The organism is Variovorax sp. AB1(2024) (genome assembly GCF_037482385.2).
In the GTDB taxonomy this organism is placed as follows: Bacteria; Pseudomonadota; Gammaproteobacteria; order Burkholderiales; family Burkholderiaceae_C; genus Variovorax.
This window is the reverse complement of record NZ_JBBHKP020000001.1, coordinates 4,279,252-4,335,420: the sequence shown is the minus strand read 5'-3', so window position 1 is coordinate 4,335,420 and position 56,169 is coordinate 4,279,252. Positions and strand designations below refer to the sequence as shown.

49 protein-coding genes and 2 pseudogenes (2 of these 51 cut by a window edge) are annotated in these 56,169 nt (G+C 67.0%); 25 read left to right on the top strand and 26 right to left on the bottom strand.

The window, feature by feature from the left end:
* The 8 genes in view from WIX39_RS20310 to WIX39_RS20275 are tightly spaced (at most 59 nt apart) and all read right to left on the bottom strand, a layout consistent with a single transcriptional unit that may run on beyond the window.
* Nucleotides 1-1,357 carry the 5' portion of an amidohydrolase family protein gene (locus tag WIX39_RS20310; RefSeq protein WP_409195708.1) on the bottom strand. It extends 176 nt beyond the left edge of the window, so 1,357 of the gene's 1,533 nt are visible here — the first part of the coding sequence; it begins with the start codon at nt 1,355-1,357; its stop codon lies beyond the left edge, outside the window.
* An 11-nt stretch (nt 1,358-1,368) separates the two neighbouring features.
* Nucleotides 1,369-2,271: an ABC transporter permease gene (locus tag WIX39_RS20305; RefSeq protein WP_409195707.1), complete on the bottom strand. Its 903-nt coding sequence runs from the start codon at nt 2,269-2,271 to the stop codon at nt 1,369-1,371.
* The gene (locus WIX39_RS20300; RefSeq protein WP_409195706.1) at nt 2,268-3,302 is read right to left on the bottom strand and encodes an ABC transporter permease; all 1,035 of its coding nucleotides are present in this window, start codon (nt 3,300-3,302) and stop codon (nt 2,268-2,270) included. Before WIX39_RS20300 ends, WIX39_RS20305 begins: the two co-directional genes overlap by 4 nt.
* Nucleotides 3,299-4,852, bottom strand: coding sequence for an ABC transporter ATP-binding protein (locus tag WIX39_RS20295; RefSeq protein WP_409195705.1), 1,554 nt, complete (start codon nt 4,850-4,852; stop codon nt 3,299-3,301). Before WIX39_RS20295 ends, WIX39_RS20300 begins: the two co-directional genes overlap by 4 nt.
* A gap of 16 nt (nt 4,853-4,868) precedes the next feature.
* On the bottom strand, nt 4,869-5,921 hold the full coding sequence (locus tag WIX39_RS20290) for a BMP family ABC transporter substrate-binding protein (RefSeq protein ID WP_106934176.1): 1,053 nt from the start codon (nt 5,919-5,921) through the stop codon (nt 4,869-4,871).
* A gap of 59 nt (nt 5,922-5,980) precedes the next feature.
* Nucleotides 5,981-6,301: an NIPSNAP family protein gene (locus tag WIX39_RS20285; RefSeq protein ID WP_081269040.1), complete on the bottom strand. Its 321-nt coding sequence runs from the start codon at nt 6,299-6,301 to the stop codon at nt 5,981-5,983.
* A 38-nt stretch (nt 6,302-6,339) separates the two neighbouring features.
* Nucleotides 6,340-7,965: a GMC family oxidoreductase gene (locus WIX39_RS20280; protein WP_409195704.1), complete on the bottom strand. Its 1,626-nt coding sequence runs from the start codon at nt 7,963-7,965 to the stop codon at nt 6,340-6,342.
* Between the two features lie 8 nt (nt 7,966-7,973).
* The gene (locus WIX39_RS20275) at nt 7,974-8,825 is read right to left on the bottom strand and encodes a hypothetical protein (RefSeq protein WP_199851910.1); all 852 of its coding nucleotides are present in this window, start codon (nt 8,823-8,825) and stop codon (nt 7,974-7,976) included.
* Nucleotides 8,826-8,981: 156 nt separating this feature from the next.
* On the opposite strand from WIX39_RS20275, the gene WIX39_RS20270 reads away from it, so the two are divergent.
* Both WIX39_RS20270 and WIX39_RS20265 read left to right on the top strand, forming a co-directional pair.
* Nucleotides 8,982-9,635: a TetR/AcrR family transcriptional regulator gene (locus WIX39_RS20270; RefSeq protein WP_106934178.1), complete on the top strand. Its 654-nt coding sequence runs from the start codon at nt 8,982-8,984 to the stop codon at nt 9,633-9,635.
* A 170-nt stretch (nt 9,636-9,805) separates the two neighbouring features.
* Entirely contained in the window at nt 9,806-10,186 is a 381-nt protein-coding gene (locus WIX39_RS20265; RefSeq protein WP_081269037.1) for a helicase SNF2, read from the top strand.
* A gap of 104 nt (nt 10,187-10,290) precedes the next feature.
* On the opposite strand, the gene WIX39_RS20260 is transcribed toward WIX39_RS20265, so the two are convergent.
* The 6 genes and pseudogenes from WIX39_RS20260 to dctP all read right to left on the bottom strand — a co-directional run bounded on the left by WIX39_RS20260 (nt 10,291) and on the right by dctP (nt 18,323).
* Nucleotides 10,291-11,952 (bottom strand): GDYXXLXY domain-containing protein, encoded by a 1,662-nt coding sequence (locus tag WIX39_RS20260; RefSeq protein ID WP_409195703.1) that lies wholly within the window; start codon nt 11,950-11,952, stop codon nt 10,291-10,293.
* Complete coding sequence (locus WIX39_RS20255; RefSeq protein WP_409196375.1) at nt 11,949-12,509, bottom strand: hypothetical protein; 561 nt, start codon at nt 12,507-12,509, stop codon at nt 11,949-11,951. The genes WIX39_RS20260 and WIX39_RS20255 overlap by 4 nt, the downstream gene beginning before the upstream one ends.
* A gap of 3 nt (nt 12,510-12,512) precedes the next feature.
* Nucleotides 12,513-12,941 (bottom strand): annotated as a pseudogene (locus WIX39_RS20250) (DUF2157 domain-containing protein); the annotation flags it as partial.
* An 87-nt stretch (nt 12,942-13,028) separates the two neighbouring features.
* The gene (locus tag WIX39_RS20245; protein ID WP_081269034.1) at nt 13,029-13,418 is read right to left on the bottom strand and encodes a DUF427 domain-containing protein; all 390 of its coding nucleotides are present in this window, start codon (nt 13,416-13,418) and stop codon (nt 13,029-13,031) included.
* A 296-nt stretch (nt 13,419-13,714) separates the two neighbouring features.
* Nucleotides 13,715-15,400 (bottom strand): amidohydrolase family protein, encoded by a 1,686-nt coding sequence (locus WIX39_RS20240; protein WP_106934181.1) that lies wholly within the window; start codon nt 15,398-15,400, stop codon nt 13,715-13,717.
* A gap of 25 nt (nt 15,401-15,425) precedes the next feature.
* Nucleotides 15,426-18,323 carry a TRAP transporter substrate-binding protein DctP gene (gene dctP, locus WIX39_RS20235; protein WP_159053598.1) on the bottom strand — a complete coding sequence of 966 codons (2,898 nt, stop codon included), beginning with the start codon at nt 18,321-18,323 and terminating at the stop codon, nt 15,426-15,428.
* A gap of 206 nt (nt 18,324-18,529) precedes the next feature.
* Between dctP and WIX39_RS20230 the strand changes: the two genes are divergently transcribed.
* Both WIX39_RS20230 and WIX39_RS20225 read left to right on the top strand, forming a co-directional pair.
* A complete protein-coding gene (locus WIX39_RS20230; RefSeq protein WP_409195702.1) occupies nt 18,530-19,498 on the top strand; it encodes a Bug family tripartite tricarboxylate transporter substrate binding protein in 969 nt (322 codons plus the stop codon).
* A 43-nt stretch (nt 19,499-19,541) separates the two neighbouring features.
* Entirely contained in the window at nt 19,542-20,264 is a 723-nt protein-coding gene (locus tag WIX39_RS20225) for an FABP family protein (RefSeq protein WP_409195701.1), read from the top strand.
* A 70-nt stretch (nt 20,265-20,334) separates the two neighbouring features.
* Here the strand turns inward: WIX39_RS20225 and WIX39_RS20220 are convergent, their stop codons facing one another.
* Complete coding sequence (locus WIX39_RS20220; RefSeq protein ID WP_081269031.1) at nt 20,335-21,252, bottom strand: LysR family transcriptional regulator; 918 nt, start codon at nt 21,250-21,252, stop codon at nt 20,335-20,337.
* A gap of 102 nt (nt 21,253-21,354) precedes the next feature.
* Here WIX39_RS20220 and WIX39_RS20215 point away from each other — a divergent pair, with 102 nt between their 5' ends.
* The 4 genes from WIX39_RS20215 to WIX39_RS20200 all read left to right on the top strand — a co-directional run bounded on the left by WIX39_RS20215 (nt 21,355) and on the right by WIX39_RS20200 (nt 26,282).
* Nucleotides 21,355-22,749, top strand: a complete 1,395-nt coding sequence (locus tag WIX39_RS20215; protein WP_409195700.1) for an acyclic terpene utilization AtuA family protein — start codon at nt 21,355-21,357, stop codon at nt 22,747-22,749.
* On the top strand, nt 22,746-23,114 hold the full coding sequence (locus WIX39_RS20210; RefSeq protein WP_409195699.1) for an AtuA-related protein: 369 nt from the start codon (nt 22,746-22,748) through the stop codon (nt 23,112-23,114). The genes WIX39_RS20215 and WIX39_RS20210 overlap by 4 nt, the downstream gene beginning before the upstream one ends.
* A 48-nt stretch (nt 23,115-23,162) precedes the next feature.
* The gene (locus WIX39_RS20205; protein WP_409195698.1) at nt 23,163-24,128 is read left to right on the top strand and encodes a Bug family tripartite tricarboxylate transporter substrate binding protein; all 966 of its coding nucleotides are present in this window, start codon (nt 23,163-23,165) and stop codon (nt 24,126-24,128) included.
* A 63-nt stretch (nt 24,129-24,191) separates the two neighbouring features.
* Nucleotides 24,192-26,282 carry an alpha/beta hydrolase domain-containing protein gene (locus WIX39_RS20200; protein ID WP_409195697.1) on the top strand — a complete coding sequence of 697 codons (2,091 nt, stop codon included), beginning with the start codon at nt 24,192-24,194 and terminating at the stop codon, nt 26,280-26,282.
* Here the strand turns inward: WIX39_RS20200 and WIX39_RS20195 are convergent.
* Nucleotides 26,279-27,055 carry an NAD(P)H-dependent oxidoreductase gene (locus tag WIX39_RS20195; RefSeq protein WP_409195696.1) on the bottom strand — a complete coding sequence of 259 codons (777 nt, stop codon included), beginning with the start codon at nt 27,053-27,055 and terminating at the stop codon, nt 26,279-26,281. The two genes, WIX39_RS20200 and WIX39_RS20195, sit on opposite strands and share 4 nt — an antisense overlap.
* 88 nt (nt 27,056-27,143) lie before the next feature.
* Here WIX39_RS20195 and WIX39_RS20190 point away from each other — a divergent pair, with 88 nt between their 5' ends.
* Nucleotides 27,144-28,037 carry a LysR family transcriptional regulator gene (locus tag WIX39_RS20190; protein WP_409195695.1) on the top strand — a complete coding sequence of 298 codons (894 nt, stop codon included), beginning with the start codon at nt 27,144-27,146 and terminating at the stop codon, nt 28,035-28,037.
* Between the two features lie 6 nt (nt 28,038-28,043).
* Here WIX39_RS20190 and WIX39_RS20185 read toward each other — a convergent pair whose 3' ends face one another.
* The 5 genes from WIX39_RS20185 to WIX39_RS20165 all read right to left on the bottom strand — a co-directional run bounded on the left by WIX39_RS20185 (nt 28,044) and on the right by WIX39_RS20165 (nt 33,695).
* A complete protein-coding gene (locus WIX39_RS20185) occupies nt 28,044-30,011 on the bottom strand; it encodes a sensor histidine kinase (protein ID WP_409195694.1) in 1,968 nt (655 codons plus the stop codon).
* Nucleotides 30,012-30,212: 201 nt separating this feature from the next.
* A complete protein-coding gene (locus WIX39_RS20180; protein ID WP_081269023.1) occupies nt 30,213-30,536 on the bottom strand; it encodes a DUF3325 domain-containing protein in 324 nt (107 codons plus the stop codon).
* A complete protein-coding gene (locus WIX39_RS20175; RefSeq protein WP_106934193.1) occupies nt 30,529-32,214 on the bottom strand; it encodes a PepSY-associated TM helix domain-containing protein in 1,686 nt (561 codons plus the stop codon). Before WIX39_RS20175 ends, WIX39_RS20180 begins: the two co-directional genes overlap by 8 nt.
* 34 nt (nt 32,215-32,248) lie before the next feature.
* Entirely contained in the window at nt 32,249-32,545 is a 297-nt protein-coding gene (locus tag WIX39_RS20170; RefSeq protein WP_081269084.1) for an iron uptake protein, read from the bottom strand.
* 112 nt (nt 32,546-32,657) lie between these two features.
* The gene (locus WIX39_RS20165) at nt 32,658-33,695 is read right to left on the bottom strand and encodes an AraC family transcriptional regulator (RefSeq protein ID WP_409195693.1); all 1,038 of its coding nucleotides are present in this window, start codon (nt 33,693-33,695) and stop codon (nt 32,658-32,660) included.
* Nucleotides 33,696-33,879: 184 nt separating this feature from the next.
* Between WIX39_RS20165 and WIX39_RS20160 the strand changes: the two genes are divergently transcribed.
* The 6 genes and pseudogenes from WIX39_RS20160 (at nt 33,880) to WIX39_RS20135 (ending at nt 40,077) form a co-directional block, all read left to right on the top strand.
* Nucleotides 33,880-34,671 carry an SDR family oxidoreductase gene (locus WIX39_RS20160; protein WP_409195692.1) on the top strand — a complete coding sequence of 264 codons (792 nt, stop codon included), beginning with the start codon at nt 33,880-33,882 and terminating at the stop codon, nt 34,669-34,671.
* Between the two features lie 38 nt (nt 34,672-34,709).
* Nucleotides 34,710-35,951 carry a styrene monooxygenase/indole monooxygenase family protein gene (locus tag WIX39_RS20155; RefSeq protein WP_409195691.1) on the top strand — a complete coding sequence of 414 codons (1,242 nt, stop codon included), beginning with the start codon at nt 34,710-34,712 and terminating at the stop codon, nt 35,949-35,951.
* Nucleotides 35,952-35,958: 7 nt separating this feature from the next.
* Nucleotides 35,959-37,194 (top strand): annotated as a pseudogene (locus WIX39_RS20150) (styrene monooxygenase/indole monooxygenase family protein); the annotation flags it as partial.
* Nucleotides 37,168-37,692: a flavin reductase family protein gene (locus tag WIX39_RS20145; RefSeq protein ID WP_234382824.1), complete on the top strand. Its 525-nt coding sequence runs from the start codon at nt 37,168-37,170 to the stop codon at nt 37,690-37,692. The pseudogene WIX39_RS20150 and the gene WIX39_RS20145, both read left to right, overlap by 27 nt.
* 14 nt (nt 37,693-37,706) lie before the next feature.
* Nucleotides 37,707-38,939, top strand: coding sequence for a dienelactone hydrolase family protein (locus tag WIX39_RS20140; RefSeq protein WP_081269017.1), 1,233 nt, complete (start codon nt 37,707-37,709; stop codon nt 38,937-38,939).
* 118 nt (nt 38,940-39,057) lie between these two features.
* On the top strand, nt 39,058-40,077 hold the full coding sequence (locus tag WIX39_RS20135) for an OmpA family protein (protein WP_409195690.1): 1,020 nt from the start codon (nt 39,058-39,060) through the stop codon (nt 40,075-40,077).
* A gap of 8 nt (nt 40,078-40,085) precedes the next feature.
* On the opposite strand, the gene WIX39_RS20130 is transcribed toward WIX39_RS20135, so the two are convergent.
* Nucleotides 40,086-40,580, bottom strand: a complete 495-nt coding sequence (locus WIX39_RS20130; RefSeq protein ID WP_172839876.1) for an Lrp/AsnC family transcriptional regulator — start codon at nt 40,578-40,580, stop codon at nt 40,086-40,088.
* A 65-nt stretch (nt 40,581-40,645) separates the two neighbouring features.
* Here WIX39_RS20130 and ilvB point away from each other — a divergent pair, with 65 nt between their 5' ends.
* Nucleotides 40,646-42,424, top strand: coding sequence for a biosynthetic-type acetolactate synthase large subunit (ilvB, locus tag WIX39_RS20125; RefSeq protein ID WP_409195689.1), 1,779 nt, complete (start codon nt 40,646-40,648; stop codon nt 42,422-42,424).
* On the opposite strand, the gene WIX39_RS20120 is transcribed toward ilvB, so the two are convergent.
* The 3 genes from WIX39_RS20120 to WIX39_RS20110 form a co-directional block, all read right to left on the bottom strand.
* Nucleotides 42,425-42,871, bottom strand: coding sequence for a hypothetical protein (locus WIX39_RS20120; protein ID WP_081269014.1), 447 nt, complete (start codon nt 42,869-42,871; stop codon nt 42,425-42,427).
* 86 nt (nt 42,872-42,957) lie between these two features.
* Entirely contained in the window at nt 42,958-44,700 is a 1,743-nt protein-coding gene (locus WIX39_RS20115; protein WP_409195688.1) for a hypothetical protein, read from the bottom strand.
* A gap of 29 nt (nt 44,701-44,729) precedes the next feature.
* Nucleotides 44,730-45,122, bottom strand: coding sequence for a hypothetical protein (locus tag WIX39_RS20110; RefSeq protein ID WP_409195687.1), 393 nt, complete (start codon nt 45,120-45,122; stop codon nt 44,730-44,732).
* 178 nt (nt 45,123-45,300) lie between these two features.
* Between WIX39_RS20110 and WIX39_RS20105 the strand changes: the two genes are divergently transcribed.
* The 3 genes from WIX39_RS20105 to WIX39_RS20095 all read left to right on the top strand — a co-directional run bounded on the left by WIX39_RS20105 (nt 45,301) and on the right by WIX39_RS20095 (nt 47,795).
* On the top strand, nt 45,301-45,684 hold the full coding sequence (locus WIX39_RS20105; protein WP_081269012.1) for a response regulator: 384 nt from the start codon (nt 45,301-45,303) through the stop codon (nt 45,682-45,684).
* A gap of 160 nt (nt 45,685-45,844) precedes the next feature.
* Nucleotides 45,845-46,846 (top strand): tRNA dihydrouridine(20/20a) synthase DusA, encoded by a 1,002-nt coding sequence (dusA, locus tag WIX39_RS20100; RefSeq protein ID WP_106934201.1) that lies wholly within the window; start codon nt 45,845-45,847, stop codon nt 46,844-46,846.
* Between the two features lie 160 nt (nt 46,847-47,006).
* Nucleotides 47,007-47,795: an IclR family transcriptional regulator gene (locus WIX39_RS20095; RefSeq protein ID WP_409195686.1), complete on the top strand. Its 789-nt coding sequence runs from the start codon at nt 47,007-47,009 to the stop codon at nt 47,793-47,795.
* 30 nt (nt 47,796-47,825) lie between these two features.
* Here WIX39_RS20095 and WIX39_RS20090 read toward each other — a convergent pair whose 3' ends face one another.
* On the bottom strand, nt 47,826-48,467 hold the full coding sequence (locus WIX39_RS20090) for a GntR family transcriptional regulator (protein ID WP_409195685.1): 642 nt from the start codon (nt 48,465-48,467) through the stop codon (nt 47,826-47,828).
* Nucleotides 48,468-48,595: 128 nt separating this feature from the next.
* On the opposite strand from WIX39_RS20090, the gene scpA reads away from it, so the two are divergent.
* The 6 genes in view from scpA to bioB are tightly spaced (at most 37 nt apart) and all read left to right on the top strand, a layout consistent with a single transcriptional unit that may run on beyond the window.
* Nucleotides 48,596-50,758 carry a methylmalonyl-CoA mutase gene (gene scpA, locus WIX39_RS20085; RefSeq protein ID WP_285411025.1) on the top strand — a complete coding sequence of 721 codons (2,163 nt, stop codon included), beginning with the start codon at nt 48,596-48,598 and terminating at the stop codon, nt 50,756-50,758.
* 10 nt (nt 50,759-50,768) lie between these two features.
* Nucleotides 50,769-51,242, top strand: coding sequence for a GNAT family N-acetyltransferase (locus WIX39_RS20080; protein WP_106934204.1), 474 nt, complete (start codon nt 50,769-50,771; stop codon nt 51,240-51,242).
* The gene (meaB, locus tag WIX39_RS20075; RefSeq protein ID WP_409195684.1) at nt 51,236-52,285 is read left to right on the top strand and encodes a methylmalonyl Co-A mutase-associated GTPase MeaB; all 1,050 of its coding nucleotides are present in this window, start codon (nt 51,236-51,238) and stop codon (nt 52,283-52,285) included. Before WIX39_RS20080 ends, meaB begins: the two co-directional genes overlap by 7 nt.
* Before the next feature lie 37 nt (nt 52,286-52,322).
* Nucleotides 52,323-53,867, top strand: coding sequence for an acyl-CoA carboxylase subunit beta (locus tag WIX39_RS20070; protein WP_081269005.1), 1,545 nt, complete (start codon nt 52,323-52,325; stop codon nt 53,865-53,867).
* 20 nt (nt 53,868-53,887) lie between these two features.
* Nucleotides 53,888-55,936 carry an acetyl-CoA carboxylase biotin carboxylase subunit gene (accC, locus tag WIX39_RS20065; protein ID WP_409195683.1) on the top strand — a complete coding sequence of 683 codons (2,049 nt, stop codon included), beginning with the start codon at nt 53,888-53,890 and terminating at the stop codon, nt 55,934-55,936.
* On the top strand, nt 55,936-56,169 hold the start of the coding sequence (gene bioB, locus WIX39_RS20060; RefSeq protein ID WP_106934206.1) for a biotin synthase BioB. It continues 804 nt past the right edge of the window; 234 of the gene's 1,038 nt are visible here — the first part of the coding sequence; its start codon is at nt 55,936-55,938; its stop codon lies off the right edge, out of view. The genes accC and bioB overlap by 1 nt, the downstream gene beginning before the upstream one ends.

The window sequence follows — 56,169 nt, the reverse complement described above, 5'->3', positions numbered from 1 at the left end:
CGTCGACTGTGAGCAGCCGGCCGTCCTGCGAGACGATCCGCCCGGCCACCATCACGAGTTCGACCGAGCTGCCGTTCTCGCAATAGACCAGCTGTTTTGCGATGTCGTTGCGCGGACGGAAATTGTCGTTGTCCAGGTCCAGCATGACGAGGTCCGCGGCCTTGCCGACTTCGAGCGAACCTGTCACTTCGTCGAGCAGCGCGGTGCGCGCGCCGTCGATGGTGGCCATCTTCAGCACCTCGGCGGCGCGCGGCCATTCGGCGGCGTCGGAGCCCGGGCCGTTGTGCATCAGCGCGGCAAAACGCATCAGGTCGAACACGCGCGCGCTGTCGTTCGACGAGAGGCCGTCGGTGCCCAGCCCGATGCGCACGCCCGCATCCATCAGCGTGCGGATGGGCGACAGCCCCGAGCCCAGCTTGAGGTTGCTCAGCGGGTTGTGCACCACGGTGCAGCCGGCCTCGCCCATGCGCGCGATGTCGGCATCGGTGAGCCAGATGGCGTGCGCCAGGGTGGCGTGGCGGTCGAGGATGCCGATGTCGTGCATGTGCGCCAGCAGCGTCTTGCCGTAGAACATCTGGCCTGCCACGGCCTGCACCTTCGTCTCCAGCAGGTGGGTGTGCAGCGGCACGCCGTGCTGCACCGCCAGCGCGTGGCAGGCCTGCAGCATGTCGACGGTGCAGCGCTGCGGCGCCGAGGGCGTGATGGCGAAGCGCAGGCGGCCATCGGCCTGCCCGTGGAACAGCCGGAACGCCTCCTCGCAATACGCCGTGTAGTCGGCGGCCGTGGCCGGTGCGCCGAATTTCAGCTGCGCGCTCAGGTGCTCGGGAAACAGCTCGTGGCCGAAGGGCGTGGAGTCGAGCACCGGCGTGTTGAGCACCGCGCTCGACACATTGACCCGGATGCCCGCGTCCCGGTATGCGCGGAAGACGATGCCGAGCCGGTCGATGCTGTGGGCCATCGGGTCGAAGAAGTCGTCGCACAGGGTGGTCACGCCGCTTTTCAGCGACTGCATGGCGAGCAGCAGCGTGCGCAGGTACAGCAGGCGGTCTCCGATGGGGCTGCCGCTGAGGTACGTGTAGGCGTACAGCAGCCAGGTCTCCAGCGGCATGCCTTCGTAGCGGCCCTTGAAGAAGGTCTCGCTCGAATGCGTGTGTGCGTTGACGAGGCCCGGCATCAGGAGCTTGCCGCGCGCTTCGACGAGTGTGCAGGCCTGCGGCACGGGCAGGTCGGGGCCGATGGCTTCGATCCTGCCGTCCCGCAGCAGCAGGTCGGCATGCACGGGCTGCGTGCCCTGCGGCCCGGCCAGGGTCAGTACCTCGGCGCCGCGGATCAGGGTGAGGGCTGGCGTGGTCGTCATGTGCCGCCTGCTCAGTCGCGCATCTCGGCCGTGCCCCTGATGGAGCCCAGCCCGCCGCGCAGCTTTGTGCTCAGCCACACGCCGAGGATGGTCGCAAGGTAGGGCAGCGACTGCAGCAGGTCGTTGGAAATGGCGCCGCCATACATCAGCTGGGCGCGGATGCCCAGCGCGGAAACCACCGCGAAGAACAGTGCCGCCCCGGTGGCGCCGAGTGCGCTGCCGGCGCCGAAGATCACCGCCGCGAACGCCATGAAGCCTCGGCCCGCCGTCATGTTCTGCGAGAAGATCTGCAGGCTGCCGCCGGCCAGCTCCGCACCGCCGATGGCGCACAGCACGCCGCCGAGCGCAAGCGCCAGCAGGCGCATGCGCCCCGGGTTCACGCCCACGCTGCGCGCCGCGAACGGGTGCTCGCCCGAGGCCGACATCTGCAGGCCCAGCCGGGTGCGTTCCAGCAGCAGCCACACCAGCCACACCGCCACCGGCATGAACAGCACGAACACCGAGAGGCCGCCGAATGCGCCCAGGTCGACGCTGGTCAGGCTGTTGAGCTTGGGAATGCTGAACGGCGCAGTCACCGTGGCTTCGCTGTCGTACAGCGCCTGGATGGCGAGCGAGGTGCCGCCGAGGCCCAGCCCCGTCAGGCCCAGCCCCGCGATGATCGGGTTGGCCTTGAGCCGCTCGACCACCCACCACAGCAGCGCCGACGCCGCCACGCACAGCCCCGCGGCGATCAGCATGGCCTGGGCGAACGAGCCGGTCTGCACGATGCCGACGATGAGCGCGCAGCTGCCGATGATCATCAGGCCCTCCAGGCCGAGGTTCCAGATGCCCGCGCGCTGCGCCAGCACGCCCGCCAGCGTGACATAGACCAGCGGCGTGCCGGAGATCAGGATGGAGACGAGCGTGTCTGTCATGCGGGCTTTCGGGTCAGGAGCTTGTCCAGCCACTTGGCGCGGGACGTGATGAACAGGGCGATCGTGGCGTTGATGACCTCGATGGCCGCCGCGGGCATGCCGGCCATCACTGGCAGGTAGAGCGCGGCCGATGCCAGCGCACCGAAGAAGAGGGCCGACACTGCGGTGCCGACGATGGTGAGCTGCGCCACCAGCGCGATCAGGATGGCCGTGAAGCCGTGCGCGGGCAGGAAGCCGCTGGCCAGCCGCCCGTTGGGGCCCAGCAGCTCGATGCCGCCGGCCAGCCCGGCCAGCGCGCCGCTCACCAGGAAGCTGAAGAGGCCGATGCGCCCGACCCGCGCACCCTGCCACGACACCATGGTCGGGTTGCGCCCCGCGAGGTTGGCGACGATGCCCAGCGCCGTGCGGTTGGCCAGCAGCCACGACAGCGCGAACACCACCAGCGTGAGCACCACGATCAGCGGCGACACGCCCAGCGAATCGGAGATGCGGTAGGCGTCGGCAATGGGCCGGCTCGATGCCTGCTGTCCCGAGCCCGTCGGGTCCTTCAGCGGCCCGGAGGTCACGTACACCAGCAGCAGGCCTGCCAGGAAGTTGCCCATCAGCGTGGTGATGACCTCGTCGGTGCCCGAGCGCAGGCGCAGCAGGCCCGGCCACATGGCCCACAGCGCGCCGCCCAGCATGCCCGCGACCAGGCAGCAGGCGACGACCAGCCAGGCCGGACCGCCCGCGAACCACTCGGCGGTGAGCGCCGCGAAGATGGAGCCGACATAGAACTGCCCCTGGGCGCCGATGTTGAAGAAGCCCGCGCGGAACGCGATGGCCACGCCGGTGGCGGTGATGAACAGCGGCATGGCCCAGCGCAGGCCCTGGTGCAGGGCCCCGTCGCGCAGGAAGGCGCCGTCGAGGATGCCGGTGAACAGCTCGCCCGCGTCGAGCCCGGCGCCCATGAAGGCCAGCGCGCACAGCAGCAGCGCGAAGCAGACGAAGACCACCACCCGCAGCACGGGCAGCATGCGAGAGGCCGTCATGCGTGTGCTCCCACCATCGCCTGGCCGACCTGCCGCAGGTCGTAGGGCGCGCCGTATTCGCCGACCACCTGCCCGCGCAGCATGACCAGCACGCGGTCGCTGATGTCGAAGAGCTCGTCCAGGTCGGACGAGATGAGGATGATGGCCGCGCCCCGGTCGCGCGCCTGCCGCAGCGCCTTCCACACATAGGCCGTGGCGCCGATGTCTAGGCCGCGCGTGGGCTGCGCCGCGATGATGAGCCGGGCGCTGTCGTCCACTTCGCGCGCGAAGATCACCTTCTGCGCATTGCCGCCGGAGAGCGAGCCCGCGGGCTGGCCGCAGTTGGCGTAGCGCACGTCCCATTGCGCGAGCGCCACGTCGCACTCGGCCTGGAGCTTCTTCGGGCGCACGAACGACAGCAGCCCGCCCTGCAGCAGGCGGCCCATGGACCAGTTCTCCCACAGGCTGCTGTTGAGCGACAGGCCCTCGACGTTGCGCTCGAACGGGATGATGCGCAGGCCCGCGGCGCGCCGCGTGGCGAGGTCGCTGTGCGTCATGTCCTTGCCGCCGAACTCGAGCGTGCCGGACGCGGTGCCGGCCAGCGCCGAGATGGCGCGCACCAGCGTGCGCTGGCCGTTGCCTTCGACGCCGGCGATGCCGATGATCTCGCCGGCGCGCACGTCGAGGCTCACCTCGTTCAGCGCCGCGCCCTCGGCGTCGGGCTGGGTAGAGAGCTTGTGCATGCGCAGCACGGTGGGAGCCGTGAGCCCTTCGGCTGCACGCGGCGGTGCCGCGGCTGCCTGCACCGGTGCCTTGGCGTCGCCCATGATCCATTGGCTCAGTTCGGCCGCGCCGATCGATGCGCATGGCACTGGGCCGGTGACATGCTCGCCGCGGCGCAGCACGCTCACGGTGTCGGCAATGGCCATCATCTCGCGGATCTTGTGCAGGATGAGCACGACGGTCACGCCGCGCTTCTTCAGGATGCGGATGCGCTCGAACAGCGTCTCCACGCCCGCCGGTGCGAGCACCGCCGTGGGTTCGTCCAGGATCAGCACGCGCGCGTCGGTGACCAGCGCACGCGCGATCTCGATGCCCTGCTGCGTCTCGATGGGCAGGTTGCGGATCACTTCGCGCGGGCTGACCGAAAGGCCCAGCCCGTCGAGATGCGCCTGCCAGCGCGCTTCCAGCTGGCGCCTGGTGAACAGTCCGCTGTGCCGCGTGGCGCCGAACTCCATCGCCTGCGCAACGGTGAAAGACGCGGGCAGCGCGAAGCTCTGGTGCACCAGTTCCACGCCGGCCGCGCGCGCGGCGTTCACGTGGCCGGTGCGGATCTCGTGCTCGCCGATTTGCACGCGGCCGTGCGTGGGTTTCACCAGGCCGGAGCAGACGCGGGCGAAGGTGGTCTTGCCCGCGCCGTTCTGGCCGACCACCGCATGGATGCGGCCTTCCTCGAAAGCGATGGACACGTCCGACAGCGCCTTCACGGTGTCGTATTGCACGGTGACGCCGTCGAGCACCAGCGCCGGGCGCGCAGGAGAGGCCCCGCTGTTCGAGGAACTGCTGTTCATGCTGCGGTGGCGAGGGTCAGAGGATGGTGTTGAAAGGCACCTTCAGGGCGCCGCTCAGGATGGCCGCCTGCGCGGTGCGGATCTCGGCCATCACCTTTTCGGCCTTGGCCGCCACGGCCTTGTCGCCTTCCTTCTGGAACAGCGGCGACAGCTCCAGGCCCACCACCCCGGTGCCCAGGCCGGTGTTCAGGTGCGCGCCGCCCTTGCCGTTCTTGAGGATCTTGCTGGCCTCGTCGTAGAGCGACTTGCCGAAGTGCAGGCTGACGATGGAAATCAGCGTCTTCGGACCCTGCGGGTATTGCGCCGGGTCGAGGCAGCTCAGCAGGCGGCCGGGCTTGTCGTTGGCGGCGGCGATGATGCCCGCGTCGGTCGCGGCGGCGTCGGTCTGGATGAAGTCGATGCCGCCGTTGAACATCTGCGTGGCGATCTCGCGGCCCTTCACCGGGTCCTGGAACGAGCCGGCGAAGGCCACCGTGACCGCGGCGTCCTTGCGCACAGACAGCACGCCCGCCTTGAAGGCGTTGTAGTCGGCATTCAGCGGCGGGATCGACATGCCGCCGATGAAGCCGATCTTGCCCGTGGTCGACATGCGCCCCGCGAAGATGCCGGCCAGGTAGGTGCCGAGGTAGTAGTCGTAGGAGACGGTGGTCACGTTCGGGATGGCGGGCTTCATCTCGTCGCCGAACAGCTGCAGCCACTGCGTCTTCGGGTACTTGGGCGCGAGCGCCTTGAAGGGCTCGGTCACTTCGTTGAAGGTCGACACGATGATGGCCGCGCCGGCATCGCCCAGCGTGCGGAAGATGGTCTCGTAGGTCGACGGGTCCTTCGCGTAGATGGCGCGCGTCTGCATGCCCGTTTCCTTGCCCAGCAGCTTGAGCCGCGCAATCATCGCGTCGACCGCGCTGGCGTCGCCCGCAGCCTGCGTGTGCACCAGCGCGATCAGCCCGCCCTTGGCATTCGCGATCAGCGGATAGAGGGCGCTGGCCATGGCGACACCGCCAAGGCCGGCCGCGGCTTTCAGTATCTGCCGCCGGGGCGTGGCGGCGCGGGAGGATGCGTTGCTTGTCATGCGGATGTCTCTCGGGTTGAAGAACTGGCGGACGAAATTGCTGCGGGGAAGAAATGCGCTCAGGGCGTCGGCGAACCGGGGGCGGGGTTCATGATCATCACGTCCTGGCTCTGGATGGCGTCGAGCGCCCACACGCTCTTGATGAATGCCTGCCACTCGGGGTCGGCGTACATGGCGGCGCGGCGGGCCTCGCGGTCGGCAAGGCTGTCGTAGGCCCAGATCAGCACCGAGGTGTGCAGCCGGCCGATCTCGGAGATGTACAGGCCCACGAACTTGTTGAGGTGGCGCTTCTGCACCGGCAGGCCCTCGCGTTCGTACTTCTCGCGCCACTGGTCGATGGTGCCGGGGCGGAAGGTGTAGAGGCGGTGTTCGACGATCATTTTTTTGCTGTGCTCCTGCTGGCCTGGGGTTCGTGCTTCTACTGGCCGGCCAGGATGAATTCGGCGCACTTCTCGCCGATCATGATGGCCGGTGCATTGGTGTTGCCGCTGGAGATGACCGGCATGATCGAGGCGTCGGCCACGCGCAGGCCCTCGATGCCGTGCACCTTGAGCCGGTGGTCGACCACGGCCAGTTCATCGTGGCCCATCTTGCAGGTGCCCACGGGGTGGAAAGTGGTCATGGCGGTGGCGCGCAGCCAGGCGACGAGGTCTTCGTCGCTCTGCTTCCCGGGGCCGGGCGCGATCTCCTTGCCGCGGTAGTCGTCGAATGCGGGCTGCTCGATGATGCGGCGCGTGGCGCGGATCGCATCGACCATGGTCTTGCGGTCGAACTCGGTGTCCAGGTAGTTGGGCTCGATCATCGGCGCGTCGGTCGGGCGGCCCGAGCGCAGCCGGATGCGGCCCTTGCTGTTCGGGTTGACCGGTCCCACGCGCAGGGTGAAGCCGTGCTTGGCCTCGACCGTGCTCTTCCTGAACGGGTTGGGGAAGTACAGGTTGGCCGTCTTCTCCAGCGCGGGCATGAAGTGCAGCTGCACGTCGGGGTTGGCGAGCTCGGGCGAGGTCTTGATGAAGGCGCCGGCCTCGTAGGGGAAGGTGGTGGTGATGCCTTCGCCGAACAGCATGCCCTGCACCACGGAGAACGCGATCTTGTCGAAGCGCAGGTCCTTGTAGAGCGTGACGGGCTGCTTGCACTCATAGGACATGACGCAGTCCACATGGTCCTGCAGGTTGCCGCCCACGCCGGGCAGCGGCTTGAGCACCGCAATGCCGTGCTGCTCCAGCTCTTCCTTCGGGCCGATGCCCGACAGCATGAGCAGGTGCGGCGAGCCGACCACGCCGGCGCAAAGAATCACTTCCTTGCGCGCGCGCACGGTGCGCATCTGGCCGTGCAGCTCGTAGGACACGCCCACGGCCCGGGCCCGCTCCACCAGTACCTTGTGCGTGCGCGCGCGGGTCACGACCTTGAGGTTGCTGCGCTTGAGCGCCGGCCGCAGGAAGGCGAAGGAGGTGGACCAGCGCTTGCCGTTCTTGATGGTGAAGTCGTAGCGGCCGAAGCCGAGCTGGCTGGCGCCATTGAAGTCGTCGTTCAGCGGATAGCCGGCCTGCTGGCCCGCAGCGCAGAACACGTCGAGCAATGCGTTCCAGCCGCGCGCGCGGCACACGGTGAGTTCGCCCTTGGCGTTGTGGAACACGCCGTCGCGCTGGATGTGGCCTTCGGAGCGCTTGAAGGCGGGCAGCACGTCCTTGTACGACCAGCCGGGGTTGCCCATGGCAGCCCAGCCGTCGTAGTCCTGCTTGCCGCCGCGCACGTAGATCATGCCATTGATGGTCGACGTGCCGCCCAGCACCTTGCCGCGCGGCCAGTAGATCTTGCGGCCATTGAGGTTGGGTTCGGGCTCGGTGTGGAAGTGCCAGTTGTAGATGCCCGACTGGAACAGCTTGCCCATCAGCATCGGCAGGCGGAACAGCGGGTTGGAGTCCTTGCCGCCGGCCTCCAGCAGCAGCACGCGCGTGGCGGGGCGCGCACTGAGCCGCGCGGCGAGGGCGCAGCCCGCGGAGCCCGCGCCCACGATGATGTAGTCGTAGTCGTTCTTGTCGTTCATTGGGGTGGTCACCAGTGGATGGGGGTGCTGTCCATCTCGGCCAGATGGGTGTTGCAGAGCACGAAGGGGTTGGGCAGGCCGAGCACGGCGTCCGCGTAGGCGGGGTGCTCGCGCAGGATGCAGGCGACATTGCCGTTGCGGCCCTCGCCGATGCCCGCCGCCGCGAAGGCCTCCGCGGCCGAAGCGCCGAAGCCCATGCAGACCAGCGGCTCGCCGCGCTGCAGCAGGTGGGCCAGCACCGCCTGGATGAGCGGCTTCCACAGCACCAGGTGTCCGTGCGACTGATGCGGGTCGATGGCCACCTGGAAGCGGCTGAGCGTGAAGGAGGTGTTGAGCAGCAGCACGCCGTCTTCGATCCAGCGGTCGCTCAGCCAGTCGGGTGTCTCGAATGGCAGCGCGCCCGATTCGATGTCCGCCAGCGTGCGCGGCCAGTTGGCGAAGCTGCCGCCGTAGCCCGCGTCGCCCGTGCGGGCCTCGGCCAGCATCTGCACCCAGGCGCGGATGCTCTTGGTGAACATCTTGTCGAGCTCGCGCCACCGGGCGACGTTGCCGACCTCGAAGGCGCGGCCGGTGGCGATGTCGATCGAGGGGTAAGGGTCTTGCCCCAGCACCAGGCAGCGCACCTTCGAGGGCATCACGCTGTCGAAGGCCTTGAGCATGTGCGCGCCTGCCGGCATGCCGGGCAGGCGGCGGCCCTTGCGCGCCGGAAAGATGGGTTCCCAGGCTTCCAGCTCGAGTCGAGCGTCCACGCCTTCGAAGTCCAGCCGCACGCCGCCGAGCGCGCTGCGCCATTCATCGGGCAGGTCGTCCTGCCAGTCGAGCAGGGTTTCTTGCAAGGCGGTGCGCAGGGCTTGAGGCATGGCTTACATTCAAACTTCAAAAAAGCTGATCAGTTCGTCAGGAAATTCTAAGTAATAAATTGACGATATAGTCAGATTTTTTTGCTGGTGCTTTCCCGGCCGTCGCGCCGGGCCACCTCTAGAATTTGCTCCGGTCAAAAAAAGCGACTCAAAGCCATGCGCGAAACCAAGACAACACGACCTTCGGCACCCGAGACAACCGCGGACAGGGAGATCAGGGCGGCCAACAAGCGCAAGATCCTCAAGGCCGCCAGCGAGGTGTTCGCGGCCAAGGGCTTCGACGGCGCGCGCATCGCGGAGATCGCCACCGTGGCCGAGTTGCCCAAGGCCAACGTCTACTACTACTACCCCACGAAGGAAGAGCTCTACAGCGCCACCTTCGCGCCGCTGCTGGAGGAATGGGACAGCGCGCTGCGCATCCTCAAGGTGGAGACCGAACCCGCCGTGGCGCTGCGTGCGTACGTGGAAGCCAAGCTCCGGATGGGCCGCAAGAATCCGCTGGAGGCGCGACTGTTCGCCAACGAGGTGGTGCGCGGCGGCACCTTCCTGTCGGCCGCCGACAGGGCGCACATCGCGCAGAGCACGGCCGCCAGCATCGAGGTGCTCGAAGCCTGGATGGCTGCCAAGAAGATCCGCAGGATCGACGCGCGCCATTTCCTCTTCATGCTCTGGGCCTCGACCCAGTTCTATGCCGACTACGAGCCCATCGTGAACGCGGTGCTGCAGGTGAAGAAGCTCACGGCGGTGCACTACGAGCAGGCGCTCGAATGCATCGTGAGCACGGTGTTGGCGGGCGTGCTGCTCGACTGAAAGGGCGTTGCGGGAGGGAGGGGCGGGCGCAGCGATTGTTTCCTTCACACGAACACCGCGGTTCTTTTCGATGCGGTTTTTTATCGGTTCGGCGGCGCAAAATTCTTTCCATGGACCAGCCCTTCAGCTGATCCAGGTGAAAAGAAACCAACCGATTGAAGGACCTCCAAATGACCGCCTCGAAACTCCTCTCCGCCGTCTCTCTCGCTCTGCTGGCCGCTGCCGGCGCTGCCCATGCCGAAAGCTATGACGGCGTGCATCAACTGACTTCCGCCGCGAGCCGCGCCGAGGTCGCCAGCCAGGCCGTCGTGGCCGCGCACAGCGCCAACCCCTATGCCGATGGCGCCAACTCGGGCCCGGTGCAACTGACCGCTTCAGCCACCAGCCGCGCAGCCGTTCGCGCCGAAGCCGTGGCCGCCGCGCACAGTGCCAACCCGTATGCCGACGGCGCTTCGTCGGGCGTGGCGCCTGTGCTGGCTAGCGGCGTCGATCGCGCCACCGTGCGTGCCGCTGCCCGCGCTGCTGCTCGCGGCGACACGCTGCCGCTGTAATCGGTCTGCCTTGACTTGCTTCGCCGCTCCGGCGAAGTCAGTCGAATCAAAAAAAAGAAGCCGGCTCCGCACAAGCGGGGCCGGCTTTTCATGGGCCTTGCGCGCTACCGAATCGGCCGCAATTGATCGTCCGCCATGCCCACCAGCAGGGCCGAACCACTGGGCAGGATGCGGAATTCGCCGTAACGCGCACCTTCGAACTTCTGCGCGTCGCCTTCCTTGAAGAACCATGCGTCGGTGACGAAGACCCAGCTCCCGTCCTTGGCACTGAGCGGTACTTCGATGTCGTCGCTCTGCCGCGGCTCCAGGGCCGATGGCAGATGCAGCGTATAGGCCGACGGCAGCGCCGGATCGGGGCGCACCAGCACGGTCGGCCGCCGGCCACCGCGAGGATGGTCGTCCCGGTCCATTCGATCGGGCAATGCGAAGTTCAGCCGCATGTAGTCGCCCTGCATCAGCGAGCGCGGGTCGACAGGCGCCAGTCGAACGAACACGGGGCGGCCGTCGCGAATGATGTTTTCCTTCTCGAAGATGGCGAAGTTCGCCACGGCCAGCGTGGCGACACCTGCCAGCGCGATGCCGGCGAGCCGCCTGTTCTTCCACCAGCTGCCGGCGTTCTGCGCAACGCTCTCGGCGCCGGCCGCATGCGACATGGCGCGCGTTGCCAGCCAGGCCAGTGCGCCCAGCGCGGCACCGATCAGCACGAGCAGCAGCGCCTTGTCCGCCAGCGACCACGCGAGCAGGTAGTAGAAGCTGCCCACGATCCAGAGCGCGGCCGCGCAGCCGAGGGCGGCGAGCCGCCAGCGTTGCGTCACCGCCAATGCCGCGGTGCAAAGGCAGGCCGCCCCGAGGTTGGGCATGAAGGCGCACAAGACCGCCAGCAGCAGTGCCACGCCCAGGCCCGCCAGCGGCATTTGCCGCAGTGCCGGCCAGCGACTGGCCAACAGCGCGGCCGCACCCAGGGCACACAGCACCGACACCATGTTCCGCGTGCTGCCGAGCAGGTCGAAACCGCTGCCGGCCTGGCCCATTTCGCTTCCTGCGCTGCTGCCTGGAACCACACCACCGAGCATGAACGTGGTGCCCGACAGCAGCACCAGCATCAGCAACAGCTGCGCGCACCAGCCTTCGGCCAGGCTCTCCAGCAGGCTGCCGGTGCGGGCGCCGGGCAACCGCGGCAGCAGCCAGAGCACCGCGAGCCATGCGGCCAGGCCGATGTGCGCCTGAAGCCACCAGGTCCAGCGAAAGCGGCCGGACCAGAACAGGTGATCGAAGGCTTCTTCGCCGCTCGACCATCCCATGACGGCGACGGTGAGGAACACGCCCAGCATCATGCCCAGCAGGCTGCGCAGCCAGTGCAGCGGCGCGAGCGATGCCAGCACGACGCTGGCAGCGCACATGCCCAGCGCGGCGACGGAAACCGACAGGTCGCGAAACAGCGCCCATCCCAGGCAGCACAGGCCCAGCATCACGGCCGGCAGGCAGAGCTGTTCGATGAACAGCGCCAGTCCGCCCTGGCGCAGGATGACGACGCTCACGGCCAGCAGGCCGAGTCCCGATACGTACAGTGCCGGTCCTTCGCGCAGCAGCGCATCGCCGAATGCCAGGCCGATCGCGCCCAGCAGCGGCAGCACGGCGAGCCAGGCTCCCAACGAAGTCAGCAGCAGCACCGCCCCGGGGCGGGAATCCTCGCGCGGCCATTGCGCGTCTTGCGGCAGCAGGCCCTGGGCCGCGGCGCGCCGGATGATCTCGGACGGGGCGATCATGCGGTCGCTCCTTGCTGCCGCGATGCCGCCAATACGGTGCTTTGTCTGCGCATCACCACGGCCACGGACACGGCCAGCAATCCAGCGGCCACCAGCCCGATGAGCAGCAACCGGCCCATGGTGTCGATGCCGCCGCCGTCGAACAGGATGCGAGCCAGGCCGGCGACCAGCAGGGTGTCGACGCAGAGCACGGCGGCGCTCAGGCCGACGATGTCGAACCATTGCCGCTGCATCAGCATGCCGCCGGCACCGCACATCAGCGCCAGGCCCAGAAAATAGTGGGGCGAAACCTCGCTGCGCCAGAGAAGGCCTGCAAGCGAGGTCAGCGTCACGTTCACGGCCAGCGCCAGCATCGCCAGCCGTTGCGACCAGTGCGTTTCGCCGACCCAATGCCGTGCCCACGGGCTCAGCACGGTGATGAGCAGCACGCCCATGCCCCAGCCGACCAGGTGGATCGGCAGGTCGCTGTCGTCGAAGCGCCAGCGGTGGCCTGTGTGCGCATAGGTCCAGAGGCCGATCGCGCTGCATGCCACCGTCGCCCAGGGAAACCACAGCACGTCGCTGCGCACCCCAAGGCACAGCGGCAGGCTGAGAACGGCCCACAGCGCGAACAGCTGCCAGGCATCGGCACCGGTCTGGTAGGTCTGGCCGTATTAGGCGAACAGTGCGCCCGTACCCAGCAGGCACAACAGGCCCATCGGTGTGCGAAGCGTCGCGCTGCGCCATGCGGCCAGCGCCGTCAGCAGCACCCAGCCTTGCAGCAATGCGAACTGCCCGGCGCGGCCCAGCGATCCCCAGTTGGCTGCCACCCACATCGCGATGCCGAAGCCGCCGAGTCCCGCGGCGAGCAGCGCGACGACGCGCCAGAAGCGCTGCGGCAGTTGCGTAGGTTGCGCGTCGAGTTCAGCCAGCGCGAACAGCGCGTGCATGCGTGCCGACGGCAGCCGATGGATGCGGGCCAGTTCGTAGAGTGCGAGTCTGATGTTCATGGACGTGGAGGATGGTTGCCGCTGCCATTCTCCACGTGTCGGTTCCGGCGCCCGCGTGCGCCGGAAGAGGGGGCTCGGGTGTCGTCGTCAGGCCACCCGCTCCTCGATGGGGCCGACGCGGTCGGGATAGAAGGCCACGTGGTCCTTGATCTGGGCGACCGGCTCGTAGGGCGACTCGTAGGTCCACACCGCATTCACCGAGCGCTCGCCGCCGGCGGGAATGCTGTAGTAGTTGCACTCGCCCTTGTACGGGCAGTAGGTTGCATGCGAGGTGCGTTCCAGCAAGGACATCTTCACGTCCTTGCGCGGGATGTAGTGCACGGTTCCGAAATGCGCTTCGCGCAGCGTCAGCGCTTCGCGCGTGTCGGCAATGACGCGGCCGTCCACCGACACCACCACGCGAAGCGGATTGCGCGCGATGGTGATCGGGTGATCGGGGCCGGGGGTCTTGATGGTGCGTTCGGGCGTGGCGAACATGAGGGGGCTCCTTCAGTTGGTCGGGTGACGCAAGAATCGGCGGATGCGCATCTTGCCGCGATGTCGGGGCGGTTTGAAGCCCCCCGGAAATCAGCACGTTCGCGAAGTGGTTAAAGGCAGGGATGCCGTTCGGAGGTGCTGTGGAAGCCTTTCGGTTTAGTTTTTTTCGTGCGGGATAAGACGTGTTTCCACGGTGAGCCGAACTCCCCAAAAAACCGCCACACTCATTACAAATGGAAGCACTAGATGGTCGCGAACAAGTACACAAATCTATACCGGTTCAACTGTCGAGGCCTCTATCCAAGCTTTCGCATCCAGTCAGGTTCAGGCACTTTGTTGAGTGCGTAGAAGGTCTCGAGACGGCGCCGATTAGGTTGACCCGCAGCCAGACCCAGATACTGAACTGCATTCTTTCCGAAGAACGCATTTGAAAGGGACGTCTGGCGGGCGGTGATGCTCGGCTGGTCTTTCTCGATGCGCCGCATCACGTCCGTGAAGTCGGACAGATAGCGATCGACATTGCGCTGCGGCAGGATCATGGTCCAGTCCGTGCCATACATGAGGCGTTCGAAAAGTACGTTGTTGTCGGAGGCCGCGTAAAGTGCCTGCAGGGTCTGGGAAATTTTCGTCTGGTTGGTCAGAACGCCTGCGAAGTAGCTGCTGTCGGCGTAGGTGTTTGCACCGGCTGAGCCCGAGGTCGGGCTGATCAGCTTGAGGAACTCGCGAGTTTTCGCGCCCCCATGGTCTTCAAGATCGGTATCGCCAAAATGGCCGAAGCTCACTCTCAAACCCGGAAACGCTTGCAATGCAAGAGACCAGTACTGGCTGCCCGCAAGTGCCTTGAAGTCTTCCCAAGGCCCATTCGAATGATTGGTGTGGGCCATGATCGGGACCTCGTTGGCGAGGCAGTACGCAAAGAGGCTTCTCATCGCTGCATCGAGACGCTTGCCAAAATCAGGGTCCGCCGCGGCAGCCGGAAGACCGGGTTTTCCTTTCCAGACCTTCAGTCCCTTGTTTCCCAAGGGGGCGAAGCCCATCGGCGGATAGAGCTTCACGCCGATGAATCCACGGGTCTCAACGGCCTTCTTTACGAGACGAAGCGAATCTCCCATGCCATCCGAGCCGATGGTCATCGCTTCGCGGAACGGGCAAAAGGACACGAAGCCATGCATGCGTCCGCCGAGCAGGATGGAGATCTCCGCCATCAAGTCGACCTGCTCGGATAGCGAGGTTGGCGTGCTCTTCCCTTTCGCGAGCCACCAGTCGTAGTCAACCATGCTGGACACGACTAAATCGATCTTGCGCGGCGAGTTTTTCGAGTAGGTCGTCAGATAGTCGATTGCGTTCACATGGCGATGATTGAAGTTGTGCAGGATGAATCGCACATAGCCGGAGAGCGTTGGATGACTTCCCATCACGGATGCGCCGGAGTTTCTGCGCTGCTCGTACTCGTCGTACGTTTTGGGCAGGTCGTCGATTACTGCGCCAAGACCGGTCCGACTGCCTTTGGGGCCCAACACCGATGCGCCCGAGGGTGCCTGGTAGAGCACTTCTGCCGCAGTTCGCAGCTGATCGCTTCCTATTGCATAGCCTTCCTGAAAAGAAGGCATCGCCACGGTTCGCGCTTCTACCGGAGAAGCGCAATTCTTGAGAGATGCCGCGTAGCTTGCAATGGCACGCATCTCATCCTTGGCACTCGGTGCGAGATGCCAGCCAAGCGTCTGCAGCACTGAACCCATCGCGTTGACGAGGGGGTAGAGTTCGGAGTCCTTTCCCACGACAGTGCCCGAGAGAAAAGCTCTGATCTGCAGGTCGCTGCCGTTGAAGAAATGCGCATGCGTGTCGATCGTCAGGGGCGCACTCGGGTCGGAAATGCTTGGGTCGGTCGGGCATAAAGGCTCTGTGGCTGCATTAGCCGAAAGCGGTGCAAGCATGGCCGCGAGGCTCGCAATGAAAGTGCGTCGACTGGACTCGGATCGCATGGTGGGTTCTCCTCGTGATGATGGGTCAATGCCTCAGGGTCGCCGCGGGATCGCCGTAGTAGACGTAGAGCAATCCCAGCGGATTTCTCTTTTTCGCGTAGAGCTCGCGGCGGATGGCGGTCAGGGCATCGCTGACAGGTTCGCCTTTTCCAAGCCGTGTGATGAGCTGCATGCCCATTTCGTGACCGAGATGAGTCCACACCGGAACTTCCGTGACCAGCACGCCCTGCGCACCAAGCGCAAACAACGCGTCTTGCAGGCGGACGTGGGGAAGGGGAATCGACGGTCCGGTTTCGCACGCGTTGAGAATGACGAGCGGCGTTCCGGAAAGATAGGGCGCACGTGATTCCAGTTCTTCGGAGCTTTGCGCGTTCAGTAGTCTTTCGAGGCGGTAGCTTGTGACGAGGTCACCGTCATTGAAAGAGAGTTGCGGTTCCTGAGGAGCGGCGGTGCTTGCCGTTTGGGTCGCGCCAGAAGAAGCGTGAAGGAACGTAACGATGGCGGAGATCTGCTCTCGCTGACTCGTCAAAGCCTTGCCGAGAAAATCTGTTCCCGAGTCCACCTCCAGCAGGTCCGATACCGGAATGCTGCTCAATTGCTCGATCTGCTTTCTTGCGAAGGAAACACTGGAATCCGCGCTGCTGCCGTAGAGAGCGAATACGACCTTGCGTGCAAGGCTCCTGTTCCTGGTCGCCTCTTTTGGGGGACCACCCGTGCCGGCGCGCAGCACACTGAGATTGAATTGGAGCCCCCAGAATCTTGCTGCATCGATGGTCTTGCCCGGGGGATGCAGGTACTGCCAGGGCAGCGAGATTCGATCGGTGACTATTTGAAGGCGCAGCGGGCGGCCCTTGGCCTGGGCCCCGGCCAACTCGAGTTTTCGCACGAGTGCACCCAGCCTGCTGTCGGAAGCTTGCGTGAACAGGTGCCGATAGAGTTGCTGGCCCGCGTCGGCGATGGTCTTGGCTACGTTTGTGGATTCCTCGGGAGTTAGAAGAAGACTCTCTTGCGATTCCGTGGATACGACGGCATCGGACCCAGTGGCACTCAGCCGCTTGATGAATTCGCCCTGCAAGCTGACTGCCGACATGGCACCGTAGGTCGATGTCGTCATCGCGGCGATGAGGTCCGGATCCGTCACTCCCGAATCGAATTTCACCGACTGCCCCTGGGCATCCAGCGCAAGTGGGCCCAGCAGTTTCTTCAAGTCTTCATTCTTGGGCTCGATCCGGATGCTGATGCTTCGTTCGCTTTCCTTGGTGGCATAGAGAACAACGTCGGGAGTCCAATCCGACGTGCCGGACGGTGCGGACGCCCCGGCGGCCGCAACATTCTCGGCAGAGGCTGCAGGCAAATCGCCTTCCGAATCAACGCCGACAACGACCGACAAGCGGTCATGCTCCACGCCGGTCTTGTCGTTGATGATCAAGAGTTGCAAGGTTGCGGTGTAGGGCGTGTCCTGCGAACCACGCTGGGGCGTGAACTGGAAGCTGACCTCATTCGAGCGATGCAGGCTCGGGCTGTAGGTGATCTTCTTCAGCGACTCCACATTCGGTTCGCAGAACGAGCATGCCAGGACTATCGTCAAGGAGACGTCTTCCCTGCTCTTCAGAATTTCGGGAGGCGGTGACATCGGCGCAAGAACCGAACTGGATCGTGCGGGACCGATGCCGAAGCTCAGCGTGGCCATCTGTCGGGACTTCAGCACCGGCCGCCTGGGGAAATCCTTGCGTCGCTGGAGTTGCGGCGACAGGTCCGCGTTGTAGACGATGGCTTCCGTGGTTGCCGCCGGCTGAGACGCGCTGCCAGCGGAAGTTGGAACAAGCGCCCAATCGGGCAAGGGGGCCGGAGGCGGCGGTTGGCTTGGTGCGACGTTGACGAAGTGTTTCTGTGCCAGTCCAAGATCACTCACCGCAAGTGCTCTTACGACAGCAGTTCTTTGCTTGGATGTTGTCGACCAACCGCCAATCTTCAGCTTCTCGATGAGCGCGTCGTAGTCGTTTGCCGAAAAAAAGCTCGAACTCTTCGTGTCCAGCAGAACCAGTTGCCGGGCCGCGTTCTCGGAGCGCCTGACGCCGGCATTGTGCTCATCGATGATCGACTTGGCGTTGGTCAGAAGCTGGAGGCGAGCCAGAGCGGGCAGCTTGTCGAAGCTGGTCTTGTTGGCTACAAGCACGTAACCGCGATAGCGGTGGTTGCTCTCCAGGATCGAAAATCCGGAGGCGCGGTTGCCTGCGCGCGCGAGTTCCAACCATCCGATCTCGGTCGCGTCCACGGCGCCGTTCTCCAGCGCTACCGTTCTGACTGCACTGGCCAATGGAACCGGCGATGCACCCAAGGCCGTGAATTGACGCATCTCGGTTTCATTCGTGGGGGTGCCGAGCTTGAGTCCCTTCAGATCGTCAAAGGCGAGCAGGGGTTTGCGCGATGCGATTTGCACCATGCCACCGTGCAGGTATCCCAGCCCTCTCAGCCCCTTCTTCTCGAGCGATTTCAAAAGTTTGCGGCCATCGACACTCGCTTCGAACTTGTCGACGGCGTCGAAGTCCTTGAAGAGGAAAATCGAATTGAAGACAGCGAAGTCTGGAAACTGCGCAGTAAGGGTGTCGATAGGTATGACGGAAAGCTGGATCTGGTCCGTCTGGACTCTCTGCAAGACGTCCGACGCTTCCCCCGGCGGGCTTTCGGAAGTCTTGATCTGAAGTGCGTGTTCCGATGGATTGCCGAAGCGGCCCGCCAACTGCACGATGGGGGAACGATCCTGTGCGGGGAGCGAGCCCGGCACCTCCGCCCGCCAGATACTGGGCTGGGCAATGGCGTCAGGTGGAATGAATGCGAACAATGTTGCAACTAGGAAGGCCGCATGCCATGCACGCCTGCTCCGTGAAAATTCCCAGATGCGTGCCCGAACCTTGTACGACATGCGCAGACCTCCGCTAACGAAGGGCGCACAGTCGGTCATGCCTTGGGGTTTGTCAATCCGCGATCAGGGGATGACATTGACCAGGCAAAGTGCTACAGCAGCAATGGAGTCTTGCGCAGGATGTTGTCGGCCAGACTCGCCGGGCACCCGGGCATGGAATCGGTGATACCTTCGCGCGACCTTGAGCGATCCACCGAAGGACCGAAGTGAAGAAGAACAAACTCGCTACGTTGTTGCTCGCCAGCCTGCTGGCTCTTGGCGCAAGTGCACAGGAGTGGCCGTCCAGACCCGTTCGCGTGATCGTTCCCGCGCCGGCCGGCAGCTCGCTCGACGTGATCGCGCGCACGCTGGCCGACCGCCTGCGCGTGATCTGGAAGCAGCCCGTGGTCATCGAGACCAAGGCCGGCGCCGGCGGCCTGATCGGCATGGACACGGTGGCCAAGGCGTCGCACGACGGCTACACGCTGGGCATCGGCTTCAATGGCCCGATCGCATTCGGACCCTACATGTACCGGCGCATGCCCTATGCGCCGTCCCGCGACCTGGTGCCCGTCGTGCTCACGACCTCGCAGCCCAATGTGCTGGCCGTGCAGGAGAGCAACCCGGCGAACACGCTGCCCGAATTCGTCGACTGGGCCAGGAAGCAGGGCTCGAAGTTCAGCTATGCGTCCGTGGGCGCGGGCAGTTCGTCGCACCTCACGATGGAGCTGCTGCGCAGCGTGACGAAGATGGAGGCGGTGCACGTGCCGTACTCGGGCTCGCCGCCTGCGGGCCTTTCGCTTGCCGCGGGCGACACGCAGGCGCTGTTCACGGTGGCGCCTGCGTTGCTGCCGCTGATCCAGGGCCATCGGGTGAAGCTCATCGCGGTGACCAGCGCCACCCGCTCGGAACTCATGAAAGACTTGCCGACAGTGGCCGAGGCGGGCTACGCAGGCTTCGAATCGCTGGCTTGGAACGGCTTCTTCACCGCCGCCGGCACGCCGCCCGAGGTGGTGCACCGCATCAACGCGGACGTCAACGCCGTGCTGCGCGAGCCGGCGGTGCGCGAACTGCTCGCCAACCAGGGGCTAGTGGCGGGCGGCGGTTCGCCCGAGGAATTCAAGGCCTTCATCGACAGCGAGGCCCGCAAGTGGGGTGCGATCATCGCCAAGGTCGGCATCCGTCTTGATCAGTGACCAGCTTGTCGTCCACACTCCCGCAAACTCCAGGAAGAAAAAAATGGCCGAGCTCCCGGACTCCCCTGAATTTCCCGAAGACATCTACACCGAACCGGAGCCCGATCCGCATACGCTTGCCAACCTCGGCCCGCTGACCGGCCTCGCGGGCTTGTGGATCGGCACTTCCGGCCACGACGTGAGCCCGAAGCCCGAAGGCCCCGAAGCCGAAGCGTTCATCGAGCATGCGGAGTTCCAGCCCATCGACGCGCAGACCAACGGCCCGCAGATCTTCTACGGGCTGCGCTATCACCTGCGCATCGTCAAGCCCGACGACGTCGAAACCTTCCACGACCAGGTCGGCTACTGGCTCTGGGAGCCCGCCACGGGCGCGCTGGTGCAGACGCTGTCGATCCCGCGCGGGTTGACGGCCATGGCCACCGGCCAGGCGAAGGCCGGCGACCGCAGTTTCAGGCTGGAGGCGGTGCGCGGCGGAGAGACCAACGGCATCCTCGCCAACCCGTTCCTGGAGCATGCGTTCAAGACGCTGCGCTACAGCATCGCCGTCACCATCCACGACGACCGCAGCTGGTCGTACGAGCAGGAAACCGTGTTGAGCGTGCGCGGCCAGGCCGAGCCCTTCAGCCATACCGACCGCAACCTGCTGCGCAAGGTCGGCGAGCCCACGCCCAATCCGACGGCGCTGGCCGCCATGGCGGAGGCGGCAAGGAAGAGCGCAATCGACACTGCCAGTGCCGGGGTGGCCCCCCGGGCGACACCGGTCTGAGCTTCGCGAGCGCAGCCGTTCCGCAGTAGCCGGGCGTGCTGGCCGGCGGCACGCGATGCCCGCGCCGGGCTCAGTCCAGCCGCAGCGAGCCGAGCCGCGCGACGATCAGGTCGTACAGCGTCTGCGCCGCGACCGACAGGCTGCCTTCGCGCCGCTGCACCAGGTACAGCGTGCGCGTGAGCGCGGGCAGGGGCAGCGGGCGGGTCACCAGCGTTTCGCGCTGGAAGTGGAACAGCGTGAGCGCCGGCACCACGCTGATGCCCAGGCCCGCCTCGACCAGCCCCATCACGGTGGCCAGGTGCTCGACCTCGAACACTGCGTTCAGCCGCTGCGGATGCAGCGCGGCGTCGAGCGCCTGCCGCACGCTGCTGTTGCGCGCCATCTGGATGAACGGATGCGGCGCGATTTTCTTGACCGTGAGGCGCGGCTCGCGCGCCAGTGGATGGTCGGTGCGGCACACCAGGTGAAAGCGGTCGCTGCACAACTTGCGTGCGCGCAGGTCGCTGCCCGCCGCGGCCTCCGCGCCCGAGGCGGCGAGCGCGAAGTCGGCCTGGCCGCCGCGCACCAGCGCGATGCAGGCGTCGGACAGCGCATCGTCAAGGTCGACGCGGATGCCGGGCCAGGCCTGCATGAATTCCGCGAACACCGCGGGCAGCCAGCCGGCCGCGAGCGAGGGCAGGGCGGCCACGCGCACGCGGCCCTTGCGGCGCTCCACGTGGTCGGCCAGGTCGACCATCGCGTTGCCCATGTCGTCGAGCAGCCGGCGCGCCGACCCTTCGAAAAGCAGCCCCTCGGGCGTGAGCTGCACGCTGCGCGTGTCGCGGTCGAACAGGCGCGTGCCGACGGCGTCTTCGAGCGTGCGGATGAGCGCGCTGAAGGCCGGCTGCGACAGGTGGCTGGTCTGCGCGGCGCGCGTGAAGTTTCGGTGCTCGGCCAGCGCGAGAAAGGCGCGCAGCTGCCGCGTGGAGAGGTCTGGCGTCTTTTTCATGTCTCGGGGTTCCGGTGGGCGGATGCGTTATTTGAAAAGCAGATCAATCGATCCGTATTTTCGATTTTACGGATGATGGCGGGCTGCCTACAGTGCGGCTCGATGACTTCCATTGCTGCAACGCCCACGCTGTTGATCGGATGCGCGGCCGGCTTCTCGGGTGACCGCACCGACGCCGCCGGCCCGGTGGTCGACACGCTGATCGCGCGTCTCGCGCAAGGCCCCGCGGGGCGGCGCGCGTTCCTCGTCTTCGAGACGCTGGCCGAGCGCACGCTGGCGCTGGCGCAACTGCGCCGCCGCGCCAACCCCGATGCCGGCTACGAACCGCTGCTCGACGACATGCTGCGGCCGGTGCTGGCGCGCTGCCTGGCACACGGCATCCGCATCGTGAGCAACTTCGGCGCCGCCAACCCGCGCGCCGCCGCCCGGCACATCGCCCGCATGGCGCGCGAACTGGGCGCCAGCGCCCCGCGCATCGCGGTGGTGGAGGGCGACGACCTCTCGGGCGCCGGGCATCGCGCGGTGCTGCGCGAAGCGCTCGGCGCGCGAATGGAAGGGCTGCGCGTGGTCAGTGCCAATGCCTACATCGGCGCCGAGCCGATTGCCGCCGCGCTCGACGCGGGCGCGCAGATCGTGGTGTGCGGCCGGGTGGCCGACCCGTCGCTCACCGTGGGGCCGGCCATGTCGCATTTCGGCTGGCGCGCCGACGACTGGGACCGGCTGGGCCGCGCCACCATGGCCGGCCATCTGCTCGAATGCGGCGCGCAGGTGTGCGGCGGCTACTTCGCCGACCCCGGCTACAAGGACGTGCCGGGCCTCGAGTCGGTCGGCTTTCCCATCGCGGAGATCGACGCCGACGGCGGCTGCGTCATCGGCAAGGCCGACGGCACCGGCGGCCTCGTGACCGAAGCCACGGTGAAGGAGCAACTGCTCTACGAAGTGCACGACCCCGCCGCCTACCTGACGCCCGACGTGGTCGCCGACATCGCCGACGCCGAGGTGCACGCGCTGCCCGGCGCCGACCGCGTCGAGCTGCGCGGCGTGCGCGGGCACGAGCGGCCGCGCAACTACAAGGTCAACGTCTGCCATGAAGGCGGCTGGCTGGCCGAGGGCGAGATTTCCTACGCCGGCCCTCGCGCCGAAGCGCGCGCGCGGCTCGCGGCCGAGGTGCTGAAGAAGCGGCTCGACGGCCTTGCGCTGCGCGTCGACCTGATCGGCGCGCTGAGCATCCTCGGCGACGACGCGGGCCGCGCACTGGCGGACACGCCCGACAGCGGCGTGCGCGACGTGCGCCTGCGCGTCGCGGCCACCCATGCCGACCGTGCCCAGGCCGAACGGCTCGGCCGCGAGGTGACGGCGCTTTACACCTGCGGTCCGGCCGGCGGCGGCGGCGTGCGCACCGCGCTCACGCCGCGGCTCAACACGCTGTCGTGCCTGCTGTCGCGCGAGGCGGTGCCGGTCCGCTTCGAACTGCTGGCCGTGGAGGAACTGGCATGAGCAAGATTCCTGAAGACACCATCGAGGTGCCTCTCTACCGCGCGGCCCACGGCCGCACCGGCGACAAGGGCGACCGCTCCAACATCAGCGTCATCGCCTGGCATGCCGGGCTGTATCCGCTGCTGGCCGAGCAACTCACGCCCGAGCGCGTGGCCGCGCAGTTCCGCCACCGTGCACCGTCGCAGGTGCAGCGCTTCCTGCTGCCGAAACTGCATGCGATGAACTTCGTGCTCGACGCGGTGCTCGACGGCGGCGTCAACGATGCGCTGAATCTCGATGCGCACGGCAAGGCGCTTTCCTTCCTGCTGCTCGACATGCCCGTTCGCGTGCCGCGCCCGCTCGTGCCTTTGCTGGGCGGACCGTAGCCGGCTTCCACCTTTTCCACTGCCCCTTCCAATTTCTGAGACAAAACAATGAAACGATTCCCCCTGACCGTGCTGACCACCGCGCTGGCGCTCGCGCCGCTGCTGGGCCATGCACAGGCCTTCCCGGAGAAAGCCATCACCTTCGTGGTGCCCTTCGCGGCCGGCACGGCCACCGACCAGATCGCGCGCGCGCTCGGCAACCAGATCGCGACCGAGACCAAGCAGGCCGTCATCATCGACAACAAGGCCGGCGCCAGCGGCTTCATCGCGTCGCAGAACGTGGCGAAGGCGCCTGCCGACGGCTACACGGTGCTGATCACCACCAACACCACGCATGCCGCCAACGAACACCTGTTCAAGAAGCTGCCCTACGACCCGGTGAAAGACTTCGCACCCGTCGCCGCCTTGGGCAAGGGCGGGCAGATCATGGTGGTGAACCCGTCGTTCCCGGCGAAGAGCGTGGCCGAGTTCATCGCGCTCGCGAAGAAGGAGCCGGGCAAGTACAGCTTCGGCAGCGGCAGTTCGTCGAGCCGCATGGCCGGCGAGCTGCTGCAGCAGATGGCCGACATCAAGCTGCTGCACGTGCCCTACAAGAGCAACACGCTCGCGGTGACCGACCTGCTGGGCAGCCAGATCAACATGATGATCACCGACACCGCCACCGGCCTGCCGCAGGTCAAGGCCGGAAAGCTGCGCGCGCTGGGCATCTCCAGCTCCGCGCGCTCGCCGCTCGCGCCCGACGTGCCCACCATTTCCGAAGCCGGCGTGAAGGGCTATGAGATGGGCTACTGGTTCGCCGCCTATGCGCCGGCGAAGACGCCGCCGGCCGTGGTCAAGCGGCTCAACGAACTGCTGGTGAAGGCCGCGAAGAGCGAGGCGGCGAAGGCCGCGTTCTACGAACCCACCGGCACCGAAGTGTTCACCACCTCGCCAGAGGAGCTTGCCAGGTTCCAGGCGGCCGAATCGCAGAAGTGGGGCCGCATCGTGAAGGCCGCCGGCATCGAGGCCGAGTAGCCCGCGCGCCGTAGCGGGGATCGGCGCCGCGACGACACAAGACACACAACAGGAGACAAGACCATGAAACGCTGGAGCCTCAAGGCTGCCACGGTGGCTTCGGCCGCCCTTTTTCTGAGCGCATGCGGCGGAAGCGGCGGCGGGGGAGGAGGCAGCCTGCTGCTGCCGCCGCCCGCCACGACCACGCCTGCCCCGCCCGCCGCGGCGGCTGCCGCACCCAAATACAAGCTCGCCATCACCGCCACGGAAGACGTGCCCGGCACTTTCGGCAGCGTCGGCGCCTACGAGAAGATCACGGGCACTTTCACCGGCGAGGTCGACCCCAGGGACGCGCGCAACGCCATCATCCAGGACCTGTCGCTCGCGCCGCTGAACGCCAACGGCAAGGTCGAGTACAGCTCCGACTTCGTGCTCTTCAAGCCCAAGGACATGAGCAAGGCCAGCGGCGTGCTGCGCTACGACGCGCCCAACCGCGGCAACATTGTCAACCTCGACCCGTACTTCGCCTCGCGCGGCTATGTGTTCCTCACGGCCGCATGGCAGGGCGACGTGCCGGCGGCGCCTGGCAAGCTCACGCTCAAGGTGCCCGTGGTGAAGAACGCCGACGGCAGCAGCATCACCGGCACTTACCGCGCCGAGCTGCTGCCCACCGCCGCCACCAACGATTCGCTGCCGCTGCCGGGCGGCCCCTTCAACGCGGCGATGCAGGCTTATGCCACGGCCAGCCTGGACAACACCAAGCCCGGCTACGTGCTCACGCGCCGCATCAACGAGGGCGACGCGCGCCAGCTCATTCCGGCGAGCGACTGGAAGTTCGCGAAGTGCGGTGCCGCCACGCCGTTCCCCGGCACGCCCGACGAGACCAGCGTGTGCCTCAGGGACAAGTGGGACCCGGCCTATCTGTATGAGTTGGTCTACGTCGCGAAAGACCCGAAGGTGATGGGCCTCGGCCTCGCGGCGCTGCGCGACATGATCAGCTTCTTCCATCGGGACTCCGCCGATGCGGCGGGTACCGCCAACCCGGTGGCGGCCGCGATCAGGAACACGATTGCCTCGGGCGTCTCGCAGTGCGGCAACTTCATGAAGACCTTCGTGCACCTCGGCTTCAACGAGGACCGCTCGGGCGCCAAGGTGTTCGACGGCGTGTTCGCGCAGATCGCGGCGCGGCAGACGAACATCAACATGCGCTTCTCCGTGCCCGGCGGCGGCGGTGGCGTGCGCGCGGACCACACGGCCTTCGGCCAGGGCGGCACGCGCGGCCTGTCGAAGGACTACGTGGACGACGTGGCCCAGCGGCGCGGCGGCATCCTGTCGCGCTGCGAGGCGAGCGGCACCTGTCCCAAGCTCTTCATCGGCTTCAGCGGCACCGAGTTCTGGACGCTGCAGGGTTCGCCGCTGCTGACCGACGCCTGGGGCACGGCCGACCTGGTGCAGCCCGGCAACGCGCGCATCTACTACTACGCCAGCTCGCACCACCTGCTGGGCCTCGCGTCGGTGCCGGGCGCGGGCGCCGGGGCGCTGTATGCGACCAATGCCAACACGGGCGTGATCCCGGTCGTGCGTGCGCTGTACCAGAACCTGGAGGACTGGGTCGTCAAGGGCACCACGCCGCCCGACAACCAGGTGCCCAGGATCGCCGACGGCACGCTGGTGCGCCCGGCGCGGGTCGCGTTCCCGGCCATTCCGGGGGTGAGCTACACGGGACTGGCCAACACCTACTCGCTGCTCGACTGGGGCCCCGGCTACCGGCCGCAGGACGAGAGCGGCATCGCAACCCAGGTGCCGCCGGCCTACCTGGGGCGCGACTACGCGATCCTGGTGCCGCAGGTCGATGCCGACGGCAACGACATCGCGGGCATCCGCAGCATCGACGTGGCCGTGCCGCTGGGCACCAACACCGGCTGGAACTACACGAATCAGCCTGGGCGCATCGACCAGGCGGGCCTGTTCGGCTCCTACTTCGCATTCGCCAAGACGGCGGCGCTGCGCGGGAGCGACCCGCGCCCGTCGCTGCAGGAGCGCTATGTGGACCAGGCAGGCTACGTGGCGGCAGTGACCACGGCGGCCAACGATCTCGTGGCCAGGCGCTTCATGCTGCGCGTGGATGCCGACGCTGCAATTGCCAACGCGGTCGCGAATCCGGTGCTGCCTTAAGCGGTGTGCACTGAAAAGCCTGTCTTGCCCGGCGCGATGTCCTCGCGCAGGGTGAGGGCGGGAATCTCGTAGTCGCCGGCGTTCTGTGGGCGGAACGGGATCGGCTCGGCCGTGAAGAGCGTGTCGAGTTGCCGACCCAGTTCCCCGGTGATGCGTGCGTAGGCTGCATCGTCGATCTTGTTCGTGCGATGCACCACGTACGGCGGCAGCACGTCGAAGCCCGGGTAGTACAGGATGCCGTGCTGGATGGGGAACAGCAGGTCGTCCATGGGCCCGTTGATGCCTCGCGGCGCGTAGTGCGATGCCCAGCCGCCGGTCGTCACCACCAGCATCGCGCGCTTGCCGGCCATCACGCCTTCGCCGAAGCGGTCACCCCAGTGGGTGTCCGAGTGTTCGCCGAGTCCGTAGGCAAAGCCATAGGCATAGATGCGCTCGACCCAGCCCTTGAGGATGGCGGGCATCGAGTACCACCACAGCGGGAACTGCAGGATCACGGCGTCCGCCCACAGCAGTTTTTCCTGTTCGCCGGCGATGTCAGCGGTTTGCGTGCCCGTCTCGAACGCATGGAGCGAGTCGAGCACGGGGTCGAAGCGCGCGGCGGTGTCGCGCGCGGGGAAGTCGTCGGCATCGAGCGCGGGCTTCCAGCGCATGGCGTACAGGTCGGATACCTGCACGGAATGGCCGATGGCCGTCAGGTGCTCGAGCATGAAGCGATGGAGCGAGCCGTTGAGCGAAGCGGCTTCGGGGTGGGCAAGTACCAGCAGGATGTTCATGTTTCGTGGAGGTTCGAATGAAGATGCCCGCAGGTTAGGTTTCCTGGCGATATATTGGAAATGAATAGTATGAATTCCAGGAATTGCCATGAACAATTTCAGCCGCCTCGACCTCAACCTGCTGGTCACGCTCGACACGCTGCTGGCCGAACGCAACGTCACGCGCGCGGCCGAGCGGCTGAACCTGTCGCAGCCCTCCGTGAGCGTGCAACTCGCCAAGCTGCGCGAAGCCTTCGGCGACCCGCTGCTTGTGCCCGCGCAGCGCGGCATGCGGCCCACCGCGCGCGCCGACGAACTGCGCGAGCCTCTGCGCGAGGCGCTCGAATCGCTGGGCCGCGCGGTGGCGCCCACGCGCCCTTTCGACCCCACCGAGGCGACGACCACCTGGCGCGTGGCCGCTGCCGACTATGCCGAGTCGGTCATCCTGCTGCCGGCGCTGGCCGGGCTGCGTGCCGCGGCGCCGCACACGCGGCTGGCCGTTGTGGAGGCGGTGCCCTCGCGCATGGCGCGGCAACTGGAGCAGGCGGAGGTCGACCTGTTCTTTCACACCAGTGTGGGCGCGCAGCCCGGGCTGCACCGGCGCGTGCTGTTCCACGAGCGCTATGTGCTGGCCGGGCGGGAAGGGCATCCACGCCTGAAACGGCGGCCGTCGCTCGCGCAGTTCTGCGCCCTGGAGCATGTGGTGGTGTCGCCCGGCGGTGGCGGCTTTGCCGGGCCGACGGACGAGGCGCTGGCCGAAAAGGGCCTGACGCGGCGCGTGGCGCTGTCGGTGCCGCACTTTCTTTTCATGGTGTCGGTGTTGGCCCGCACCGACATGGTCGCGATGCTGCCCGAGCGGCTGGCGCGCGGCGCGGCCGGGTTGCGTGTCGTGGAGGCACCGCTGGAGGTGCCCGGCTACGAGATGGCGATGCTCTGGCACGAGCTCCGGCACCGCGATCCCGCGCACAGGTGGCTGCGCGAGCAGATCGCCGCCGGCCTCTGACGGAGCTCAAACCGGATCCGGCGCCTTCATGGTGTCGGCGTCGCGGTGCAGAGGCAGCCAGAGCGTGAACCGGGTGCCGGCGCTGCCGGATTCCCAGCTCACCCTGGCGCCGATGGCCTGCGCACGCTGCTGCTGGTTGCGCAAGCCGCGGCCGTGCCGGCGCAGGGCCTCTTCCACGGCGAAGCCCTCGCCGTTGTCCTCGATCACCACGCACACGCCGTCGTCGGTCGTCTCGGTGCTGAAGCAGATGGTCGAGGCCTGCGTATGGCGCAGCACGTTGGCCACGCATTCCTGCACGATGCGCAGGATGTGCAGTGCGCTGTTCGGGTCCAGCCAGGCCAGCACGGGCACGGGTTGTACCTCCCAGCGCAGCGCGACGCCGGCGCCCTCGATGCGCGGCGCCAGGCGAAAGCGCAGGGTCGCCAGCAGCAGCAGCAGGTCGGCGTCCACGCTTTCCATGGAGTCGATGACCAGCTTCAGGTCTTCCATGCAGCTCTTGAGCACGCTGGAAATCTCGGCCTCGTTCATGGTGCCTCGCTCGACCGAGCGGATGGCGCTGATCAGCGACGAGCCCAGGCCGTCGTGCATGTCCTGCATCAGGCGCCGCCGTTCGGCGTTGAGCATCTGCTGGTTCTCAATGACGCGCAGGCGCTGGTAGCTTTGCTCCAGTTCGGCTTCGCGTGCCCGCAGCCGCAGGACCAGTTCGGTGTTCAGCCGGCCCACTTCGGCGAACGCGCCGGTGTAGCGCTGGAACATGATGAACGAGAAGACGAAGAACAGGCCGATGACGGCGTAGGGCGAGGTGTACACGCTCTCCGGGCTGACCAGGTTGTTCTGCAGGAGCCCGTCGTAGGAGGTGAACACGACGGCGAAGACCGTCCAGCCCGCCACCAGCCGCCCTTCCGGCAGTTGCGCCCGCAGGGCCTTGCGCAGGTTCACCGCGAAGATCAGCACCGCCACCGGCAGTACCGCCAGGTTGAGCAGCGGCGTGAACAGGTAGAGGCTGACGATCGACGTCGACACGTGCGGCAGCGTCGCGACATTGCAGGCCAGCGTCAGGCCCAGCGCCAGCCGGGTCAGCCAGGCCGAGGGCTGCTGGTGCAGGCGCTGCAGGAACAGGTGGATGAGGACGATCAGCCACAGCAGGCTGGCCACGGTCACCCATTCGAACCATTCGTCCGAAATCGGCAGGTAGCTGCCGCCCACGTAGTAGTGCAGCATGCGCAGGAACGCCACGGCCGAAATGGCGAAGAACAGCAGGTAGAGCGATTCGCGCCGCTTGCCCAGCCACACCGCGAACGCGAACGCGCCCACCGCCAGGAACGCCGCGCTGCCCATGAACGGCAACTGCACCTGCAGCATCTGGCGCGACTGGTAGCGCCAGGCCAGGGCATGCTCGTCGCCCACCCACACCGTGGAGAACCCGCTTCCGCTGTTGCGCAGGCGGTCGACCCGGATCAGCACGGACTTCGGGGACAGCGTGTTCGCGGTCGCGTTCAGCGGCAGCAGCAGCGGATGGTTGTAGCCGTTGTGGACGGGGCTGCCGTGCGACTGGTAGAGCAGCACGCCGTCGCCGTAGACCGCGATGTGCCCCAGGGTCTTCCAGCGCGGGAGGTAGAGAACGCGTTGCTGCGTCGTACGGGGCTGGCCCGACAGGTCGATGCGGTACCAGTCGGTGACGGCCCGCATGCCGCTGGACGCCGTGGGCACCAGTTCACGCAAGGCCGTGTATGGGAGGCTGACAGGCTTCCAGCCGGCGCTCGGCAGGGTGGTGTCTTCTATCTGCTGCGGCGGGAGCGAATAGCCCGTACCCGTCACGGACAGCAGTTCCGCCCGGGTGATGTGGACGGCGGTGTACGCGTTCCGCGGCGCTTCGTCGGCACGCGCAAAGGGCAGGATGGCCAGCAGCAGCGCCAGCCAGAGCTTTGCGATCGACCGGCCGATTCGCCAACAGTCTTTGCGGCCAAGCCTCATAGATCGCTTCTGCCTTGGAAATCTTGTTCAGCTTGCTCTAGGTGCGCCGGTTGAATGCCGGGACCGGCCCACCGGCCCGCTACCGCGCGCGGCCGCCATTATGTCGTTGGCCAAGCCGGCTTCCCCCGCCACCGGGGAATACTTTTTCGTGACAGGCAGGGGCGGCGGACTGGCTCGGCCCCGTGTGTGGAGGGTGGCGTGTCAGGCGGCCGGACGAACCCAGGCCGCCAGCAAGGCCAGCCAGCGGGCCTTCCAGGCTGCGGTGAACGCGATGGCCAGCGCGGCGCCGGCCAGCGTCATGAACCACACCAGCGAAGCCATCGAAGCGTGGTCGACTGCCAGGCACAGCAGCAGCGACGCGACCAGCCCCGACACGCCAAGCACGCGCAGCAGCACCACCGTGCCACGCGACGCGGGCACCGGGCCGAACGCCTGTTCCCAATGAACATCCATGGCCAGCGCGAGCCAGCCGAGGCCGGCGATGTTGGCCAGCACGGCCAGCAGCAGGAGGAGGGCGTCAGGCACGGGCGCTCTCCTCAACGCCGGCGGAGGCCGCGCGAGGTGCCGCCGGAGCGGAGGTCACGCCGGTGCGGCGGCCGAGCTTGCGTGCGGCCATGACCGCGACCGCGGCGCTGGCGAGCATGAACAGGTCGGCGCCCGCCACCGGCCAGTAGCCCTGGCCAAGAGTGCGCAGCAGGTGGTCTCCGGTGGTCACCCAGTTCAGCAGCACCGCGGCCACGGCCATCACGGCGACGGCCCAGCACTGCTCTGCCCAGGCGGGGGCCATGCGCGCCTCGGCAACAGGCGCGGTGCGCCAGATGGCGTGCGCGAACGCGAGCAGCCATGCGCCGCAGAAGATGTACTTTTCCCAGTCACCGCGCGCCGGCAGGTCGTCGGGCAGCAGGCGGTTGCCGATCAGCATGGCCAGCGTGGCGACGAGCATGCCGGTCACGGTGGTCACCGCGAAGGCGTCGACCCAGCGCGCGCCGCCGCGCTCCTGCTTCGCATGCTGGCGCTTGCGCTTTTCCACGAAGAAGACGAAGCCGGTGGCAATGCACGCGCAGCCCGAGAGGCCGCCCAGCACATACAGCCACCTCAGCAGCCAGTGGCGGAAGTGCTGCAGGTGCAGGCCGGTAAGGAAGGTGTTGACGCTGGCCACGGGCGTGAGCGGCGGGTCTTCGCGCAGTACCTCGCCGGTCGAGGCCTTGAAGTGGATGCCTTCGCCGGTCAGCGCGATGCGGTCGGTGCCGGCGCGGTACACGCTGACGTAGCTGTTGGCGTCGCCCACGTGCTGCACGCTGAGGAAGCCCACGTCGCCGGCCATGTCCTTGGCCGCCCAGCGGCGCTTGGCCTCGGCCACCATGGCGTCCACCGATGCCAGCGTGCCGGGCACGCCCGCGCGGTCGTGCGGCAGGCCGGTTTCCATTGCCTCGTGCTTTTCATGCAGGTCGTGCAGCGGCTTGAGCTGGGTGTCGGTGATCGGAAAGTAGATGCTGCCGAAGATCACCAGCCCCGAGAAGGCGAAGATGAAATGGAAGGGCAGCGCCACCACGCCGGTCAGGTTGTGCAGGTCGAGCGTGCTGCGCTGCGTGTGCTTGCGCGGGCGGAAGGTGAAGAGCTCGCGGAAGATCTTGCGGTGCATGACTACCCCGCTGACCAGCGCCACCAGCATGACGAGCGCCGAGAACCCGACGATGAAGTAGCCCAGGTTCTTCCACTCCAGGTGCAGGCTGTAGTGCAGCGGGTAGAAGAACTGGCTGCCGATCTTCAAGTGGTCGTCGGGCAGCAGCCTGCCGTTGCGCGGGTCGATGGTGCGGTCGCCGAAAACGCTGTCTTCGGGGTCCTTGGCATTGGGCAGTTCATAGCTGGAGAACAGGCTGAGCACCGGGTCGCGGTGCGTGGTGTAGGCGCCCCAGCTCTTGACCACCGGAAAGCTGTCGGCCATGGGGCCGCTCACGCGGCTGCGGGCCTGCTCGATGCTCTGGGCGCTGGGCTTCATGTCCTGGAAGACGGGCAGCAGCATCCTGTCGAACGACGGCATGGGCTGCGGCTCGAAGCGGGTCGAGGGAATCGCCCAGCGGTCGATCTCGCGGTCGAACACCGACAGCGAACCGAAGAAGAAGACGGCCATCAGCACGAAGCCCAGCACAAGGCCGAACCACGTATGAAGCCAGGCCATCGAGAGGCGGAAATTCTGGAACACGGACTTGGGTCTCCTTGGGCGTGCGCGTCGACGATCAGAGCAGCGTGCGCTGCACCAGCCAGGCGGCACCGGCCATGAGTGCGCCGCCGCCGGCCAGCACGAGCCACACGCGCGCCAGGCTGTGCGCCGAGAACGCCCAGAGGAACGCGACCAGGAAGACGATGAAGCCCACGATGTAGCCCAGCGCCTCGGCGTCGTGGAATTCCATGCGGGCTGCGAACAGCAGGCCGATGGCCAGGGCGATGAAGCCCCAGGTGAAGGCGTAGCCGCCGAGCATGCCGGCGGCGATGCGCCAGGCGACGCGGGAAGGAGAAACGTTTGAAGCGGTCATGCTGTCGAGGCGGCGTGGCGCGGTGGTGAGCCGCGCGGATGCGTCTTGAGCCAGGTCGGCGGGCCTCGAACAAATAACCGGTTCGACGCCTTTTATCAAATAAGAACTATTCTCATAGTATCTTGGTTTTGTCGGCGCAAGCCCTATGCGCTAGCGTCTCGGAGGGCTTTTCGCCGAAGCGGGCGCGGTACTGCGCCGCGAAATGGCCGAGGTGAAGAAAGCCGTATTTCTCCGCCGTCTCGCGCACGCCGCCACCGTCGTCGCGCTGCGCCGCCGCCACCAGGTCGGCCCGCACCCTGTCGAGCCTGAGTTCGCGCAGGAACTCCATCGGACCCTGGCCCGCATGCTGGCGAAACGCCAGCTGCAATGCGCGTGCGCTGCAGCCGACCTCGCGGCACACGTCGGCCAGCGACACCGGCTGCTCGGCGTGCGCCGCCATGAACTCCTGCGCCTTGCGGACCACGCGCGGCAGCAGGCCGCGCTGCGCATCGCCGGCCAGGGCGCCCGAGTGGTTGTGCCGCGCCGACATCAGCAGGCTTGCCATCAGGTAGGCCTCGGCATGCTCGGCCAGGCGGCTGCCGCCGGCCTGCAGCGAGTTGCCCGCGTCGAGCGTGAGCCGCAGGTAGTCGATGAAATGCACCAGCGGCGCCAGCGCGGGGTTGTCGAGCGGCACGCCGAGCTCGAACACCAGCGCCTGGCGCACCGGCGCCTGCAGCAGCGCCTCCAGCCGCGACTGCAGCGCCGGGCGGGCCAGCCGCACGATCAGGTGCGGGCTGTCGTCGGCCCAGCGCATGGAGAGCTGTTCGGTCGGCGACGGCAGCGATGCCAGGCTGGGCGTGGCATCGACCTGCTGCGCGCCGCAGCGGATGTCCGCGCCTCCGCGCAGCGGAATCTGCAGCAGGAAGAAGTCCTGCAGATAGCCCGGGTCGATCTGCACGCCCGGCCCGTACTGCACATAGTTGAGGCTCACGTCCCGGTGCAGGCGCGCGCTGTGGTGGCAGGCGTCCAGTTCGGTGCGCGGCCGCAGCATGGTCAGGCCGTGCGGGCAGAACACGCGGGCCACGCTTTCACGCGCCTCGTCCATGTCGTGGCTTTCGAACAGTCGGTAGCGCTGCAGCGGCAGCCGTGGGGTCGTGGCGGCGGTTTCCATGGGGCTGGGGCACCGTAGCAAAAACCATCCCCGCCCACAATTCGGATCGCCCCTCCTCGAAAACATGCGCGGCAGGGACAGCGCCTGCGCTTGCGGGATGCGTGCGCGCGCCCCGGCCTCCTAACGTACGACCCCACGGGCCAGCCCGGCCCGGTTGATCCACCGTAACAGGAGAGCCAGCGTCATGTTCAAGGGACTCGAAGGCAGGAGCGCCATCGTCACCGGCGGTGCCACATTGATAGGAGCCGGCGTGGTGCGCGCGCTGCACGCCGCCGGTGTGAAGGTGGCCATTGCGGACATCGACGCCGGCAACGGACAGGCGCTGGCCGATTCGCTGGGCGCCGGCGCGCTTTTCGCGCACACCGACATCACCGACGACGCCCAGGTGGCGGCATGCGTGGCCCAGGCGGCGCAGCGGCACGGCGGCGTGCACTTTCTGGTGAACCTCGCGTGCTCCTACGTGGACGACGGCTTCAAGTCGCCGCGCGCCGACTGGCTCAGCTCGTTCAACGTGAACGTGGCCAGCGCGGTGGCGATGCTGCAGGCGGTGCATCCGCACATGGTGGCGGCGGGCGGTGGCGCGGTGGTCAATTTCACGAGCATCTCTTCGCGCGTGGCGCAGACCGGGCGCTGGCTGTATCCGGTCAGCAAGGCCGCGATGGCGCAGCTCACCCGCAACATGGCCATGGACCTGGCGGGCGACCGCATCCGCGTGAACAGCGTGTCGCCGGGCTGGACATGGTCGGCCGTGATGGACCGCCTGAGCAACGGCGACCGCGCCAAGACCGACCGCGTGGCCGCGCCTTTCCATCTGCTGGGCCGCGTGGGCGACCCCGACGAGGTGGCGCAGGTGGTGCTTTTCCTGTGCTCGGACCACGCGAGCTTCGTGACCGGCGCCGACTACGCGGTGGACGGAGGCTACGCGGCCATGGGCCCCGAGCAGGCCGTGCCGGCCATTCCCAAGCTGATGGACTGACCAGCAAGCAAGCAAGCAACCAAGCAAGGAGCAAGACAATGAAGCGGATCGCAATCGTCGGCGCAGGCCAGTCGGGCCTGCAACTGGGGCTCGGCCTGCTGGGCGCGGGCTACGAAGTCACCATGTTCAGCAACCGCACGGCGGACGACATACGCAACGGCAAGGTGATGTCGAGCCAGTGCATGTTCCACACCTCGCTGCAGATCGAGCGAGACCTTGGCCTCGACCACTGGGCCAGGGAATGCCCCACGGTCGACGGCATCGGGCTGGCGGTGCCGCATCCCGAGCAGAAGGGCGCCAAGGCCATCGACTGGGCGGCACGGCTGCATTCGAGCGCGCAGTCGGTCGACCAGCGCGTGAAGATCCCGGCATGGATGGCCGAATTCCAGAAGAAGGGCGGCGAGCTGGTCTTCAAGGACGCGGGCATCGACGAGCTCGAAACCTGCACGCAGACGCATGACCTGACGCTGGTGGCGAGCGGCAAGGGCGAGATCTCGAAGCTCTTCGAGCGCGACGCCCACAAGTCGACCTTCGACAAGCCGCAGCGCGCACTGGCGCTGACCTACGTGAAGGGCATGAAGCCGCGCGAGCCGTTCTCGGCCGTGTGCTTCAACCTGATTCCCGGCGTGGGCGAGTACTTCGTGTTTCCCGCGCTAACGACCAGCGGGCCCTGCGAGATCATGGTGTTCGAAGGCATTCCGGGCGGCCCCATGGACTGCTGGGCCGACGTGAAGACGCCGCAGGAGCACCTGGCGCGCAGCAAGTGGATCGTCGACACCTTCACGCCGTGGGAAGCCGGGCGCTGCAAGGACATAGAGCTGACCGACGACAACGGCATCCTCGCCGGCCGCTTCGCGCCCACGGTGCGCAAGCCCCTGGCCACGCTGCCTTCGGGGCGCAAGGTGCTCGGCCTGGCCGACGTGGTGGTGCTCAACGACCCGATCACCGGCCAGGGCTCGAACAACGCGGCCAAGTGCGCCGACGTGTACCTCAAGAGCATCCTCGCGCGCGGCGAGGGCGCGGCCGACGCCTCGTGGATGCAGCAGACCTTCGACCGCTACTGGTTCGGCTATTCGCAGTGGGTCACGCAGTGGACCAACATGCTGCTCACGCCGCCGCCGCCCCATGTGCTGAAGCTGCTCGGCAGCGCCGGCGCGATGCCGACGCTGGCCAGCGCCTTCGCCAACGGCTTCGACGATCCGCGCACCTTCTTCCCGTGGTTCGCAGACCCGGTGGAGGCCGACCGCTACATCGAAACCTGCGCCGCCGCGGCGGCCTGACGACGCCATGAAACGCAGCGTTGCCATCGTCGGCGCCGGCCAGTCCGGCATGCAGCTTGCGCTGGGCCTGCAGGCGGCCGGGCACGAGGTGACGGTCTACTCGAACCGCGGCGCGCGGGAGATTCTCGAGGGGCCGGTCATGTCCAGCCAGTGCATGTTCGAGACCGCGCTGCAGACCGAGCGCGAACTCGGGCTCGACTTCTGGGCCGACGACTGCCCGCGCGTGGAAGGCATCGGCATGACGGTGCGCAACCCGCAGGGCGGCAAGGCGATCGAGTGGAGCGCCCGGCTCGACGGCGCGGCGCAGTCGGTCGACCAGCGCGTCAAGATCCACGGCTGGATGAACGCCTTCGAGCAGCGCGGCGGCCGGATCGTGCTGAAGGCCGTGGGGCTCGATGCCCTGGAGGCTTGCGCGCGCATGCATGAACTGGTGGTGGTGGCCAGCGGCAAGGGCGAGATCGCGAAGCTCTTCGAGCGCGACGCCGAACGCAGCGCATTCGACGCACCGCAACGTGTGCTGGCGCTGACCTACGTGAAGGGCATGAAGCCGCGCGAGCCGTTCCCGGCCGTGTGCTTCAACCTGATTCCCGGCGTGGGCGAGTACTTCGTGTTCCCCGCGCTCACGACCAGCGGGCCGTGCGAGATCATGGTGTTCGAAGGCATTCCTGGCGGGCCGATGGACTGCTGGGCAGACGTGAAGACGCCGCAGGCGCACCTGGCGCGCAGCAGGCAGATCCTCGAAACCTTCCTGCCCTGGGAGGCCGAGCGCTGCCGGGACATCGCGCTGACCGACGACAACGGCATCCTCGTCGGCAGCTTCGCGCCCACGGTGCGCAAGCCCGTCGCCACGCTGCCCTCGGGGCGCCAGGTGCTGGGCATGGCCGACGTGGTGGTGCTCAACGACCCGATCACCGGGCAGGGCTCCAACAACGCGGCCAAGAGCGCCCAGATCTACCTGCAGCGCATCCTCGAGAACGCCGACGCACCCTTCGACGCGGCATGGATGCAAGAGACCTTCGACCGCTACTGGGAGGGCTACGCCCGCTGGGCCACCGACTGGACCCGCAGCCTGCTCGCGCCGCCCACGCCGCACCTGCACAAGCTGCTGCAGAGCGCGACGCACATGCCCTCGGTCGCGAGCACGGTGGTCAACGGCTTCGACGATCCGCGCGCCTTCGCGCCCTGGTGGTTCGATGCGGCGCAGGCCGACCGCTTCCTGGAAGACAGGGCGCGCGAGGCCGCGGCCGACCGCTTCGACCGCCGCGACTTCCGCAAGGCGCTGGGCCAGTTTTCCACCGGCGTGACCGTCATCACCACGCGCGCCATCGACGGGCGCCGCGTGGGCATGACGGCCAACTCGTTCTCGTCGGTGTCGCTCGATCCGCCGCTGGTGCTGTGGAGCCTGGCGCGCAATGCGCCGAGCGTGGCGGACTTCACGGGCGCCAGCCATTTCGCGATCAACGTGCTGGCGGCGCACCAGCATCACCTGTCGCGCCAGTTCTCCACGCCGCAGGCCGACAAGTTCGGCGGCGTGGACTGCTGCGAGGGCACGGCGGGCGTACCCTTGCTCAATGATGTCATTGCGCGCTTCGTCTGCCGCAATGTCAGGCAGTATGACGGGGGCGATCACCTCATCTTCATCGGCGAGGTCGAGCGTTACGACCGCTTCGACGGCGAGCCGCTGGTCTTTCACTCGGGCTACTACCAGGTGACGACGCGGCACCCGGAATGTTTGCAATAGAACGGAGAACCCACATGCAAGAGAAAACCAAGGCCCCGGGCCAGTACATCCAGATGCAGGCCGCCGACGGCAGCGGCGCCTTTCGCGGCTACCTGGCGCTGCCAGAGGCGGGCACCGGCCCCGGCCTCGTGATTGCCCAGGAAATCTTCGGCATCAACCACACGATGCGCGAGGTGGCCGACTACTACGCCGAGGAAGGCTACGTGGTGCTGGTGCCCGACCTGTTCTGGCGCCAGGAACCCGGCGTGGAGCTGGGCTACAGCGAAGCCGACTGGCAGCGTGCCTTTGCCCTGTACGGCGGCTTCGACGAAGCCAAGGGCATGCAGGACATGCAGACCGCCATCGACGCGCTGCGCGCCCGTGCCGAGGTAACGGAAAAGAAGGTTGGCGTGCTCGGCTTCTGCCTCGGCGGCAAGCTCGCCTACCTCAGCGCCTGCCGCACCGACGCCGATGCGGTGGTCGGCTACTACGGCGTGGGTATCGACGCCGCGCTGGACGAGGCCGACAACATCAAATGCCCGCTGACCCTGCACATCGCCGAGCTCGACAAGTTCTGCCCGCCCGAGGCGCGCGACCGCATCCTGGCCGCGCTCAAGGGCCGGCCCGGCGTGTCGCTGTACGTCTACCCCGGCATGGACCACGCCTTCGCACGCGCGGGCGGCGAGCACTTCCACAAGCCCTCGGCGCTCATGGCGCACGAGCGCAGCATCGCCACGCTGAAAGACGCCATCGGCCCGCACTACGACCTCTCCGCGCTGTGGGACAAGCACTGCGAATACGAGTTCGCCACGCGCAACGTCGACGACACCATGCGCACCATGGTGGCCGAGCCCTACGTCAACCACATCCCGACCATGACCGGCGGCGTGGGCTACAAGGACCTGCACGCCTTCTATACGAACCACTTCGTCAACAGCAACCCGCCGGACACCGCGCTCACCTCGATCTCGCGCACCATCGGCGCCACCCAGGTGGTCGACGAACTGCTGTTCAGCTTCACCCACACCACCGAGATCCCGTGGATGCTGCCCGGCGTGGCGCCCACCGGCAAGCGGGTGGAAGTGCCGCTGCTGGCCGTCATCAAGTTCCGCGGCGACAAGCTCTACCACGAGCACATCTACTGGGACCAGGCCAGCGTGCTGGTGCAGGTCGGCCTGCTCGACCCCAAGCTGCTGCCGGTGGCGGGCATCGAGACGGCGCGCAAGCTGCTGGACGAGACCTTGCCGTCGAATACGTTGATGCGTTGATGCGCTGAGCCAGGGGTGGCCGGGGCGGTCCGGCCACGGCATAGGCCATCCGTCGAATGCACAGCGGCGGCTTCACTGCCTAGCATGAAGCGCATCGCCGTTCCAGCCGATGCCTTCGATGACAAAGACTTCTTTCATGGCCCGATGCACGCGCCTGGCCGGCGCGGCTCTGCTGTCGCCGTTGCTGCTTGCCGGCGCATTCGCCGCCGAGCCCTCCAAGGACCATCCGCTGGTCGGCCGCTACGAGGGCGCGGTGCTCGACGGCTACAAGGCCGCCGCGTACGACGAGGTCGGCCTCATCAAGGAGCCGTTCCAGAACTGGGGCGGCGGCAAGCCCGACCTGCTGCGGGTCGAGGGCAAGGTCACGCTCTACCTTTACCGCCTGCCCAAGGAGCGCTCGCTGCTCGAGGTGCAGCGCAACTACGAGTCCAGCCTCAAGGCCAAGGGCTTCGAGGTGCTGTTCACCTGCGGCACGGCCAATGCGTCGTGCTACAGACCGCGCCCGGGCAGCGTCGACACCACCACGCCCTACGACTTTGCGCTGGCCTTCGACGAGCCCGAATGGCCGCGCCTGGGCAGCCGGGGCGACTACGCGCGCAACTACTTCGCGGTGAGCGGCCGCTACCTGCTGGCGAAGAAGGCCGGCCCCACGGGCACCGTGTACGCCAGCATCGCGCTGGCCGAGCACAACGCCGACGTGGGCAACCACGCCTTCGTGCGGGTGGTCGAGACCAAGGCGATGGAAGACAACAAGATCGTCTTCGTCGATGCCACGGCCATGCAGAAGAGCCTGGCGGAGACAGGGCGCGTGAACCTCTACGGCATCCTGTTCGACCTGGACAAGGACGTCATCAGGCCCGAGTCGCAGCCCACGCTCGACGAAATGGCCAAGCTCATGCGCGGCAATCCGCCGCTGAAGCTCTCGGTGGTGGGCCACACCGATGCGCAGGGCGACGCGAAGCACAACGACGATCTCTCGAAGCGCCGCGCGCTGGCGGTGATCGCGGCGCTGGTGAAGGCCGGCGTGGACCCGCGCCGCTTCACGACCCGCGGCGCCGGGTCGGCCGAGCCTGTGGCGCCGAACGACAGCGAGGCGGGGCGCGCGAAGAACCGCCGGGTCGAACTGGTCCGGCTCTGAGCCGGGCTTCAGATGACCGGCACGCTGGTCTCCTTCAGCACGCGCAGCACGAAGTGCGACTTGCTGTGCCGGATACCGGGGATCTTGTAGAGCTTCTCGCGCAGCAGGCGCTCGTAGTCGCGGGTGTCGCGCACGGCGATGCGGATGTAGTAGTCGTAGTCACCGGAGACCAGGTAGGCCTCCTGGATCTCGGGGATGGTCGCGAGCACGCGGCCGAAGTCGTAGAGGGTCTCGTCGGTGTGGCTCTCCAGCGTGACCTGCACGATCACCGAGTCGTGGTAGCCCAGCTTCGCCGGATCGACGTCGACCGTGTAGCGCTTGATGACGCCCGTGGCCTCGAGCTTCTTGATGCGCGTCCAGCAGCTGGTGGGCGACAGGCCGACCTCGTTGCCGATCTCCTGCAGGGTCTTGCGGGAATCGAGCAGCAGCACACGGAGGATCGCCAGATCGGTCTTGTCGAAAGATCCTTCGTTGTCACCGATGATTTGGCGATTGATTTTCATGAATCGAGTCCGAAGAGCCAAAAGAAAGAAGCATATTTTGCGCTCAAACCGGAAGAATCGACGGCATGCGACTGCTCGACCTACCCCTCACGCCCTCCCTGTCCCTCCACCCCGAGGCGCCCCCCGTGGTGCGCAACGGTGCCGAAGCCCTGCTCGACACGCTGGTCGAGTGCGGCGTCGACACCATCTTCGGCTACCCCGGCGGCGCGGCGCTGCCGCTGTACGACGCGCTGCACGGCGAGCCGCGGCTGCGCCATGTGCTGGTGCGCCACGAGCAGGCGGCGGTGCACGCGGCCGAAGGCTATGCGCGCAGCACCGGCCGGGTGGGCGTGGTGCTGGTCACTTCCGGCCCCGGCGTGGGCAACACCATCACCGGGCTGCTCGACGCCATGAGCGACTCGGTGCCGGTGCTGTGCATCAGCGGGCAGGTGGCGACCGCGGTGATCGGCACGCAGGCTTTCCAGGAGAGCGACGCGCTGGGCATGTCGCGCTCGGTGACCAAGTGGAACCGCCAGGTGCGCTCGGCGGACGACGTGCCTTCGCTGGTGCGCCGCGCGCTGGAGATCGCCACCACCGGCCGCCCCGGGCCGGTGCTGCTCGACGTGCCGAAGGACATCCAGCTCAACCGCCTGAGCCATGCGCCCGAGCCGGCGCCGCTGCGCGCGCTGCGCACCAGCCGCGCCGCGATGCCGCCCAAGGCCATGATGCAGCGCGCGGCCGACCTGCTGTCCACGGCGCGCCGTCCGGTCATCTACGGCGGCGGCGGGCTCATCAACTCCGGCCCCGAGGCCTGCGAAGCCTTCACGCGACTGGTGCACCTGCTGCACGCGCCGTGCACGCTCACGCTGATGGGCCTGGGCGCCTTCCCGGCGTCGGACCCCAAGTTCATCGGCATGCTGGGCATGCACGGCATGCTCGAGGCCAACCTGGCCATGCACGAGGCCGACCTGGTGGTGTGCATCGGTGCGCGCTTCGACGACCGCGTGACCGGCAAGCTCGACGAGTTCTGCCCGCATGCGCGCAAGATCCACATCGACATCGACCCCGGCAGCATCAACAAGGTGGTGCACGTCGACGTGCCGATGGTGGGCGACTGCGCGGCGATCCTCGAAGGCTTGCTGGCGCTGCTGCCCGACAGCTTTGCTCCCGAGCGGCTGGCGCCGTGGTGGTCGCGCATCGAACGCTGGCGCGCCGAAGACTGCCTGGCCTTCGAGACGCGCGAGGACGCGATCCTGCCGCAGCAGCTGATGTCTTCGCTGAACCGCGCCATCGGCGGGCGCGACGCGATCGTCTCGACCGACGTGGGCCAGCACCAGATGTGGGCCGCGCAATACCTGCGCTTCGACAGCCCGCGCCGCTGGCTTACTTCAGGCGGCGCCGGGACCATGGGCTACGGCCTGCCGGCGGCCATCGGCGCGCAGATCGGCCACCCCGAGGCGCTGACGGTGTGCGTGAGCGGCGATGCGTCGGTGCTCATGAACATCCAGGAGCTGTCCACTGCCGTGCAGCATCGCGTACCGGTGAAGCTGGTGCTGTGCAACAACGGCTACATGGGCATGGTGCGCCAGTGGCAGGAACTGAACCACGGCAACCGCCTGAGCCACAGCTGGAACGAGGCGCTGCCCGACTTCGTGGCCCTGGCCAAGGCCTTCGGCTGGGGCGCGCGCCGCGTGACCGACCCGGCCGAACTGGAAGAGGCGCTGGCCGAGTGCCTTGCGAGCGACGGACCGTTCTTCCTCAACGTCGAGGTGGCGGCGCAGGAGAACTGCTTTCCGATGATGCCGTCCGGACACGGCCACCACCGCGTGATGCTGGCCAAGGACCGCTGGTACGAAGAGGCCTGATCAAACGATGGGGTTGTAAGGCTGTTGGGGGTACGTATAGATCCTCTTCTCGTAAGAAGTGGGAACCCGGGTGCCGCCTTCGATGGTTTTTTCTATATGCGCGATCTGCTGCATGTAGATGACGGCCCGGCTGAACATATGGAACTTTCTGCCGTCCGGATGTATGACGGTGATGTGAAAGTAACTCTGTCCGTTGAAGTTCTGTAGCTGATGGAAGCCGAGTTCGACCGTCACATCGGTTTGACTGTCCAGCACCGCGGTGGCCACGTCGTGGAGTTCGTTGGCGTGGTTATGGGCAATTTCTCTTTTTGCCCATGTATTCAGCATGGTGCATATCTGCTGCCAGCTTGACGCGCCCAGGGTGTTGTAGTCATCGGCGTACTGCAATCCATGCTTTGCCTGGAGCCCATTGATGTTGTCCCAGTCTTTGGCAAATGCGATCCCCATGTAGTCCTCCTGTTCGATGGATGGATGTTGGCATCCGTCCGGAGGCCGATCCATTTCATTCCATTACAGGCCGGTCCCGGCCGAACCTAGGAGTGCCCGTCCACCCGCATCTGGAACAGGAAGTAGGGCGGGATGCACGCGCCGCGCCCTTCGGGCTGGCCGTCGGCCCGCGCGCAGATGTAGTCGTCCCGGCAGGGCTGCTGCGCCGAGCAACTGCGCAGGTTGCCGGGGCGCGTGTGTTTGGCCAGGCATTCGCCGAACGGCTTCTTCGCGGCCAGGCAGCTTTTGAAGTCGCTCAGGATGGCGATGCCGCCGCAGGTGCCGTTCGGGTCCTTCGGGTCACAGGGACCCGAGCACATGCCGCCCGGGAAGCCGACCGAGGTTTTCTCGCACACCGAGGCCGCGCCTTCGCAGGCGATGCGCGGCAGCTTCTCGGCGCGGTCGAGCCAGGGGTTGGCCGATGGCGTGATGCGCGTGGGCTCGCAGCGCGCGCCGACCGTCGCGGGCTCGGCGGCGGTGTCGGCTTCCAGCGGCTCGGCGAGCGGGCGGAACGGATCGGGCCGCGGCGTCGACAGCGAAGCCTGCACATAGGCCGTGCGCCGCGCCAGTTCGTCCTGCACGTGAGGCGAGTGCGGCACCGCGAGCGCGTTGCCGGTGGTGAAGGTCCGCGACGCACCGCGCCGGTCCACGCCCAGCAGGTGAAAGCCCGCGACCGCGCGGCTCTGGTGGCAGCCCATGCAGCTCAGGTCGTCGAGGCGGCGCAGCAGCGCCTGCGGTGAACGCAGCGTGCGGCTGCCGGGCACCGCCTGCCATTCGCCGGGCGCGAAGACCTGCTCGAAAGGGCGGTTCGCGAGCCGCTCCAGCCCGCGCGGTGCGACCGACACCGCTTCGGTCGCGAGGAATTTCTCGGGAATCTGCAATGTCGCCTCGTCGAGCGCGCGCAGGTTGTCCGGCTGCCGCAGCCACTGCTGCAATTCCTTGCGCAGCGGCGCGCTGGCCTTGAGCTTTGCGACATCGGGCGTGTTTTCGAGCGGCTTTGCCTCGTAGCGCTTCGTGCCCGCATTCCAGCGGAAGGCGCGCAGCATGTACTCGGCATGACCGCCCAGGTCGGGCCGCACCGCCGAGGGCCAACGCACGCTCTGCAGGTTGGTCGTGATCTGCGAGATGCGCGCGTGTTCCAGGCGCTTGGGCGCCAGGGGGCCGTCGGCCGACACCAGCCAGCGGCCCAGCGCTTCGTCGCCGGTCGCGCCCTGCGGCGGCTGCCAGAGCCTGGCCGTGGCCGCACAGCTGCCGTCGGCGTCGGGCGCGTCGCCGCGCAGTTCCACGTTGACGGTCATCGGCAGGCGCGACTGCATCGCGGCGGTGCGGTAGGCCAGCCGGTACACCAGCCGCGTCTCACCGCAGGCGCCGTTCTGGAAAGGACGCCGGTCCATGCGGTTGGCAACGCCGACCAGTTCGAAGAACGCATCGGGGCTCGCGAGCCAGCGGGCGTCGAACAGCCGGTGCGCATAGCGCGCAACGCCGACGCCGGCCTGCCGGTCGCGCCGCTGGATGCCGGCGAGGCTGTCGCCCAGCGGGCCGGTGATGGTGCGCCACGCGGGTGAACGCGCCAGCGACTCGTTGGTGGCGACGCCGTCGCTCGATGCCGGTGCTGCCGCATCGAACCAGCGGGCGAATCCGGCACCGGAGCGTTCGGCCGCCCGCAAGGCGGCGGGCGCGGTGACTACCAGCACCGGCTCGGCGGCATTCGCGGCGCTCGCCACGGAGCTCGTCGCCGCGGTGACGACCAGCGCGAGGAGCAAGGGCAGGCGGTGTCTGAGGAATTGCACGCGGGCGATCTTGCAGGGCCGGTGCGCGCTCAGTCGGCGATCAATGCCGGGTCGACGCGCCGCACGCGGTGGTCGATGTAGTAGCCGCCGAACTCGGTGTAGCGCAGCACCAGCAGCTTGCATGCGGTGCAGCGGTACACGTTGCAGCGGTTGAACGGAAAGTGCGTGACCGAGATCGGCGCGTCCGGCGAGTCGTAGCGCGTTCCGGCGGGGTGCCATTCCTCGAAAGTCGGTTCGTACAGATCCGGATCGCGCAGCGTGCCGACCTGCTGCATCAAGGCTTCTGGCCAGCGCTCTTCGGTGATGCTCTCCCAGGCCGCGGCTTGCTGGAGGCGGCAGGCGCACGGCGATGCGTCGGGGGTGGATGCAAGGGCGAGTCGCCGCAGTCCGGCGGCGTCGAGGAGAGATGTGGGTGTGTTCATGCGCGTGCCTGCGTGGCAGCTGCCGCCCATGGGGCAGGGCTTTGGATGATACGAGGCCGGCCCGCGCCTTCATGGCCGACATGCCGAGTCAGACAAGGCCGCTATCTGGCGTAGATCTCTGCGCCCAAAGGTGCGCACGCGCTGCGCTGCGGCGATTTGTCTGGAAAAATGCATTTCAATGACAACAGAACCGCCGCCGACAACACAACAACAAAAGCTCAGGGTGCTCCTGGTCGAGGACGATGCCGACACGCTCGCCACCACCCTGAAGCTGCTCGAAGCCCTGGGGCACTGGGCAACGGGCGTGAAGAGCGCCGAGGCCGCGATCGCGCGCTTCTTCGATGGCGCTTTCGACGTGGTGATGGTGGACATAGGCCTGCCCGCGCTGTCGGGCCACGACCTGGCCGAACGGCTCCTGCATGACCACCACGTGCCGGTGATCTTCGTGACGGGACAGGCCGAGCCGGCCACGGCAATGAAGGGCACGTCGTGGCTGCGCAAGCCCTACACGGTCGAGCAATTGACCCAGACGCTGGAGCGCTCGCTGGCCACGGTGAGGTAGCGGACCGGGCGGGCGGGATCACTTGCGTACAAGACGCGGACGCGAGCGCGGCCTATCCTGCGGCGGTCTTGAACCCGCACGCTGCGTGAGAAACTACGAAGCCGATGCGGCCGGTGCTCCACCGGCTGGCCGGCCCCTTCGGGCCGATGGGCGGTGACGTATGGGATACAGAGATAAGTTGTTGAATTCAAACAAGAAAATTCTTTCGGTCGCTCCGATGATGGACTGGACCGATCGCCATTGCAGGTTCCTCCACCGCCTGCTGTCCCGCCACGCGCTGCTCTACACCGAGATGGTGACGACCGGCGCGCTGATACATGGCGATGTTCCCCGGCACCTTCGCTTCAACGCCGAGGAGCATCCCGTGGCGCTGCAGCTCGGCGGCAGCGAGCCCGCCGACCTTGCGCACTGCGCCAAGCTGGGCGAGGAGTGGGGCTACGACGAAATCAACCTGAACTGCGGCTGCCCGAGCGAGCGCGTGCAGCGCGGCGCTTTCGGCGCCTGCCTGATGAACGAGCCGCAACTGGTGGCGGATTGCGTGAAGGCGATGGTCGACGTGGTGAGCGTGCCCGTCACGGTCAAGCACCGCATCGGCATCGACAAGATCGAGAGCTATGAGTTCGTGCGCGACTTCGTCGGGCAGGTCAGCGAGGCCGGCTGCCATACCTTCATCGTGCATGCGCGCAATGCGTGGCTGCAAGGGCTGAGCCCGAAGCAGAACCGCGAGATCCCGCCGCTGCGCTACGAGCTCGTGCACCGGCTGAAGCATGAGTTTCCGGCGCTGAATTTCTCGATCAACGGGGGCATATCGGCCAATGCGCAAGTGCACGAGCACCTGCGGCTGCTCGACGGCGTGATGATCGGGCGCGAGGCGTATCACAACCCCTGGTGGCTCGCCGAATGGGACGCCGAGTTCTACGGCGCCGCGCCGCAGGCGCTGACGCGCGAAGAAGTCGAGTCGCTGATGTGCGACTACATGGTCCGCGAGGCCGCCGAGCACGGCACGCAGTGGTCGTCGATCGCGCGCCATATGCTGGGCTTGCGCAACGGCCTGCCGGGCGCGCGCCGCTGGCGGCAGGTCTGGAGCGACCATCGGCACAAGACGCTGCCGCCGCACGAGGTCATGGCACTCGCGCACGAGCCGGCGGTCCAGGCGGCCTGAACCCGGCGCGCCTGCTTCGGCGCTCGGCACGGGTGTTTTCACGCCTGTTTGCCGCTAAATGAAACATTGTTTCGAAATTGCTACTTCATGATAAGTGGCACGTCAACCGTTTTTTGCTGAAAAATGAGGTGCATCAGGGAAATAAGAAGGTTTCGATTCAATGAATGACGCGATTGGCGGCAAAGAAGAAGTGAGCGCGCTCGCTCGCGGCCTGGCTCTCCTCAAGGTCATCGGCATGGCGGCGGCACCCATAGGCAATCGCGAACTGGCAGATACCACGGGAATTCCCAAGGCCACGGTGTCGAGGCTCACCGCCACGCTGGTGAGTGCAGGGTATTTGCGACAGTCGCAAGACAACGAGCGCTTCAGCCTGGGGCCTGCGCTGCTCGACATGAGCAGCCGCTACCTGCTGCATTTCGATTTGCGCACGGTGGTTCGGCCGCACCTGGCCGAGTTGGCGGAGGCGGCCGGCGTCAGCGTGCACATGGGTGTGCGGGACGAGCTCGACATGCTCGTGATCGATTCGCTGCGGCCGCGCTCGGCGGTGATCAGCTCGCGCATCGAGGTCGGCACCCGAATGACTATCGCCACATCGGCAGCCGGCCGGGCGTATCTGGCGGCGCTGCCCGCGACGGAGCAGGCCGAGTTGCTGGAGCAGATCCGGCTCGAGAGCGGCGAGAGCTGGCCGACCATCAAGCCGCATCTCATGGCGGGCCTCGAAGAATATGCGCGCCTGGGCTACTGCGGTTCTTTCGGTGACTGGAACCCGCACATCCACGCCCTCGGTTTCGCGCTGCAGGGGCCGCGCGGCGAGCGGTACGCGGTCAGCTGCGGCGGTCCGGCCTACCTGATGCCCAAGGAAGCCATGGTGACGCGCATCGCGCCACTGTTGCTGGACACGGCGCGTGCCATCGCCAGGGAAATCGGCACCCTCGGCCATCACGACTGAAGCGCCGTTCCCTTTTCGGGAGGCCAGCGCCTAGTTCGCGGCTTCGAGGCCGTTCCTGAAGTGCTCGCGCATGCGGGCCATGGCCGCCTCGGCATCGCGAGCCTCGATGGCGGCCATCACCGCGCGGTGCTCCGCCAATGATTCCGCGATCCGCCCCGCCTTCAGCAGCGAGTTGCGGCGGTTGAGCTTCATCACCTTGCGCAGGTCGGCCACCATCTGGTCGCGCCACTTGTTGTCCGCGATGGCGAGCAGCCGCATGTGGAAGCGCTCGTTCACGGCAAAGAAGGGCTCGCGGTCCTCGGGGGTGGCGGCGGCTTCCAGCTCGGCGTGCAGCGCCTTCAACTCGGCGCGCTGCGCGTCGGTGGCGCGCTCGGCCACCACGCCGGCGGCATCGCTCTCCAGCAGCGAGAGCAGGTGGTACACGTCGGCCAGGTCCTGTTCGGACACCTCGGTCACGTAGGCGCCGCGCCGCACCTTCATCGTCACCAGGCCCTCGGCGGCCAGCACCTTCAGCGCCTCGCGCAGGGGGGTGCGGCTGATGCCGTACTCCTCGGCCAGCTTCAGCTCGTCGATCCAGCTGCCGGGCTCCAGTTCGCGGCGGAAGATCCGCTGGCGCAGCAGCTCGGCCACCTCTTCATAGAGGGCGCGGGGAGTAAGGGTGACGGCGGACATGGGCCGCACTGTACTTCAAAATCGGGTTTGAATTAATAATTATGGATGGGGTAGACTCGCGAACGACTTGCAAATCCGTGCAAGCAAATTTGCAAATACCTCTGCAAGACACTGCGAAGCGGCCCCTCATGAGCAGCACACCCGAACCCTCTTTCAAGCCCGCCGATCTCGAAGCCTGGGCCAAGGCCGCAGCCAAGTCGGCTCCCGGTGGCGACGTGAGCGCGCTGAACTGGATCACGCCCGACGGCATCAGCGTGAAGCCGCTCTACACCGCGGCCGACCTGCAGGGTCTCAAGTACACCGACACGCTGCCCGGCTTCGAACCCTACCTGCGCGGCCCCCAGGCCACCATGTACGCGGTGCGGCCGTGGACCATCCGCCAGTACGCGGGCTTCTCCACCGCCGAGGAGTCGAACGCCTTCTACCGCAAGGCGCTGGCCGCCGGCGGGCAGGGCGTGAGCGTGGCCTTCGACCTGGCCACCCACCGCGGCTACGACAGCGACCATCCGCGCGTGACCGGCGATGTCGGCAAGGCCGGGGTGGCGATCGATTCGGTCGAGGACATGAAGATCCTGTTCGACCAGATCCCGCTCGACAAGGTGAGCGTGTCCATGACGATGAACGGCGCCGTGCTGCCGGTGCTGGCGGGCTACGTGGTCGCGGCCGAAGAGCAGGGCGTGGCGCAGGATCAGCTCAGCGGAACCATCCAGAACGACATCCTCAAGGAGTTCATGGTCCGCAACACGTATATCTTTCCGCCGGCGCCGAGCATGCGGATCATCGGCGACATCATCGAGTACACGGCGCAGAAGATGCCCAAGTTCAACTCGATCTCGATCAGCGGCTACCACATGCAGGAAGCCGGCGCCAACCAGGCGCTGGAGCTCGCCTTCACGCTGGCCGACGGCAAGGAATACGTGAAGACCGCGCTGGCCAAGGGCCTGGACGTCGACGGCTTCGCCGGGCGCCTGAGCTTCTTCTGGGCCATCGGCATGAACTTCTATCTCGAAGTGGCCAAGATGCGCGCGGCGCGCCTGCTGTGGTGCCGCATCATGAAGGAGTTCAACCCCAAGAACCCCAAGAGCCTGATGCTGCGCACGCATTGCCAGACCTCGGGCTGGAGCCTCACCGAGCAGGACCCGTACAACAACGTGGTGCGCACCACCATCGAGGCCATGGCCGCGGTGTTCGGCGGCACGCAGAGCCTGCACACCAACGCGCTCGACGAGGCCATCGCACTGCCCACCGAGTTCAGTGCCCGCATCGCGCGCAACACGCAGCTCATCATCCAGGAAGAGACGCACATCACCAACGTGATCGACCCCTGGGCCGGCAGCTACATGATGGAGAAGCTCACGCAGGACATGGCCGATGCGGCCTGGGCGATCATCGAGGAGGTCGAGGCCATGGGCGGCATGACCAAGGCCGTGGACAGCGGCTGGGCCAAGCTCAAGATCGAGGCCGCCGCCGCCGAGAAGCAGGCGCGTATCGACTCCGGCAAGGACGTGATCGTCGGCGTCAACAAGTACAAGCTCAAGAGCGAAGACGCGATCGACAGCCTCTCGATCGACAACGTGAAGGTGCGCGAGCAGCAGGTGGCGCGGCTGCAGAAGATCCGCGCCTCGCGCGACACCGCCCGCGTGCAGGCCGCGCTCGACGCGCTCACCGAAGCCGCCGAGAACAACACCGGCAACCTGCTGGCACTGAGCATCGACGCCGTGCGCCTGCGCGCCACGGTGGGCGAGATTTCGGACGCGCTCGAAAAATCATTCGGCCGCCATCGGGCCGACACGCAGAAGGTGACCGGTGTGTACGCAGCTGCCTATGACTCCGCCGAAGGCTGGGAAGCCCTCAAGACCGAAATCAACGCCTTCGCCGAGGAACAGGGCCGCCGTCCGCGCGTGATGATCTCCAAGCTCGGCCAGGACGGCCACGACCGCGGCGCGAAGGTGGTCGCTACCGCCTTCGCCGACCTGGGCTTCGACGTGGACATGGGGCCGCTGTTCCAGACGCCCGAAGAATGCGCGCGCCAGGCCATCGAGAACGACGTGCACGCCGTGGGCGTGAGCACGCTCGCGGCCGGCCACAAGACGCTCGTGCCGGCCATCATCGACGAGCTCAAGAAGCAGGGCGCGGACGACATCATCGTGTTCGTCGGCGGCGTGATTCCGCGGCAGGACTACGACTTTCTCTACGAGGCCGGCGTCAAGGGCATCTACGGGCCGGGCACGCCCATTCCGGCCAGCGCCAAGGACGTGCTGGAGCAGATTCGCGCGGCGGTCACGGCCTGAGGCGCGCGACGTGGGCGATCTCTTGTCGCGGCTGTCGCTGCAGCCGGTGGATTCCAGCGATTTCGAAGCCATGCTGGCCCTGCGCATCGACGCGATGCGCCCGAGCCTGGAGCGCGTGGGCCGTTTCGACGCCGCACGCTCGCGCGAGCGCCTGAGCGCGGGCTTCGTCGTGCCGTACATGCACCACATCGTGCTCGATGGCGACCAACGCATCGGCTTCGTCACGCTCAAGCCGGAGGACAGCGATGCGCTGCGCCTCGACCACCTCTACTTGCGCTCCGGCTTCCAGGGCCTGGGCATCGGGGAATGGGTGCTGGAATGGGCCAAGTCGCAGGCGCGCGCGCAGCGGCTGGACATCAAGCTCACCGCGCTCATGAAGAGCGACGCCAACCGCTTCTACCTGCGGCACGGCTTCGTGCTCGAAGGCGAGGAGGGCGTCGACCTGCACTACCGCTGGCGCGTGGCGTCGGAGGCGGTGTGCTGAATACGGCACAGGCGCTCGAACGCGCCGTCGCCGAAACCGATGGCATGGCGCAGCGGCGCGCCATCGCCAAAGCCATCACGCTGCTCGAATCGACGCGCGCCGACCACCGCGCGCAGGCCGACGAACTGCTGACCGCGCTGCTGCCGCGCACGGGCAACTCGTTTCGCCTCGGCATCTCGGGCGTGCCCGGCGTCGGCAAGTCGACCTTCATCGAAACACTGGGGCTGCTGCTGATCGGCAAGGGTCACCGCGTGGCGGTGCTCACCATCGATCCGTCGTCCACCGTGTCGGGCGGCTCCATCCTGGGCGACAAGACGCGCATGGAGCGCCTTTCGGTGCACGAGCGCGCCTACATCCGCCCCAGCCCCTCGAGCGGCACGCTCGGCGGCGTGGCCGAGAAGACGCGCGAGGCCATGCTGGTGTGCGAAGCCGCCGGCTACGACATCGTGATCGTGGAGACCGTCGGCGTGGGCCAGAGCGAAACGGCCGTGGCCGGCATGACCGACATGTTCGTGCTGATGCAGCTTCCAAACGCCGGCGACGACCTGCAGGCCATCAAGAAGGGCGTGATGGAGCTGGCCGACCTCGTGGTCATCAACAAGGCCGACATCGACAAGGACGCCGCCACGCGCGCGCAGGCCCAGATCACTTCGGCGCTGCGGCTGTTCGGCCACCAGGGCAACCCCGACCACGCACACGCGGTGCACGACGCGCACAGCGGCGCTGAAGTGCGCTTCTGGCTGCCCAAGGTGCTGCAGCTCAGCGCGCTCGCCGACACCGGCGTCGACGCATTCTGGGAAGCCGTCACGCAATTCAGGCAACTGCAGACCGCCAACGGCAAGCTCGGCAAGCGCCGCGAGAAGCAGGCCACCGCGTGGATGTGGGAGCGCATCGACGCAGGCCTCAAGCAGGCCTTCAGGCATCACCCCCAGGTGCGCGAGCTGCTGCCGCAGCTCACGCAGCAGGTGGCACAGGGCACGCTGCCGGCATCGGCCGCGGCGCGCAGCCTGCTCGCCGCGGCCGCCATCACGGCCAGACCATGAGACACGAAATTCAGGACCACAGCTTCGGAAGCACACCATGCAAGAACTGATCGAACAACTCGAAAAGCGTCGCGCCCAGGCGCGTCTCGGCGGCGGGCAGAAGCGCATCGACGCGCAGCACGCCAAGGGCAAGCTCACGGCGCGCGAGCGCATCGAGCTGCTGCTCGACGACAACACCTTCGAAGAGTGGGACATGTTCGTCGAGCACCGCTCGGTCGACTTCGGCATGGCCGAGCAGAAGATCCCCGGCGACGGCGTGGTCACCGGCTACGGAATGATCAACGGCCGCCTGGTGTTCGTGTTCAGCCAGGACTTCACCGTCTTCGGCGGCGCGCTCAGCGAGGCGCATGCCGAGAAGATCTGCAAGGTGATGGACCAGGCCATGAAGGTCGGCGCACCCGTCATCGGCCTGAACGATTCGGGCGGCGCGCGCATCCAGGAAGGCGTGGCCTCGCTCGGCGGCTATGCCGACGTGTTCCAGCGCAACGTGATGGCCTCCGGCGTGGTGCCGCAGATCAGCATGATCATGGGCCCCTGCGCGGGCGGCGCCGTTTACTCGCCGGCCATGACCGACTTCATCTTCATGGTGAAGGACAGCAGCTACATGTTCGTCACCGGCCCCGAGGTGGTGAAGACCGTGACGCACGAGAGCGTGACTGCAGAGGAACTCGGCGGCGCCATCACCCACACCACGCGCAGCGGCGTGGCCGACATGGCGTTCGAGAACGACGTCGAGGCGCTGATGATGCTGCGCCGCCTGTACAACTACCTGCCGCTCAACAACCGCGAGAAGCCGCCGGTGCGCCTGGGCAACAACGGCCTGGGCGACCCGGCCGACCGGCCCGACTATTCGCTCGACACGCTGGTGCCCGACAACCCGAACAAGCCCTACGACATCAAGGAACTGATCCTGAAGGTGGTGGACGACGGCGACTTCTTCGAGCTGCAGCCCGACTACGCGAAGAACATCGTGATCGGCTTCGCTCGCATGGAAGGCCAGACCATCGGCATCGTCGCCAACCAGCCGCTGGTGCTGGCGGGCTGCCTGGACATCAAGAGCAGCATCAAGGCCGCACGCTTCGTGCGCTTCTGCGACGCCTTCAACATTCCGGTCGTCACCTTCGTCGACGTGCCAGGCTTCATGCCCGGCACGGGGCAGGAGTACGGCGGCATCATCAAGCACGGCGCCAAGCTGCTCTACGCGTATGCCGAGTGCACGGTGCCGAAGATCACCGTCATCACGCGCAAGGCCTACGGTGGCGCCTACGACGTGATGGCCTCCAAGCACCTGCGCGGCGACGTCAACCTGGCTTGGCCGCGCGCCGAGATCGCGGTGATGGGCGCCAAGGGCGCGGTGGAAATCATCTTCCGCGAGGACAAAAACGACCCCGAGAAGCTCGCTGCCCGCGAGGCCGAATACAAGGCCCGCTTTGCGAACCCGTATGTGGCCAGCGCACGCGGCTACATCGACGACGTGATCCTGCCGCACGAGACGCGCAAGCGCATCTGCCGCTCGCTGGTGATGCTGCGCGAGAAGAAGCTCGAGAATCCGTGGCGCAAGCACGGGAACATTCCACTGTGAGTGGCACGGAGAAGAAGAACATGTTCAAGAAAATCCTGATCGCCAATCGCGGTGAGATCGCCTGCCGCGTCATCCAGACGGCCAAGAAGATGGGCATCCTCACCGTCGCCGTCTACTCCGACGCCGACAAGGAAGCCCGCCACGTCGAGCTGGCCGACGAGGCCGTGCACATCGGCGCGGCGCCCAGCCGCGAGAGCTATCTGCAGGCGGACCGCATCATCGCGGCCTGCAAGCAGACGGGCGCCGAGGCCGTGCATCCGGGCTACGGTTTCCTGTCGGAGAACGAAGTCTTCGCGCGCAAGGTCGAGGAAGAGGGCATTGCCTTCATCGGACCGAAGCACTATTCGATCGCAGCCATGGGCGACAAGATCGCCTCGAAGAAGCTCGCGAACGAAGCCAAGGTCAACACCATTCCGGGCTGGAACGACGCCATCGAGACGGCCGAGCGCGCGGTCGAGATAGCGAAGGACATCGGCTACCCCGTGATGATCAAGGCTTCGGCCGGCGGCGGCGGCAAGGGCCTGCGCGTGGCCTTCAACGACAAGGAGGCCTTCGAAGGCTTCACCTCGTGCCGCAACGAGGCACGCAACAGCTTCGGCGACGACCGCGTGTTCATCGAGAAGTTCGTCGAGGAGCCGCGCCACATCGAGATCCAGGTGCTGGGCGACTCGCACGGCAACGTCATCTACCTGAACGAGCGCGAGTGCTCCATCCAGCGGCGCCACCAGAAGGTGATCGAGGAAGCTCCTTCCCCCTTCATCAGCGACGAAACGCGCAAGGCCATGGGCGAGCAGGCCGTGCAGCTGGCCAAGGCCGTGAAGTACCAGAGCGCTGGCACGGTGGAGTTCGTGGTCGGCAAGGACCAGAGCTTCTACTTCCTGGAGATGAACACGCGCCTGCAGGTGGAGCACCCGGTGACGGAATGCATCACCGGCCTCGACCTGGTCGAGCTGATGATCCGCGTGGCGGCCGGCGAGAAGCTGCCGCTGACGCAGGCCGAGGTGAAGCGCAACGGGTGGGCGATCGAGTGCCGCATCAATGCCGAAGACCCGTTCCGCAATTTCCTGCCGTCGACCGGCCGGCTGGTGAAGTTCCAGCCGCCGACCGAGACCATGTTCGCGAGCGACACCGAGCACCTGCAAGGCGTGCGCGTGGACACGGGTGTGTACGACGGCGGCGAGATCCCGATGTACTACGACTCGATGATCGCCAAGCTCATCGTGCACGGCAAGGATCGCCAGCATGCGATTGCCCGCATGCGCGAGGCGCTCAACGGCTTCGTGATCCGAGGCATCAGCAGCAACATCCCGTTCCAGGCGGCGCTGCTGGCGCATCCGAAGTTCGTGGCGGGCGACTTCAACACCGGCTTCATCGCCGAGCACTACGGCAAGGGCTTCCATGCCGAAGACGTGCCGCATGCCGACCCGTCGTTCCTGATCGCGCTCGCGGCTTATGTGCATCGCCGCTATCGCGCGCGCGCATCGGGCATCAGCGGGCAGCTCGAAGGCCATGGCGTGAAGGTGGGCGAGCAGTTCGTGGTGGTGGAGCTGGGGCCGGAAGGCAAGCACGTGCATCACCCGGTTTCCGTTACCGACTTCCACGGCAAGACCGGCGCCAGCTCGGTGGCCGTGGGCGGCAAGAGCTACAAGATCGACAGCAGCTTTGCGCTGGGCGCGGTCCGCGTGCAGGGCATCGTCAACGACAAGCCCTTCACCGCGCAGGTGGAGCGCGGCGCGGGCAAGAGCCCGCTGGCGCTGCGGGTGTCGCACGACGGCACGCAGATCGAGGCGATGGTGCTGTCGCCGCTGGGCGCGCGGCTGCTGGAACTGATGCCCTACAAGGCGCCGCCTGACCTGAGCAAGTTCCTGATGTCGCCGATGCCGGGCCTGCTGGTCGAGGTGTCGGTTCAGCCGGGGCAGCAGGTGCGTGCCGGCGAGAAGCTTGCCGTCATCGAGGCGATGAAGATGGAAAACGTGCTGTTCGCTTCGCAGGACGGCGTGGTCGGCAAGATTTCGGCGGCCAAGGGCGAATCGCTCGCCGTCGATCAGATCATTCTGGAGTTCAACTGATGGGTGCCAACGACTTGCAACAGGCGATCACGCTGCACCGGCCCGCGAAGGCCGCTGCCCCCAGGGCCGAGGGCCGGTGGTCCGTCGAGGCGATCCAGGCGCTGCTCGACAAGCCGCTGATGGACCTGCTGTTCGAGGCGCAGACCGTGCACCGCAAGCATTTCCCCGAAGGCGACATCGAGCTGGCCACGCTGCTGTCGGTCAAGACCGGTGGCTGTCCGGAGAACTGCGGC

Bases quoted from the DNA above. Each gene is read 5' to 3' on its own strand.
- WIX39_RS20305 (WP_409195707.1), bottom strand. From the start codon at position 2,271: ATGACAGACACGCTCGTCTCCATCCTGATCTCCGGCACGCCGCTGGTC.
- WIX39_RS20300 (WP_409195706.1), bottom strand. From the start codon at position 3,302: ATGACGGCCTCTCGCATGCTGCCCGTGCTGCGGGTGGTGGTCTTCGTC.
- WIX39_RS20295 (WP_409195705.1), bottom strand. From the start codon at position 4,852: ATGAACAGCAGTTCCTCGAACAGCGGGGCCTCTCCTGCGCGCCCGGCG.
- WIX39_RS20290 (WP_106934176.1), bottom strand. From the start codon at position 5,921: ATGACAAGCAACGCATCCTCCCGCGCCGCCACGCCCCGGCGGCAGATA.
- WIX39_RS20285 (WP_081269040.1), bottom strand. From the start codon at position 6,301: ATGATCGTCGAACACCGCCTCTACACCTTCCGCCCCGGCACCATCGAC.
- WIX39_RS20280 (WP_409195704.1), bottom strand. From the start codon at position 7,965: ATGAACGACAAGAACGACTACGACTACATCATCGTGGGCGCGGGCTCC.
- WIX39_RS20275 (WP_199851910.1), bottom strand. From the start codon at position 8,825: ATGCCTCAAGCCCTGCGCACCGCCTTGCAAGAAACCCTGCTCGACTGG.
- WIX39_RS20270 (WP_106934178.1), top strand. From the start codon at position 8,982: ATGCGCGAAACCAAGACAACACGACCTTCGGCACCCGAGACAACCGCG.
- WIX39_RS20265 (WP_081269037.1), top strand. From the start codon at position 9,806: ATGACCGCCTCGAAACTCCTCTCCGCCGTCTCTCTCGCTCTGCTGGCC.
- WIX39_RS20260 (WP_409195703.1), bottom strand. From the start codon at position 11,952: ATGATCGCCCCGTCCGAGATCATCCGGCGCGCCGCGGCCCAGGGCCTG.
- WIX39_RS20245 (WP_081269034.1), bottom strand. From the start codon at position 13,418: ATGTTCGCCACGCCCGAACGCACCATCAAGACCCCCGGCCCCGATCAC.
- WIX39_RS20240 (WP_106934181.1), bottom strand. From the start codon at position 15,400: ATGCGATCCGAGTCCAGTCGACGCACTTTCATTGCGAGCCTCGCGGCC.
- dctP (WP_159053598.1), bottom strand. From the start codon at position 18,323: ATGTCGTACAAGGTTCGGGCACGCATCTGGGAATTTTCACGGAGCAGG.
- WIX39_RS20225 (WP_409195701.1), top strand. From the start codon at position 19,542: ATGGCCGAGCTCCCGGACTCCCCTGAATTTCCCGAAGACATCTACACC.
- WIX39_RS20220 (WP_081269031.1), bottom strand. From the start codon at position 21,252: ATGAAAAAGACGCCAGACCTCTCCACGCGGCAGCTGCGCGCCTTTCTC.
- WIX39_RS20215 (WP_409195700.1), top strand. From the start codon at position 21,355: ATGACTTCCATTGCTGCAACGCCCACGCTGTTGATCGGATGCGCGGCC.
- WIX39_RS20210 (WP_409195699.1), top strand. From the start codon at position 22,746: ATGAGCAAGATTCCTGAAGACACCATCGAGGTGCCTCTCTACCGCGCG.
- WIX39_RS20205 (WP_409195698.1), top strand. From the start codon at position 23,163: ATGAAACGATTCCCCCTGACCGTGCTGACCACCGCGCTGGCGCTCGCG.
- WIX39_RS20200 (WP_409195697.1), top strand. From the start codon at position 24,192: ATGAAACGCTGGAGCCTCAAGGCTGCCACGGTGGCTTCGGCCGCCCTT.
- WIX39_RS20195 (WP_409195696.1), bottom strand. From the start codon at position 27,055: ATGAACATCCTGCTGGTACTTGCCCACCCCGAAGCCGCTTCGCTCAAC.
- WIX39_RS20190 (WP_409195695.1), top strand. From the start codon at position 27,144: ATGAACAATTTCAGCCGCCTCGACCTCAACCTGCTGGTCACGCTCGAC.
- WIX39_RS20185 (WP_409195694.1), bottom strand. From the start codon at position 30,011: ATGAGGCTTGGCCGCAAAGACTGTTGGCGAATCGGCCGGTCGATCGCA.
- WIX39_RS20170 (WP_081269084.1), bottom strand. From the start codon at position 32,545: ATGACCGCTTCAAACGTTTCTCCTTCCCGCGTCGCCTGGCGCATCGCC.
- WIX39_RS20165 (WP_409195693.1), bottom strand. From the start codon at position 33,695: ATGGAAACCGCCGCCACGACCCCACGGCTGCCGCTGCAGCGCTACCGA.
- WIX39_RS20160 (WP_409195692.1), top strand. From the start codon at position 33,880: ATGTTCAAGGGACTCGAAGGCAGGAGCGCCATCGTCACCGGCGGTGCC.
- WIX39_RS20155 (WP_409195691.1), top strand. From the start codon at position 34,710: ATGAAGCGGATCGCAATCGTCGGCGCAGGCCAGTCGGGCCTGCAACTG.
- WIX39_RS20140 (WP_081269017.1), top strand. From the start codon at position 37,707: ATGCAAGAGAAAACCAAGGCCCCGGGCCAGTACATCCAGATGCAGGCC.
- WIX39_RS20135 (WP_409195690.1), top strand. From the start codon at position 39,058: ATGACAAAGACTTCTTTCATGGCCCGATGCACGCGCCTGGCCGGCGCG.
- WIX39_RS20130 (WP_172839876.1), bottom strand. From the start codon at position 40,580: ATGAAAATCAATCGCCAAATCATCGGTGACAACGAAGGATCTTTCGAC.
- ilvB (WP_409195689.1), top strand. From the start codon at position 40,646: ATGCGACTGCTCGACCTACCCCTCACGCCCTCCCTGTCCCTCCACCCC.
- WIX39_RS20120 (WP_081269014.1), bottom strand. From the start codon at position 42,871: ATGGGGATCGCATTTGCCAAAGACTGGGACAACATCAATGGGCTCCAG.
- WIX39_RS20110 (WP_409195687.1), bottom strand. From the start codon at position 45,122: ATGAACACACCCACATCTCTCCTCGACGCCGCCGGACTGCGGCGACTC.
- WIX39_RS20105 (WP_081269012.1), top strand. From the start codon at position 45,301: ATGACAACAGAACCGCCGCCGACAACACAACAACAAAAGCTCAGGGTG.
- dusA (WP_106934201.1), top strand. From the start codon at position 45,845: ATGGGATACAGAGATAAGTTGTTGAATTCAAACAAGAAAATTCTTTCG.
- WIX39_RS20095 (WP_409195686.1), top strand. From the start codon at position 47,007: ATGAATGACGCGATTGGCGGCAAAGAAGAAGTGAGCGCGCTCGCTCGC.
- WIX39_RS20090 (WP_409195685.1), bottom strand. From the start codon at position 48,467: ATGTCCGCCGTCACCCTTACTCCCCGCGCCCTCTATGAAGAGGTGGCC.
- scpA (WP_285411025.1), top strand. From the start codon at position 48,596: ATGAGCAGCACACCCGAACCCTCTTTCAAGCCCGCCGATCTCGAAGCC.
- WIX39_RS20070 (WP_081269005.1), top strand. From the start codon at position 52,323: ATGCAAGAACTGATCGAACAACTCGAAAAGCGTCGCGCCCAGGCGCGT.
- accC (WP_409195683.1), top strand. From the start codon at position 53,888: ATGTTCAAGAAAATCCTGATCGCCAATCGCGGTGAGATCGCCTGCCGC.